This window comes from Acinetobacter sp. WC-743, assembly GCF_000335555.1.
Classification (GTDB): domain Bacteria; phylum Pseudomonadota; class Gammaproteobacteria; order Pseudomonadales; family Moraxellaceae; genus Acinetobacter; species Acinetobacter bereziniae.
The window spans coordinates 1-57,671 of the sequence record NZ_AMFQ01000098.1 but is presented as its reverse complement, the minus strand read 5'-3'; the positions used below and the strand labels follow the sequence as shown (position 1 = coordinate 57,671).

Below are 57,671 nucleotides of genomic sequence, written 5' to 3'. Positions count from 1 at the left end.
CCATGAATCAGACCAAAAATTAAAGTCGCGATTTTCGTGTTTGGTTGAAAACCAAACCAACGCTGATAAGCCCCCAAGTTATCTAGAGCCTTATAAACAATCGAAAAACCAATGATTGCATCAATGATGTAGGCGTTTATCGAGATATTGTAATAAACACCCACCAGCATCGTAATCGAATGCCCAAGTGCAAATAGGCTGACGTACAAGCCGATATCTTTCATTCGGTATAAGAAGAAGATAATGCCAACAAGAAATAGTAAATGGTCATATCCAGTGACCATATGCTTCGCACCCAAATAGATGAATGGAATCACATGAATGCCATAAATTTCTTGAATATAGCCCTTATCACCTTCCGCTACTCCATGAGCAAAAAGTGTAGGGCTTACCAATGTAATGAATAAAGCAAGTAATAGCTTTATGTAAGCACTTAATTTCACAATGTGTGAAGCAATAATTTGCATGTATATCAAACTCCAAAATTTAAAATGAATTGAAAATCCATTAACTTTTTGGGCGGTTTAAAAATACGACTCACCATCAGATAAACATATTCTTTTGACCAATCTAAAATCGAAATCCCTTTTAAGAGATGAGCTAAAGCGGCCGATTTAAGTACGTCATAGCCAACAAAATGTTCATAGTAATTATCTTGGTGACTATGTGAATGTTGTTGGCTTATCTCATGATGGTGAGAGTTAATTGCATCAATTGAAACGTGTCTCTGAAATTCATTTTCAGTTACATGCTCTTTAAAGTGCAAACATAAAGCGAGACTGATCATGCAGACTAGCAACATCATCACAAATTTGTTTTGTTTATCTCGCAATATATTTGTCATTAAAGATGCCCCTAAACAACCTGTTTAGCAGCTTCGTTTGATTTTCTTGACCTACCTTGGTTAAACCACACATATAAGGTTGGCAAAATAATCAAAGTCAGTAAGGTTGATGAAATAATCCCACCAATAACAACAGTTGCAATTGGGCGCTGAACTTCAGAGCCAATGCCTACGTTTAAGGCCATCGGAATAAAACCTAATGAAGCGACTAAAGCTGTAATCAACACGGGACGGAGTCTTTCCATTGCACCATGTTTCACTGCATCAATGACACTTTCACCTTGAACTCTAAGTCGCTGAATGGCTGAAACAAGAACCAAACCATTCAGCACAGCAACACCCGATAAGGCAATGAAACCCACAGCCGCAGAAATTGAGAATGGAATATCACGTAGTGCTAAAGCAATCACACCACCTGTTAGTGCAAATGGCACACCTGTGAATACCAAGATACTGTTTCTAACATTACCTAAAGCCATATAGATCATGGCAAAGATCAGAATTAAAGCAATCGGTACTACAACCATAAGACGATTTGAAGCAGATTCCATTTGCTCAAACGTACCGCCCCAAGTCAGCCAATAACCATCTGGTAATTTAAAATCAGCATTCAGCTTAGATTGTGCTTCTGAAATGTAACTACCAATATCAGTTCCACGAACATTTGCTGTAATGACGATACGCCGTTTACCATTTTCGCGAGAAATCTGGTTTGGTCCTTGAACGTTTTTTAACTCGATCAATTCTGATAAAAGAACACTCGAACCATCAGCTAAGCTCACAGGAATCTGATACAGCTTTTCTAGATCTGTTACCGAGTTTTGATCCATACGTACCACAATGTCGAACTTTCGATCTCCTTCAAACACCTTACCTACTGTCTCACCTGTGATTAGGCTAGAAACCTGTTTTTGTACATCCTCTGCATCAAGCCCATAGTTGGCAATCATGTCTTTTTTCAGCTCAACAGAAACCATGGGTAAACCAGACATCTGTTCGACTTTAAGATCAGCAGTACCTTTGACTCCCTCTAAAATCTTAGCGGCAGCGTTTGCTGATTCAAGCAACTGCTCTAAATCATCACCATAAATTTTTACGGCAACATCTGTTCGGACACCTGAAATAAGTTCGTTAAAACGCATTTGAATCGGCTGTGTAAACTCATAATTGTTTCCATATACGCCTTTAGATACGCGTTCAATTTCAGCAACAACCGCAGACTTTTCCTTATCAGGATTAGGCCACTGACTACGAGGTTTCAGCATGACAAAGTTATCTGCTACGTTAGGTGGAACAGGATCAGTCGCAATTTCAGCAGTCCCCACTTTGGCAAAAATAGTCTGAACTTCTGGAATTTTCTTAATCTCTTTTTCTAACGTGTATTGCATTTCAATTGCTTGAGTCAACGACGTACCAGGGATACGCAAGGCATGTAGTGCTACATCTCCCTCATCCAAGGAAGGTATAAACTCTGAGCCTAAACGAGTCGAAAGACTTGCACTAAAAACAAAGAAAATAGAGACAAAAGCGATTAGCAAATATCTGTGATTTAAAGACCAATCTAGAATTGGGTTATAAAATCTTTTGATGCCATGGACGATTTTTGACTCTTCTTCTTTAATTTCACCAGTAGTGACCAATGCCACCATTGCAGGGACAAACGTAATTGAAAGAATCATTGCTGCCACTAAAGCCATAACCACTGTTGCAGCCATTGGTGTAAACATCTTTCCTTCAACACCAGTCAGAGTCATTACAGGTAGATACACCAAGATAATGATCAATTGACCATAGAGAATCGCTTTGCGGGATTCTTTAGTCGCCTCAAACACAGTCGTAAAGCGTTCTTGCCTTGTTAAAACTCGCCCAAGCTCTTTTTGTTTAATTGCCAACTTTGCTAAGGAGGCCTCAACAATTACAACAGCACCATCTACAATAATCCCGAAATCTAGTGCCCCAAGACTCATAAGGTTTGCACTAATTTTCTGGTTCACCATACCTGTGATTGTCATCAGCATGGATAAAGGAATGACCAAAGCGGTAATCAGCGCAGCACGGAAGTGACCAAGAAATACAAACAGAACAACGATTACCAGAATCGTACCTTCTAAAAGATTCTTTTTCACCGTCTGTATCGTTGCATCAACCAAAGTTGTACGGTTATAGACAGCTTTTGCTTCCACACCTTCTGGTAATGATTTTTGAACCTGTTGTAGCTTTTGATCAACAGCGTGAGCAACATTTCGTGAGTTCTCACCAATAAGCATGAATGCTGTACCCAGTACAATTTCTTGCCCATCTTTAGTTGCAGCACCTGTACGTAATTCGTGACCAATAGATATTTTGGCAACATCTTTCAATCTGAGGATATAACCATTGCTCGTCGTAATCGGGATATTCTGGACTTGCTCAATCGAGTTAATTTGAGAATCAGAACGAATTAAATACTGTTCACCATTTTTCTCAATATACCCCGAGCCTTTATTCATGCTGTTCTTAGAGATAGCCTCTAAAATTGTCTTCTGATCCAGCCCTATGCTACGTAAATAAGCATAATCAGGTTGAACTACAAATTGTTTGAGATAACCACCAATGGTATTGATTTCATTAACACCCTCTACATTTCGAAGCTGAGGTTTAATCACCCAGTCTTGTAAGGTGCGTAATTCCGTTGGTGAAAGTGGATTAGGATTGTTCTTGGCATTTTCAACGGTATACATGAAGATTTCGCCAAGTCCTGTAGAAACAGGCCCCATAGAAGTTGCAATTCCAACGGGAAGATTTGGTGTCACTCCTTGTAGCTTCTCATTGACTAATTGTCGGGCAAAATAAATATCCGTCCCTTCTTTGAAAATTGCCGTTACTTGAGATAGACCATATCGAGATACGGAGCGTGTATAGTCTAAATTTGGAATACCTGCCAAAGCAGTTTCAATGGGATAGGTCACTTGAGACTCCATCTCCATTGGAGAGAGTCCTTGAGCTTCACTATTAATCTGGACTTGTACATTCGTAATATCAGGGACTGCATCAATCGGTAACTTGAAATAGTTATAAACCCCTAATGCACCAACAAATAAAAATACGATAAGTACAAGCCAACGATTCTTAATCGAGAGCTTAACAATCTGGTCAAACATAGTCGCTACTCCCCTTAGTGGTCATGAGTAGCGCCAGATTTCCCTAGCTCTGCTTTTAAAAGATATGAATTTCCAGCGGCATAAACCTGTCCTACGCGTAATCCAGATTTAACTTCCACATACCCATTGTACTTTTCACCAAGCTCCAGAGGCCTAGCTTCAAAATCATTGCCAACACGAATGAATACAACATCCCAATCACGGAAGCTCTGTAGAGCATCTTCACGCACAACCATCGGCTTCAAACTTTGATTTTCAAAAATTTGGGCCGTGATTAACTGTCCTGAGCGCCACTTAAACTGGTTTGGTACTTCAATAAAGACCTGTGCTGTACGTGTCTTTGGATCAATGACATCACTGATATATTTAATTCGTCCTAAAGCTTCTTCTGTATCCACAGGGCTTTGAGGTTTAACTTTAACCTTATTGTTAGGATTTATAGCATTTAGCCTGTCAGCGGGAACATTAACAACTGCTAAAAGTTGAGAAGTATTTGCGATTTTAAAAATAGGTGTTGAAGAACTTACATTTGATCCAACAGCACCAAGGACTTCTAATATTGTTCCAGACATTGCAGCACGAACTTCAACAGTACCATTACTAGAACCACCATAAGAGTTGATTAAGTTATTCAACTCATTTGCACGAGTTTGTGCTGCGTCAAAGTCTCGTTTTGCTGAAATATAATCAATTTCAGGTGATACACGCTTTTGCCATAGCGCTCGTTCCTGTTCCATTTTTTGACGAGCAAACTGTAGGCTGTCCAAAGCAACTTTACGATCGGCATTCAAACGAATTACATCTTGGCTTTGAACTACAGCAAGTAAGTCTCCCTGACTCACCTTATCACCTAGATTACGGTAAGTTTTGATCAATGTCCCACTGGCTTTAGGCGTAATAAAGCTTTCAAAATTATCAGGAAACTTCAGTTCGCCTTTTAACTCCAAAGCATTTTCAAACATCTTTGATTCAACTTTTAAAAGCTCTAATCCACTGCTCTTAATACTACTGTCCAACATGGTGACACGGCCTTCCTTCGTATCCCATTTCCAAGTATGCTTTTTCCCTTGATAATCAACGTTTATCATCATTAAAAAGGAATGTGGCTCGTAAACAATTTCATTCCCAATTAAGTAATCACTCTCAGGTTGAAATTGAATATTTTGCTCGGCATCCAAACGTTTGATGTAGATATTTGCTGTTAAGTCTTCAGGTTTAAGTAGTTTATCTTTCAAATACCCATAAACACGGAGGTGTGGTTCCACTCCTTCCTCAAATATCTTGACCTCAGCAGAGAAATCTCCATCTCGATATAAACGACCACCGTGAGGCCCTTTCTCATCTCCAGCCACAGCTACTTTTTCTTCGGCGACCTCACCATGTGCGCTCGCTTGTGTTTTATTGCCCGATTTATACCAAGCAATTGCACATAAGACGATAAGTAAGGCAACGACACCAGTTGCAATCAATGTATTGGTTTGTTTATTCATATTCTTGCCCTTATTCTTGATCTAAATGAGTAATGTAGTTACGTTCGACATCTGCAATTTCAGTTTGCAAAGCCAACCACATATCGAATCGAGCAAGATGTTTGTCTAACCAAATTTGCTTAATATTATTGAATTCAAGTAAAGAGTTTTTCCCTGCTTGGTATCCCATTTCAGCAATTCGGAGACTCTCATTTGTTGCGGGCAAAACCGTTTGATCATATTGCTTAATCGCATCAATCAAGTTGGAAACCTCAATAGCCTTGTTTTCCAATTCAATTTTAGAATTACGATTCACAAGCACCGACTGTGTTTCTGCTTTCGTATGCTCTGCTTGAGCGATCGCAATATTGCCTTTATTTCGACTAAAAATATTGAGGGGTATTGATGTCGAAACCTGAAAGACTTTGTCATTGGTTTCTTGGTAGTTTCTAACCCCTACTCCCAAAGTAATATCTGGTATTGCTTCTTTACGAGCCAACTCAAACTGAGCTTTTTTCAGCTTTGAACTTAAAGTTGCTTCTTGCTCAGACAAACTTATTTTGTCTGTGAAATTAAAGCTTAGCGGAACCTCCAATGCACTACTGGGCAGGTTGGAAGTGAACTTAGAACATAGATTTTTCTGGAACTGAATCTTCTTCACTTCATTTTGATGGCGCAATTTCGACTCAGATGAAAGTGCTATGCTTAGTTGAGCATCGGAAGGAATTACTCGCCCGTACTTAAGACGTTCGGAAAGAACGTTAGCTTGTCTGGCATTCAATTTACTCTCAGAAGAATAAATTTCAGCACGCTGAGTAGCTACATACCAGTTCGCCATACAGATTCTTAAATCTGCTTTGAGTTCAGCCTGACGCTTTGCTATTTCGAACTGATTACGATCACCTTGAAAACTCGCAATCTGTTTTCTCAAGGAAAGTTTATTACTGAGGGGGATCTCTTGTGATAGCCCCAGCAAGGTTGTTGGGCCATCCAAATCTTTCAATTTTGAATTACCGAGATTATCCAACTCCATATTGAAAGTCGGATTAATTAATCTGCCAGCAAACTTTTGATTGATTTCATAAGCTTGCTCGGACTGCTGTAAGCTATTGAGTACAGCATCATTTGCGATTACCTGCTTTTGTAGTTCTGCATAATTCGTTTCTGCGAATACATTTGCTGCTGTTGCTACAAATCCACAGGTAAGAAATATCTGATATTTTTTAGACATGACTTTACCTATACAAAAAAATTAAAAACTATTTTTTGTATAGAAAGATCAATTACGTAGGACGATTAAATCTTTAGAGAAAGTATAAGAATTACTAAATACTAGAGGGGATCGCCGCTTTAAAAAGACTCGATAAACGGGCTTTTCAAAAAGCTGGAAAAAGAATAAAACTAGTGGAAGTGCGAAACTAAGAATAAAGATTGGATCTATGCTGAAATCACTATCAGAAGAAATTGGCTTTACTGAATGATGATAGATCGGCTCATCAAAATTCTTCCACGTATGTGCTTCTGCATCATGATCAGCAGAACTTTTTAGAGAATCATCTGAGTGCTGTAAAGACCAATGACTAGAAGCATCATCCTCTACAATGATACTCAACTCATGCTGATGTTCAATATTTTCAAGTAGAACAGGCGCCCACGCATGAACTCCCGTAATTGTTATGGTAAACAAAAACAGGACAAATGCGAGTATAAGCTTAGAAAACCTACTTGAACGCATAGTCATGAACATACTTCTGATTTGCTACCAAAATACTAAAAAGCGTTATTAAAGTAAATCCATCTCTCAAAAATTCTAGGAGTGAGTATTTTCTTATCTACAGTCCAAAATCTGCAAAAAAAAGAGTACAAGTACTCTTTTCTAACTAGGTCCATTTCAATTGAGAGCCTGCACAGAATGCTGCAACCCTTTCTGAATGTCTTGAACATGAGTTAAATCACTAAGCTGCTGACCCTGCTCTGGTTTTGGTTCATTGATATAAAACTCCTCAACAATATCCAGTCCCTCCTCACCTCCTACCTCAAATCTGGCATTACCATAACCTAGCCTTGCCACATGATCTAAAGCCTCCTGATAAAACCCTGCTGTCTTGCTTTGTCCATCGATCTGTTTGGCTGAAGTAATGGCTTCTTGTAGATTGATTCCATCACGTAAGGTTAAGTCCACGTAATAAATTGGGGTACGGTAACTTTGCGTTGTGCTTTTTCCTCGTAAGGTCAGTTGCAATGGCAAACATGAAAGTAAATCACCTGAAGCCGCATGGTAATAACGAAGCCGTGCAGCTAAGGTACGAATGCTATTGAAACCTGTAGTCCTAAAAATGAATGTACCCAACTCATCCGACTCATCTAGATTGACGTAAAGCCGCCCATAAGGCTTGCAGTGTCCACCTTGGGCCAAGGGGCATAAATCAGGTGATGGACATGGATGCTGTTCAACCCCGTTTTGTCCAAGTCGCTGACAGGTTTCACCATTACCAGTACAGATGGGCCGACCAGTTTGTCGGTCGAATAGAGTGTACTCAGCTCGCAAGTTGAGTTCAGGATCATTAAAAATCATCCGGACAGGAATGGTTCTGAGTTTCTGGTTTTGTGCCTTGGCTCTTAGCTGCTCATCCAGTGGGTGTTTCACCCAGCCATCCTTATTCTGAATTTGGCTAGTAATCGTAAATTGATCATCTTTTTCAGGCAGACGTTTACCATTCTTTTCGACCACTTTACCGATACTAATTCTGCCGAGTATTGGCGGTGTAATCGCTAAACCTTTGATCATGTTGTTTGTCCTATAAGTAAAATTTTACTGATTACCCCTTGCTATGTAAGTAAACAGAAATATGAAAAGCTACGACTTCGCAAAAACCGCCATTGTTGGTCTACCGCTCCTTCGGGAGTCGGTAGATCGGGGGTGGTTTTTTTGCGCTTTTGGGAAGAATGGATATTTCATGCATATATAGTTAGCGATATAGATGCATGGTTTTGATCGGGTCAGTCATCATTGCTATAGATTTGAAAACGTCGTGTCCCCACCTTGTTTTGTGGAAACTCATTGATTAGTTCAGGATGCATTTTCAATACAGCCTTATTATCTAAAGCAATGGAGTCTTTAGATCGTTTCCACGTCACTGAACCATTGGCAAAAGTTGCTCGTTCAGCATCTTTCATTAACATCTGAATTTGATGCTTAGTTTCATCAAAGCTGTTTTGGTGTTTTTCAATATGATGCTTTTCTTGAATCAGTTGAGCAAACAACTGATTGGCTTGTTCATTTTGACTGAGATCTTCGACACTGAGTGGAATATGTTGAGGATAGAGTTGCTGAATGGCTTTAGCTGCCGATTCACTGGCATCGACTGAAGGTGGCGTGTCATTTTCCACACACTCCCAAAAGTATCGCTCTGCATTCACAATATGTTGAATGACTGATTCACTGCGTGCCACTTTATAGATACGAGTTTCATGACCACAGATCAGCACACAAATATGCGCTGCCTTTTTGCCTGTTACAGCGAGTTGATGTTGCACCTGACACAATACGTATAAAGGCACACCATCTCGCCATAACTTTGCTCCATATTCCCCTGCGGTTTTGCATTCTAAAATCTGTACTTCCTCACTACCTACCACCGAGTAATCTAAGTTAGCCAGCATAAAATGCTTATCCTCATCAGGATGTTGTAGTACGGCATTGATACGACGAACTTTGTTGTTGGTATGCATGCTGTAGTATTCAGCGACCAAAGGTTCAAGTTGTTTACCCCAATATAAAGGGGCATGACCTGTGCTTTCATCTTCAATGGATTGTTTAACTCGACCTGTCTTGATCATCCACAGTTCTAGCATCGACATATAGGGATTAAGTCCACAGGCTGCGGCACAGTCACTACTGCCAATACCTTGGCGTCTGACTTCAAGCCATTCTGCTTGAGTCATATTCTTTGTATTGACCAAGCGTTTGGCTGTGAATAATTTTGGGGCAATAAATGGGGTACTTGCCTGTTGCATAGATGGATTTAAAATTGCGGTATTCATATTGAAGTCCTGATTATTTTGCTATGTAAAATGATGGGGATCACAAAAAATGGGCATAAAAAAACCACAGCCGAAGCTATGGTTTTAATAATTTTTAAAATTCGAAATTCCATTTAAAAATGCTTAGTTAGGTCTAACTTTCCATGATTGAAAAATGTATATTCCGCACTATGCAAGCATGTTAAGTGCCTGTTCCAATCCTCGTTGTTTGATCGATGCGCCAGCACCAAACCAAGCTGAATCAAGCCGGTGATCGGTACTCATGGCACGACGTTCGTGGTCTATAAATTCTGTGATTGAACACAGTAATCCATAGGCTGTTCCTTTGGCTGAACTTAGCTCCGCACCTCGTCCTTGACCATTAAACATTTCCATAGCTCGACTCATCGATTTGGCATTTGGTTCAGCTTTGTCCTTGCCATTGGCTTGGGCTTGTAAGGCTACATCACGGTAGAACTGGATGATGTTGTCCTCCTGATCCACCACGTTGTTCATTGTGCTGTTATTGAACACGGCATCAAAGTAAGCGGATGCTTCCATCTGACTCACTTTACGTTGTGTCAGTTGCTTCATTTCATACATGTGTTCATCCCATGCACGTACTGAAATACCGAGTTGCTGTTTGACCTTATCAGCATCAAATTTAGTACTGTGTGGAACTTTGACCACACCTGCACTGCTGTTCTGTCCTTTTAAGGCAATCGCTAAAGTATTGTTGCACACTACTCGGATCGAGGTAAATTGTGCGGTGGTGGCAAGGGTTCCGTCACATGCTGTTGCCAAGAGCATATAGCCATTACTGACATCTTTGCCCTTCAACATGGATGTTTGCCCTGTACGTGCTAGTGCCCAGAATTTCTTGCCACCTTTGAGTACACCTGCGGTTTCAAGTTCAAAACCTGATTGCTCGGTGAGGTCACGATAGAATTCTAAAATCTCTCTCGGTTGCACTTCCTGAAAGCGTTGACTGACGACTGACAGTGGAGCATGGGTATCAGAGCGATATAAAACTCGTTGTTCTTCATAAGGCATGATGATGCTTTGCCCACGGTCATTCTGCGCCATATAACTGACATTAGAAGATTCAATCCGCCAATCCATACCTGCCTGCTGTGCCCAGACTTCAATCGGTTGGTTTTGTGTCAGTTGATTCCCTAGTCCGTGCCAAGGGGTTTCTCCGACATACGCCATTTGTTCAAGTTGATGTGCCATAGTTTTATTCCTTTTAATTTGAAAATGAAATTTGAATTTGTGTGGTTACTAACGATCTTTAATGCAAAAGGTGCGCTGGAAACTTTTGGTAGCAGTTGTGGCAGAAGCATAAATTCTGCTGTGGTGGTGTGCTTTGTTCGGTAAATGAATTCAACACACTGCCGAGTACCGTTCCTGCTATTCCACCGACAATCGGTGGCAGATTGAAAGACTTTGCGACCGTGGTTCCCAATGCACCCAATGTGGTCGGTGTGACCAAATTGGTTAAGGTCGTATTTGATTGTTGTGTACTTGCTTCAACCAATATCACATTCGTTGAATGGCAAAAGGGACAGCTCAAGCTCATAGCTCGACTCCTTAAATTTTGTGCATAAAAAAAGCCTGCTCGATGGCAGACTTTGTTTTCATATTTTCATGAAGAACTCAAAAGAGTTTCATGATTCTCATTAGGATATTATGTGTCTGAAATTATTTGGAATAACTTTTAATTTACTAATTCAATTAGTAAATAATCTCTCCAATTTTTTATTTCAAATACAACTATCAATATTATTCCAACACTCAAGCAGGTTTAAGCTGATGAGTACGATTAGGCTGTGCTGAATCAGGTTTGGCAAGTTCCCTATAAATCTCTAATTGACGATTAATTTCATTAATTTTTGGCTGTAGATCAACTGATATAAAATTACTTGACTCATCAATAGCCACCCAACCAGCTTGAACCTTTTCCATTTCATTACCTTTTTGCAACTTATGTAATATCCATTGGTTCAGATGATAGGCACGCATATAAGCTTCATGTTGATAGATCAATAAAGTACTAAAAGTAATAATACGATCAGCATTATTCAACATATGAGTTTCAAAACTTTGTAGCTGTTTGAATAGCACATTTGTTCGATGAACCAATAAATTTTCATTGAACCACGCTGCGAATTCAATGAGTAATTTCACTACGATATCTCTCTGATTACACAAGGCTTCTCGATTCATACTATTTGCACCTGTAGAACCAGCAACCCCTCCCATATATGCACCAATACCACTCGCAACAATGACTCCAACACCACCTGTAGCAAGACCTGCTAATGCGCCGAGTAGCATTGACCCTGTCATTGCACCTCCAGCAATTGCAGCAGTTTCTTTGCCAACATTTTTTAAGTATTGCTCGCCATCCACTTTACCTGAATTAAAATCACCATAATTACGATATGCCGCTAAACCAATCGTTAATAGTGGGATTGGTAGCATATCTCCTACATCCGCAAAATCTGAAACTTGCTCTAGTCCTACACCAGTAGTTTCCTGAACAGCTTCATAGCTTAAAGTGGTATCCACTAACACCATCGGATGATTACCTAGCTGCTCTGCAAGTTCACTGTTCACAATCACTGGAATATCTGGATACTTATCAAAATGACTTAATACATAATCAGCATCCATTGAGCACTTAACTTGCATCGGTGTGCCATCAACAATCAAATCATAACCAGCTTGGTTTGCGCTATCGGGAAATTCAACTGTATGTCCTTGTTGTTGTAAATTCAGTGCAACCTGTTGTTCAGCAACATAACCAGTTAAACGAGTCACTGCTCCTGCACTATCTAGTGTATTCGCTGAAATGTCTTGTAAAGTATTTAAGTTTTCAGGATTTCCTTTTGATGCAAAGCTCAATGCATCTAATACAGATGGATCAATATGTGCATAATCCCAAATTAATCCTAAAGAATATGCGGATGCCGTTAAGCCCACACCCACCTTTAGCCCTTGATCAGATAATATTTTTTCTAGCTCTTTTTGTGCTTTTTGATTTTGGTTAAGACACTCAACAATTTTTTTATTTTTCAAAAGTTTTGGTGCACTCGCAATAATTCCTTCACTATATGGAATCTGCGAATCACGCCCTCCAAAAAATGTACCAACTCCCTTACTAAAACTATTTAGCCCACGTCCCATGTCAGCTAAGAAATTCGTATCTTCAGGACGAGTTGCAATAACGTCTTCTGGTAAAAGGGCTGTTATAGCACGATTGAGTAGATTCCCTTGTAATGCTCTATCTTTCGCATCGTCTATAGAGCAAAGTAAATATACAGCATATTGCAAATCACCAAACTCTCCTTTTTCCTGATTATAGATAACATTCTTCCGCATTATTAAACATTCAAGATAATCAAAATATAATGTTTCTTGATAAGAACAATGCTCAAAATAGTACTCAAACTTTTCTATAGCGCTAGTATAGATTTGACTACGTTTGTACACTATCGCCTGTGCTTTAATGACAGCATTGCTAGGCTCACGCTCAAATAAAATTTTTAAGATCTCTCGACTAATCTGTAAATGTTCACTTTTTTCAATCTTCGATAAATACCGACTGACTAATTCAGAAATATTCATCGACGCTTGATGCTTGAGTTTGAATAAAATACATTGCTCTAACCAAGCATAATTTTTTGCATGCCCCTGATAGTGAGGGATAAATACTGTTTCAATCAATTCAACCAATTCTAAAGCAACGCCAATTTCCTCAGATGAATTGATAGAAAATTCCCATTTTTGTGGAATAGTCACACTAAATAAGCGAGAGAAAAACCCCGAATTAAGATCAGCTTTTTCTTGAGTAACTAACATCAACATATCTTCTGGAGTAAGTGTATGTTTTTGAGTTTTAATTCTATCTAGTCGTACTTTAAGTAATTTAAAATTCATATATCCCCCTAATTTTTTGAATTTTCAGATAATTTACTATTTTAGACATCAGAATTATATTACTTAAAATTGAAAAAGTACTAGTGTATTAAAAATAATAAAATTATTGATTTATTTATATATTTTCATTAGCTGAATTGACTAAACCCATCCTTAATTTTATCATTCAACTGCTGGCCTACATTGTCAGTCGGTTTTAGCAGACCGTTTCATACAGCGCATCAGGGTTTATTCTTCTGAGTATCTCTTATGCGTAAAACCTTCTCGTCCCCCTTTGCGGTAGAACGGGAGGGGGACGCGTCCGCGCGTGCTGGTTCTGTATGTCCAGTCTGCTAACCCCTTTTCGTTCTGCCACCATTATTTAGCAGTAAGTTGGTAGAGCTTCTTAATACATACAGGAGTAGTCGCCATGACTAAACTTTTTCTATCTTTATTGTTTTTCCTAAAACGATTTTCTATTCCTCTATTGCATTAACAGCATTCATAAATTTTTTGCTTATTTGACTAATCTAAACGCTGTCTAGCCTTGGAAAGCTTTGTCACATCTACACTTTAGTTCATTCAGCAAAATTTATTACACATCAAATAACACAATAAAAAATTAGGGGAAATGATGAAAACGCTTACTTCGCTTGCACTCATCTCACTTACATTGATGATTGCAGGTTGTGCCAGTAAAACAGAACGCCAATTTATCAGTGGTTGTAAAACAGGCGGCATTGATGGCAATACCTGTTCATGTATCTACGACAAACTTGAAGATAAATATGGAGAGGATGGTCTTAAAAACAATCTGTACACCCTTCAACAAACTGAATCCTTCCAGATGGATATGGTCAATGTGTCCTATCAGTGTATGAAGGAGTAGCCATGAGAACACTTGCAGGCATTATCTGCGTCATCGCTGTGATTTGTGTACTGGGTCTACCCTTCATTAGCTTCATGATCGTGATGGGACTATTTATTGCATTGGCAAAATATGCAATTGGGGGAAAGTAAATGAATTCAAATATTAAGACATGGGTGATTAGTAGCTACTTGGTGATTGGTTTTTTCTTTGCCATCTATCAACACTTTTGGGGACAGTATAACTACAAGCCATTTACTTACAATTTGGGGCAAGGCTTAGTGTGGCCTGCTGTAATGTTTCCAGTCATCGGTAAAATTGTTGGTGGAATTTTGATTCTACTATTCGTCTGGTTTGTTGTTATTCGTCCTAAATTATAAGGGAGTGCAATCATGAAATCATTATTTTCCACCATTGCCTTGTGTTCCCTGTTAATGGCATGTAGCCAGAACAATCAACCACCAAAAACTGATACTTCAGGTGAGCCTACCAATAATGCTGCTCAGCATACTCAATCAATCTATGCTCCTTATACCGAGGAAGCAGTTAAAGCTAAACTCAATGAAATGCAGATGATTATTGACAATGGTCATGTCTATTTACCTGCTGAGGTCAAGGAAGCGGAGTCTTATATCAGTGGATGGAATAAGTATCCTGATGTGCTGAAAGCCATGATGGAAACTGACCTTAATCCAAACAACACTCAGGAAGCTGCTGACATTCCGCTTGAGAATGAATCTGCACAAGTTAGCGATCTAAATGTTAAGGCTCGCATTAGTGCTAGAGAATCTCAATCTGCTTTTAATGTACAAGGGGCAATTGAATATATTCTTGAAATTCAATCGACCAGCAATCAGCCTTTTGTTCTACAAGGCATGAAAATTAATCGTGGTCGTTGTGGTTATTACACCGCTGACTTTCATAGCAAGATGCCTGTGCAAATGAGCTATAGCTCTACAGTATCGTACTTATTGAAATGCCGTGGTGATCAGGTGCTTGAAGCTGAATTAATCACCGATCAAGGAAATGTAAGTTTGTCTTTTTGATGTCAAACTGTACAAGATAGAGAATACATCTGATAGTCGTGTTCTCTATTTTTAATATCATAATGACTCATTTTGTTCAATATCTCTGCGCCATTTTACTTCAAACTGACCTGTACCAAAAGTCCGCATCTGTGGAGAGGTTTTAGCCCGTAAGCGCTGATCTTCTTTTTCAGGATTGACCAAGTACATCGCTGCACGAATCGCATTTGTAACTTGTATTGGTTGATCACGATGAATCATTCCAACCCCAAGCAATCCATTTTTATCAAATTTTTCCTTGTTGTCTTTGGTATTACAGTTGTAGTGAGTACCCTGTTGATTGGTGATGTGCTTCCAATACTCAGCCACCAGTTTTGCTAAACCTGAATCCTCTATACGACTATTCCCATCATAGATGAGTAATAAATGGCAGTGATAGCCTTTTTCTACACCCTGCTCTAATGCCCATACATAACCTTGTAAGTGCTTAAAACAGGTATCTTTATTTGACATACGATTACATAGAATATCCAATGCATACTTAAAGTCTTGAATACCCCAATGGATTTGATATTCTTTAAGAATAGAGATATCTACTCGAACAAACTGTAATCTAGCATAGTGTGTAAGCAGTTTATTTAGGTAGCATTCCAGTTTAAAGCGATTACGTTGTTCTTGACGCTGAAAATCGAATTGTTCTCGTATTGTATTTTTCATCTCATGTTGAATTATGCCTTGAATATGGAAGATGTGGTTTAGTTCAAATCGTAAAATATCTTCATAAAGATGGGAGTCCAATTTATCCATAATGTAATCTACGAGATTAATCACTCTTTTGAAAACATTAATGATTCTGGAATAAGTAAAATCTTCTCTGTAAATCACCTTAAAAGCACACACAGCATCCAACAGCTCTCGCTTGAATTCTTCATGATCATCAACAAATTGCTCATGGCATGTACTAACCATAAAATCTTCGATTGAGATAAGAATGGATGATTCACTTTCTAATGGATTATTCTGGTACATTTAGGTTCTCACTGAAACATAAGGTTCATATCTAAGTGAGAGATGTAAAATTTTACTGATCATGATTCTAAAGCAGGATGTTGTGGTCATCCTGCTTAGCTGAACATGCTTAGAGACTTTGGAACATACTATAGGGTTAATTTAGAATGCTTTTAGTGATTTGATATTGATACATTGTCTATAACCCATTTGAGTATGGGCTATACTTAACTAAATAACTCACTGTATTTAATCAACGATATAAGTTATTGTTTATATTATTAATAGATAATAATATATATTACCTGTTAAGCAAACCTGTCTAGACTGACCATTACCCCGCTGTCCCATACAGCGAGAATAACCAAATTATGGGAATGTTGCAGAAGCTAAAGTTACGCTACTTTTTAATTCAGCAATTCAGTTCCTCCTGTATAAAACTGATCCAGCAATCCATATTTTTTCATGTCATTAACACTAGGTTCAGTGAATTTCAGCAAACAGTCTTCACTCGAAAATTCATCCTCTTTCTCACGAATTGGATAAGGCATATCGATCAGAAAAAACTCATCTTTAGTGAGTGTTGAATCGGGCACATAGATACAACTATACATTTTCTGCGACTCGACTTTTGGTATAATTTGAAAAAACTTGCCTGCTACATGACTGAGTCTTCGTGTACTTTTTAAAAATGGTAAAATCTGATTTTTGGCAATCAAATTCAAACAAAATAATAAGAATTCCAGGATGACTAGTTGCTCCTGCTTCTCCAGCTTCTGAATCTGTATTTGAATGTCTGCATCTAGGTCGCCTTTTTTGATTAAGCCAGGATTTGCAATCAATTCCAAACGGTATTTTTCCTGAAAGACAAAAGGATAAATATCTTTTTCAATTGTAGTTCGATTTAAAATATCCACACCATATAACAGTGAACCCTGTATAATCTGCTGACGTAAACCCCGCTGATCAAGCAGTCTGCAACACCATGATTCAAAATAACATTGCATCATGGTCAAATTTGAATCCAAATCATTCAATTTGATATGTTGTTTCTTTTTATTGATTGATGCTTGTTTGAACACTTTTGCAAATACTGTCAAATCTCCTTGTTCCTGATGGCATTGTTGTAATTGTAAATAATGAATTAGACATTCTTTAATGAAACTAGAAATCGTCTCCTGAACTTGTGATGAAGCCTGGATACGCTCAATCATTGTTCCAGTAATAATGTTGATTATATCTGAATCAAGACGCTTAAGAACCAATTCCGTAAGATGATTGAGATCGCGTGAGTTGTCAGAATCCAACGGCTGCACCTGCTCAGAAATTACCGTAAAAATATCAGCAATCATTTTTATTTCAAAATGATGTCTTTCACTGGCTTCCGATATATAAAACCGACCATACCGAGCATGATTGCCCCAAAAGGCATGAGATAAATTCAACATGTAGATTGGCGTTATATTTTTTATAAATTTGTTATTGATCGTCCCATGCACATGTACCCGAAGCAAACCTATTTTTTTCAAAAAGCAGATCGAATCAAATATTGCTTGCTTATTTAACCCTGTTTTAGCAACCAGTTGTGTTGTACCTATATTACGTATCACCCCATAAACATCACATGAGCGAGTCAGGTGTAATAGCGTCAATAATACCCTAAAATCCAGTTTTTGTTCGGGTAGTAAATCAAACTTTTTAGTGGTCACTCTGACTTGAGATAATTTGATAAAAATAAGCATTAAAAGGTCAAACTGCTTAATCGCTCTCTTAAGGCGGACATACCTATGATGGGATGTTTCATGTTGATTAACTTTACTCAATAGCTGATTTAAATAATCTAAATTCAGCTGTATGGTTGTAACTCTTGCCCGCCGACCTGTTTCTGGATATGAAAACTCCAATATCTCAAAGCCTGATAACTCCTCCAATACCAGTTTTAATTTTTTATGTTGCACACCTATCTTTTCAGACAATTCCAACAATGAATCGTTGGTTTTTTGTGTACCAAAGAGACTAATAAATTTAATCAGCACCAGTCTAGCGTAGGAACTTAATCTATGTGGTGATAACTCATTAAAATTAAAAATGAGCTGCTTATGCTCTTCTGTCATTTCATCCATACATTTTTATTCATTCAACATTGCTATTAGTAAATTTTAGAATTATTTTTAGATAGGCACAAATATTTACTATAAAATAAATTTAAAACAAATAAACATTTACTAAACGTATTTAGAAATGTTTATTCCACCTTAATTAAAATCTATAATCATATTAGAATTTCAAACATCATAGAACATCAAAATGGCAAGAAAACAACTGACATTGCAACAATGGCTTGATAAAGATCAGACATTAAAATCCTTGTTTTTAGAGCACGAATGTAACAAAGAACAGGCACTACTGCAGATAGTCCAGCTTCCTGATGGACGATTGCAAATTCAGCCCATCGAAACCATGATCCACCCATTACTCGTAGCAGAAATAACGAATCAATGGGTACTTTTACTCAATGAAAAATATTTTTCCGATCTGAAAAATAGATTCAGAAATTTCAAATATTCCAAGAAAAATCATGCGAATGTGAGAAAGCAATTTTATCTAACCTCACATACAGCAAAAAAAATGGAGACATTGACTGAAAAACTCAAACTTAAAACTGAGGCAGAGTGTCTAGAATTCCTGATGAATACGTATGAGACAAAGCAAACGCTCCCTCTACCCTATAAGCAAAAATTAAATGAAAAAGACATGATTATTGAGGAATTGAACCAACGCATCAAAGCCCTTGATAAAATGCTTTATATTAAACAGCTTCAGGTACGCAAACAGGATGAAGTTATCCAGAAGTATCTCATTAATGAATTAATCAATAGTAAAATTACCATTAATGAATTAACCAATAGCCCCCTTCAGGACGCCAGTGAAATTCAGAAATTAAAACTCCAGTTTTTAAAGGAAATACAGAAAAATATTCAGCTAGAGCAAATCAGGCACCTATCCGTTGATCAAATTGCTTCTGATACTTTTGGTAATGAATAAGTTGATGATTGTTTTTTTGAGTACTTCTTATCACTTTTGAATAAGAATATCCTGTAACAGTTCAGGACAATCTCTTAAGTGGTGAAGAATACTTTCATCATTATAAATGGTGTTATAGGGTATTTTTTTCCCCAGCAGCAAAGCAGGGTCAGTTGACTTCTGAGCAATGATTAATTCGTTTATTTCTAACTGAAGTTTGTCGATCCTGTTCTGATATTTACGATTCTGATAAACCTTTCCATGATAATTTTCATTCTGTTTATTATGGGAATTAATGAGTCGTCCCTTTTCCAATTCTTCAATCAATGCCAGCTTAGAATCTATTTCATTCTGAATCCAGACCAGATTATTTTTTTGATATTCAAGTCTAAGTATTGGCAAAATTGATTTTACCGCCTGTGATAAATTCTCCCACCGACCATTTTTATGAGCTTCATCCCTTAAAACCCGATACAGAATTTGATGGCGTGGGTATACATTCTTATCATTACGAACTTTGACTGCACGAATACCTCTCATTCGTTTCAGAATCTTTAAATTGCGTTGGGTGCAAATATTTTCATCCAAAGCCTGATAAGCCTGTAAAATTACACTATAACGTTTTTTTTGAATTGTATTTGAAAGCGTACCAAACTCGTCTTTTAATACATCCAGCTGTTCTAATAGTACCAATATCTGCATAGGTGAAATGACCGTATTCTCACCTAAAATCAGTTGATGAAATTCATTTATTTCTTTCGGAATTAAATCGTTAAGGTGTAGTCGCTCGTTCAGCACCTTCCGCTGCATCTCATTTAACTCAGAAACGATAATTCTTTTTTCTGGCTCATCAGCTGTTTTTATACTTCCACTTGCCTCACTCTGTAGAAAGCTGGATTCATAATAATTAAACAGACAATCAAAGAGCTCCTGCTCCAGTTCGCTTAAGTCTTCAAATTTCATAATACTCATATCATTATATTTCAATATGTTAACAATGTATAATAGTACTATTTTTTTATAATTATGCACTGTTCTTTTATCACTGTATACCACTGTCTATCATGAGCCATATGAAAGTATGCAATGTTCAATATCAATACTTTCATACTGTTAATATTTATGTGTATAAAATCCTAGAGGTGGAAAATGATAGAACAGCATTATCGTGTCAAAGACTTAGTCAACTACCCTGAACGCCCTGCCAAGGACTATGTAGATCGTGGTGGTCGCAGACGAAAGCTATCTTATAAGCCTGCAACCAAAGGGATATTGAATATTGCAGAATCCACCTTCTGGAAAATGATTCGTCGGGGTGATTTTCCTGAACCTACCTATTTAACAGCAAGTATGCCCACATGGGCTGAAAGCCAGATTATTGAATGGCTTGAACTCAAAGAGCTTAAAGCAGCATAAATTAAATAGCCTGTCGTTTGACAGGCTATTTTTTTATCATTGGATTTTCATCTTTTTACTGTTGCTGATCCAGCAATGATTCTAGGTAATTCGCCCACTCCTGCATCATCTCCCGACGATTGTTTAAAAATTTGGTTCGATTGTAGGCTGTACCATTATTATCTTTTACTTTATGTGCCAATTGATGCTCAATAAAGTCTACACGTTGTTCTAATATTTCATCCAACATGGTTCGTGCGGTTGCACGTAATCCATGTGCCGTTTGCTTCCCAGCATAGCCCAAGCGTTTTAACGCTGAGTTAATCGTATTATCAGAAATAAAAGTTTTACCATCCCGACCCACGAAAATGTATTCACTGTATGGGTGCAGATCAATAATTGAATCAATTAAGTCAAAGGCCTGATCTGACAATGGTACAATATGAAGCTGCTTGGTTTTACTAGCTGTAAATTTAAAGCATCTTTCTTCACAATAGAAATACTCCTTTTTCAGCTTGCGTATCTCCCCAGGTCGCTGAAAGGTCAACACGGAGATTTTTAACGCCACTTGTGTGATATGTGAACAACGTGGATAAAGTTTGGAGTAGTTCCAAATTTTATTGAGCATTGGAGCTAGTTCCTGCTCCTCTGTCACGGCTGCAAAGTTCCCACCCTGTGGTTTGGGCAGTTCAATATCCTCAATAGGATTGTATTGAATCAGCTTCTTTTTACGTGCTGACTTAAATATCTGGTTCAAGTCCGATTTTAGGCGTTTGGCAACTGACAATGCACCACGTTCAATAATGCGCTTAAAGACCTTAATCTCAAGAATTTCCAAGGTAAGCTGTGGAAAGGTTAAATCACCAATATAGGGATAGACATCGTGCTTTAAACGACGGATCGTCTCTTCATCCTGTTTTTGCTCTAGCTCACGTTTATATAGCCATGCTTCAGCAACAATACGAAAGGTATTTTCTGCTTCTTTCTGTTTCTGGGACTTGGTTTCAATCCGCTCCATTGCTGGATCGATGCCCTGCTTAATGAGCTTCTTATATTCATCACGAATAGTGCGAGCATCATCCAGTGAAACTTCAGGATAAGTACCTAAAGATAAATCATTACGTTTGGCTAAAAATGGACGTGTGTAATTGAATATCCAGTACTTGCTACCACTCTGATCAATACGCAGGTACAGGTTTCCCCCATCAGACAGCTTATACATCTTGTCAGGATCAGGTTTAGCTTTTTTAACTTGTAAAGCACTAAGCTTATTGATTCCACGAGTCGCCATAATTCAGACATAAAAAAATGCAGTAAGAAATAATCTTACTGCATTTTTTACTACTTTATAACTACCGATTGGCGTAGTGCGTCACGGCTTGTCATATCGTATATTTCCAACTTTAACCTTATAAATCATAAACTTATATAGTGTTAAACAGTGTCAGAAACTTGAATTTGGCGGAAGCGGTGAGATTCGAACTCACGGAGGACTCACACCCTCGTCGGTTTTCAAGACCGGTGCATTAAACCGCTCTGCCACGCTTCCAATGGCGGCTATCATATAAATAAAAACACGACTTGGCAAATCTTTTTCTATATTTTCACTCTCGAATGTACAAAATAAAATCAAATCCTGTTAATTTGCTGAAATTTCATGCTTTTCATAACGAATTGAGTTGATATACCAAAGCTTTTTTCCTAAAGGTGTCATCACTTCAACTTCATCATCTACCTGTTTAGAGAGCAAAGCCCTTGCCATCGGTGAGTCAATAGAAATATGTTGGGGGTGATGGTCATAAATTTCATCAACACCGACAATCCGCAAAGTTTTCGATTCCCCTTCATCGTTTTCTATCTCGACCCATGCACCAAAATAGACTTTTCCTTCTTGCTCGGGTGCAAAATCTACGATACGTAATTCTTCTAAACGTTTACCTAAGTAGCGCACACGACGATCAATCTTTCTCAGCAGTTGTTTATTGTATTGATAATCCGCATTTTCAGATCGGTCACCTAGACTGGCAGCCCATGTTACCTTTTTAGTTACTTCTGGTCGTTCCTCACGCCAAAGTTGTTGCAGTTCTGCAACCAATAAATCATGTCCCGAACGGGTGATTAAATTAGATTTCATGATTTAAAACCATTTACCATAGATCCGCATTGAGATACATTTTTAAAAAAATATTGAGGTTCGTCTACTGCCAACCCATAAAAATTCTGAATATCGAAACTGATTTTTAGTACAAATATGCTGTACATTTTTACTTTGCTTGAAGCCATAAATCAAAAAAAATTCATATAAAATCCTTAACTAAATTTTTATCAATGACGGTCTAACTTAACTTACATTCGGTATATTTGCTTACAGTTTTTTGATTTTTTATTTCAAAACAATTTCTGCATAAATTCAAAAAAAATTAACATATTTAAATCAATAACTTAAATATTAATTTCTGATCATTTTTTAAACAAAATTTGACAGATAAAAAAACTGCCGATATTATGCGCACATGTTTTATTAGCTTACTTTTTTAATTTTGTAGTTTTTCTGCAAAATCTTTCAATCCCACATGTCATTTTTTGAATGACGTTCATGACTGCCCACCCTTATTGAATTTACCAACTGTAAGAAGTCTATAGGTACTTTTGTGCTTATTACTTTTTAGGGCAATAAATTACTTGTAGCGGAGACAACATGCACAGTAGTTCAACCTCTGGGTCGAGGCTTTGCCTTAACTCATTATTTCGTGCTCTTCCAATTAAATGTTTAGTTTTATCCACGGCGTTAATTCCTTTCAGTATTAATGCCAGTAAGAACAATCAATACAATGCTGTAGTTAATTCAAGTAAATTGACTGTAGTCGCTGTTTCCAATCCGAGTATTGTATTTAAGGATGGACAGTATAAACATGGCTTCGGCTATGACTTAGCCCACAATTATGCTGAAAGCTTAAACGTGAAGCTAGAGTTTAAAACAGTGGCAGATAATGCGACTGCACTCAAGATGATCAATCAAGGCAAAGCAAACTTTGCGATTACCACTGCAACGATGCAAAGTATCGAAGCACAAAATCTCACTTCGTTTTCAGCTACATGTGGTGATTTCAATAGTTTAAAAAGCAATGGCTTAAATACCGATATCAATTGGGTCTTTAAGCAAGCTGATGATCCACTCACAGCAACGGCAAGCGGTTTTATTTGTCAAAGTAAACAAAATGGTGCAACCCAACAATTGGCATCATTTTATAATCGCAATGTAGTTAAGAAAGATGATTGGAATACCATTCAACGTGATCTAAGTGCGCGTTTACCGATTTATAAAGCCAGTTTTAAACGTTCTGCACAACAGTATGGTTTAGATTGGCATCTGCTTGCAGCTATTGGTTATCAAGAATCATATTTAAAACCAGACTCTGTTTCTCCCACAGGTGTTCGCGGTTTAATGATGTTGACCAACAATACTGCAAAAGCAATGGGTGTGAGTAACCGCAACGACCCAGTACAAAGTATTCAAGGCGGCGCAAAGTATTTTGATATGATGTTGAATCGCTATTCTTACATCCGTACACCTGACCGTCATTGGTATGCATTGGTTGCCTATAATATGGGACCAGGTGCTGTTGAAAGTATCCAAAAACGTATTAAAGCGCAAGGTAAAGATCCGAATGATTGGATGAACCTTTACAATTATTTAACACGCCACCAAAGCAGTAATGGTCGCTATAAACAAGCAGTGCAATATGTCACACGTATTCGTGCATATTTAGAGCACATCAAAACGACACCGCGTTTGCTTGAAATCTAATACAGTTCGTCACTGGGCTGGCTACTGCTTAATATTTAAAACTTTTGTAATACATCAATATCTGATCTAACTATCGTTGAGATTGTTTTTCAATCGACTGAAATGATCAGACAAAAAAAAGCTTACTCATGGAGTAAGCTTTTTTTTGTATCAAGAAAATTAAGCAGTTTGCTCTAATACTTTCTTAAACAAATCTTTTTGTTCTTGGCTAGGCTTAGCAGTTTGTAATGCCATTAATTGAGACATATCACCTTGAACTTTGATTTTACCTGTCATGAACGCTTGCATCGCAGCAGCCATATCAAACTCTAGGAACACTTTACGAAGCGTCTCAGCATCCATATTGAGCGTCGTTTTGGCATTTGCAGAACTACCTTTAATGATTTTACCACCATCCAAAGCAAGCTCTGTGTTGCCATCTGCATCTGCAACAACCAAATTAATCGCTAAACCAGAAAGCGCTGGTGGCAAGTTTAAATCACCTGCTTCAGCAGTTAATTTTTCAACATTTGCAAACCAATCATCAGTTAAAAATGCAGGCATGTTCATTCCTCAAATTATTTATTCAATTTATTGTGCTATCTATCCAGACAACATCAGGGTGAAGCAGTTTTGCTTGCCCAATGTTATAGCATGATAATTTCAATTTGGGCTAAAGTTTTTTGTACGGACTGTTCATGTTTTATTGGTTTTATCGTTTTATTTTTTAAAATCAGGCACTCATTTCAATATGAGTACCCGATTTGTTCAAAAAATTGGCAAAAAAGATCAGTCTGCCGCAAAACTCAAATTCACCACATCCAAGCGTTTTTTCATTTCTTCAGTGTCACATTTCATATCAAATTCACGCTCTTCATCCAATTTCTCAAAATCGAACAAATCACGGTCTGCTAATTGTGAAGGCGAAACATTTTGTAATGCACCAAAAATACTGTGTAAACGTTTTGGATATTGTTTATCCCATTCACGCAGCATGTCATTCAGCATTGCACGTTGTAAATTTTCCTGAGAACCACACAAGTTACATGGAATAATCGGGAATTTACGAATTTCTGCATATTTGATGATGTCTTTTTCTTCAACATATGCCAACGGACGAATCAGAATATTCTTTTTGTCTGAAGACAATAATTTTGGAGGCATGGCTTTTAAGCTGCCACCATGAAATAAATTCAAAAAGAAGGTTGCAATGATGTCATCACGATGATGTCCAAGTGCTACTTTGGTTGCACCAATTTCTTGTGCAAAGCCATAAAGCGAACCACGACGCAAACGTGAACATACAGCACAATAGGTTTTGCCTTCTGGCGTTAAACGTTTAGTGATGCTATACGTGTCTTTTTCCAAAATATAATAAGGAATATTATTTTCTTCCAAATATTTCGGTAATACATCTTCGGGGAAACCTGGTTGTTTCTGATCTAAATTGACTGCGACTACATCAAAATTGATCGGTGCAATGCGTTTAAATTGCAACAAAATATCCAACAAGGTGTAACTGTCTTTCCCACCAGAAACACAGACCATCACCTTATCGCCTTCCTCAATCATTTTATAGTCACGAATGGCATGACCCACCTGACGGCGAAGTTTTTTCAACAGACGATAATAAGCTGAACTTGTTGGAAGCTCTGGTTTGAAATTAAATCCTTGCTCGGACTCAACTGGCGAGAACATAGACGAGATTGACCCATAAAAAAATACTGGGCAATTTTATCTGATTTGAACGTTAACCGCATCTAAAGATTTTTTTATTTTGCATCAATTTTTATTTGGTCATCTTTCTGACTTATTCTTCGATTTAAAATAGACGGCAAAGTTCATTTTTTATCCAAAGTGCTTATCTTTTGGACTTTTCCACAGTTTTCCACAAAACCTGTGGATAAAATTGTGGATTCTTTGGGGCTTGACATAGATTCCTATCGCAATGATGGGCATTTTCCTTAAATTGATCATTTTTTAACCACTATATTTTTTATATATTTTTCAATAGATTACCTTAGTCAATAGTTATTTTTCAAAAAAAATATAAAATTTTTTTTGCTTAATATGCCAACAAATAGCACTTGCATTTTTTTAATTGTATTGTTAAAACTCAATTCATAGTTTTTCTTGTCCAATAACTTTGATAAACTCCAAAATGAAATTGGGGAAATATATTAATTACTACAAATGAAAAAACGAATGAAAGGTTCTGTGTTGTCGGTTTTAGGGTGTATGAGTATGTTCTCATTGGCACCTGAAACGTTTGCAGGTCAAATTTACTTCTATAAAGATCAAAACGGCACGACCCTACTCACCAACCGAAAAAATAATGATAGTTCCTTACAAAAAATTAAAGTGACCTATTATAAAGACAGTAACATTCACAGTTATAGCAATTGGGGAAGTTCAGAGTCCTCAGTATTGCCCAGTTACAGTAAAAGCCGTAATGCATTTGATAGCATTATTCGTCAAGCCGCTCAAACACATGGCGTCTCCGAAGGTTTAATTAAAGCTGTGATGCATACTGAATCAGGATTTAATTCAAATGCACGCTCTCCTGTAGGTGCACAAGGTCTGATGCAACTCATGCCTGCAACCGCACGTCGCTTTAACGTGTCTAACTCATTTGATCCACAACAGAATATTTTTGGCGGGGCTAAATATCTAAGTTGGCTAATGAAGCGATTCAATGGTAATACGACATTAGCTTTGGCTGCCTATAATGCAGGAGAAGGTAATGTTGACAAATATGGCGGCATCCCTCCATTTCGTGAAACACAAGACTATGTAAAACGTGTCACCAGTCGTTTAAACAACTTGTATGCTGGCGGTTTGAGCCTATCAACCAATGGTAATGTCAGCACTGGACAAATCATTGCTCAATCTAATGCAAATGATTTAAATAATCCTGATCCTGCACCAACGATCAACAATGCATCGAGCATTCAACCTCTAAAGTATAGTACTCGCCCCATTATCATTGCCTCAGATGGGACTTATACTGATGCACCTGCTGGATCCTATTCAACCGCACATGCCAGTGCAACTGCAAGGATCACCATAGGCAATTAGTTTGCTTAAGTCGGTGCTGTTTGTTGGTACATGAGCGACGATATGATTTAGTAAAATTTATGACTCAAATGTATAAATCAAGTCGTTAAATTGAACAATTACATTTTCTAAACAAATCATTGAAAGTTATTATGATTTCTCCTATACAGAGAATTTATTTTTATCTGACTCAATTTTTTAGATAAATTTCTGATCAACTATCCCTATATCTGAAACTTTTTACTTTTTCAGCGTATAGGTTTTTTCAATGATTCTTGAATTTTAATCTCCTAAACCTCATATTGAAATTCATGATTTATTCGCATAAATCGTATTATCGATTATTTATAAGAGGATTCTCTCCATGATGCGGATTGGTTTGTTTTTGCTAACCAACCTCGCGGTACTGGTTGTAGCTGGCATTATCCTATCATTATTAGGTGTTGGTAGTTACCACGGCGCTGGCGGTCTTAAATTAGGCAACCTGATGGTCATCTGTTTTGTCTTTGGTATGGTGGGATCTTTAATTTCCCTCTTTATGTCAAAGTGGATGGCGCTGAAAACAACAGGCACTGAATTAATTGATCCGAATGCTCCTCGTAACCAAGCAGAAGTTTGGTTATTACAAGAGGTTGCTCAACTTTCTCAACGTGCTGGTATTAAAATGCCAGATGTTGGTATTTTCCATTCTTATCAATCAAATGCTTTTGCAACGGGTTGGAACAAAAACGATGCGTTAGTATCGGTTTCAACAGGTTTGCTTGAACGAATGAATAAAGATGAATTACGCGCTGTACTTGCCCATGAAATTGGTCACGTTGCCAATGGAGACATGGTAACTTTGTCTCTGATTCAAGGTGTGGTCAACGCATTTGTCATGTTCTTTGCCCGTGTGGTCGGTGACTTTATTGACCGTAACGTGTTTGGTCGTGAAGATGGCGAAGCACCTGGATTGGCTTATTTTGCCATTACCATCGTACTTGATATTGTCTTCGGTATATTGGCATCGGCGATTGTGATGTGGTTCTCACGCTATCGTGAATACCGTGCCGACGAAGCAGGCGCTCAGCTTGCAGGTAAGGAAGCCATGATTTCAGCATTATTACGTTTACAAGCTGAATCTGAAATGCCAGATCAAATGCCAAAAGAAATGAAAGCATTTGCAATTACGGAAGGTAAGGAACAAGGCTTTAGTTTGGCCGCTTTATTCCAAACTCACCCAAGTATCGAACAACGTGTTGCAGCTTTACGTCAATTAAATCTACCTTAATGGTAAATTAATATATTTACTTTCTTATTCTCCCTTAAACAACAAAGCCTCCAATTTGGAGGCTTTGTTGTTTCTGAATAAATCATTATTTGGAATAAATAGATTAAATAAGAAATAGTTCACTAACTCAATTGAATACAGCGAATAAGGCTACCATTTGGGTCAACCACACAAAACATATCAATTTCTTCTAAATATTGAATCTCGCTCATCCGTGCATCTGGATATTGTGTCCAATCCAAAGCTTGCCAAAAATGAAATAAATCTTGCATAACATGCGTTCTTAAACAAGCACTGAACCAGGATGCTTTTGGATCCAATTGAGGATGATGGAAGAACTCTAAAATCAAACTGTCTTTGGTTAAAATCATCCACTGGTCAGACTGATAATCACATTGAAAACCCAAGAATGCATAAAACTTACGAGTATGATCAAAATCAATCGCAGGAAGGTTTGCCGAAATATAATCTTGCATGATCACCTCTGTCAGTGCATCTATAAATATTCAAATCAGTTTAAGCAGTGCTGTTAGGTTTTATAGCTCTGATACCAATCCCACAACATATTTACACCCAGCCACATGGCAATTGCAATCAATATCAATACCACCAAGCCCAAAATATCAGGGATATGAATCCAAATCCATGCCACAACAGGGTTGCGCCAAAAGGCGGAATGCTGCTGCTTTTGTTCTAATTTTTCATGCAAAAACGGATGAACGACATGGTCATCTGAATGGATCTGATACTCTGCTTGAATATGATCATGCACGATATCTAAAGCTTTACGACTCGGGCGAATAAAAATATCAAACAATGTTCCCGCAATAGGGATACAGCCGACAATACCATCCATGATTGCAAGTTTTAACACACCATTCAACTTGGCTTGAGGTACACCAATCTGCTTGGCTTTATACACCGCATAACAGGTTAAAATAAATCCCGCCACATCACCTGCAATTGGAACAGTACTCAATGCTGCATCTGCCCCTACCCCCTGTTTAGTAAAGGGTATACGCACAACTGAATCCATCATATTGGCAAACTTCGCCAAATCACGTTCCAGTTTAATGACTTCTTGAGTAGATAATTTTTTTTCTGTACCCATAAAGATGACGTTCTTCTAACAATAGTTAATTGTTGCATCATAGCCAATCTATACATGATGTTGTGTATATTTTTGATATACAGCAATAAATGGCTAAGAATTAGATAAAAAAGCGACCTATACCCCACGGCATAGATCGCTTTTAAACAACATCGTGGACTTTAATCTAAAAACTTCACCACAGTTCCGGGTTGAACTTTACGCCCCAAGTCATTGGCATCCCAGTTGGTGAGACGAATACAGCCATGCGATGCCGTCTTCGAAATTAATGATGGATTTGGAGTTCCATGAATCCCAAAGGTTGGTTTGCTTAAGGCAATCCACATATTGCCAACGGGACCGTTTGGACCAGGTGGCAGAGCCAATTTCTGGCGATTGCTACCTTGTACAAAGTTTTTCGGGTTATATCCATACACTGGATTTGGTGCAACTTTTACCACTTTATGCGTCCCTTTGGGAGACGGTGTCCCTGACCCGCCAATCGTGGCAGGGAAAGAAGCAATCATTTGATTTAAATGATTATATAAATACAGTTGGCGCGCCGGCTTATGTGCAATAATCAGCGCAACATCTTGAGGTAAGTCATTGCGAACAATTGGAACATTGAGCGTTTCACCAACTTTCTTAAAGTTAGCATGTGGGTTAATTTGCTTTAAGAAATCTTCATCAATATGAAATTTCTCACCGAGCATTTCAGTTACACGGGTATAGTAAAGCCCCGGCATCTTAGCTTGCAGAGCATAATTGCGTGGAATCGATTTCGCATAAGGACCTTTCAGGTCTTGAGCGGTAATTTGATAAGTACCAAATGCCGCAGTTGTTTGATTTTTTAACAAACTGTCCCACGTTAGCTTATCCAGTTCACCACTAATCGGTAACCCTTTAATTTGTTGATAAGCAGCAATGGCTTTTAAGAAATTTTTACCACTCTTAGCATCAATCGGTCCCGGTGATGCATGCAGATTATTTAACATCACTTGCGCGCGCGCATAGGCAGGAAACTGCCCTCGCCCCAGATTGCTTGACCAAGTGGCATTATTGATACTATTTAATGACCAATCTTGTTTTGAATCCGCTTTAATGGCTTCTTGGTTTTTTTCGCTTTTCACATTTTGTTTGGCAAATGTTTGGCTTTGAATACTTAAACCAGTCAGACATAGTATACAGATAAGACTTGGCAGAAACTTGCCCATATAAAACTCGCTATCTACTTAATTTTATCATTCATTTCTCTAATAAACCATGTAATATCAGATACATGAAGAATATTAATTGAATACCCTAAATTTCATTTTAATAAAGCTTATTGATCATTTTCACATCAAAAATTTAGAACTTATTTTATAAAGTCAACCGTATATTCATTAACCCTGTTCAAATAATGTGTATTATCAGTTTAGCTTTGTATGACTTCATTATCGTTTTTTAAGTAAAATATGCAATAGCACAGGCTGACTATTTCAGTTTTTAAATTCTCTTTTCAAAAAAGAATTAAAATTAACCAATTGAAAATTTTAACGAAGTTTTGAGGTACAATTTTATTTCATTAGGGTTAGCATTTTATCATGACAAGTCTATGACCGAGATGTGCAAAATATAGACTTTAGATTTGTTTTTAATCATTTAATTTGAATTATTGATTAGAAATAGCTGTTATCATTTTAAACTGTTATAGATTATCATCTCATTTATTTTGTAAGTCAGAATTGCCTTGAATACGATCACATTGCTTCAGCCCGATGACTGGCATGCCCATCTCCGTGATGGTCTTGCTTTAAAGCGTACAGTTCCAGATCTCGCCAAACAATTTGCCCGTGCGATTTGTATGCCGAACTTGGTTCCACCTGTAAAAACTGTAGATGAAGCCAATGCTTATCGCGATCGTATTATGGCACATGTACCTGCAGGTCTAAATTTTGACCCACGTATGGTACTGTATTTTACTGACCATACTTCGCCAGACGAAGTTCGTAAAATCAAAGAATCTCAATATGTAAATGCCATTAAACTTTATCCTGCTGGTGCTACCACCAATTCGGATAATGGCGTTAGTGACATTCGTAAAGTTTATGCGGTCATTGAACAACTCGAAGAACATCAAGTTCCTTTACTGTTACACGGCGAAGTGACTCATCATCATGTCGATATTTTTGATCGTGAAAAACGCTTTTTAGACGAAGTGCTTTCACCTTTATTAAAGCAATTTCCAAAATTAAAATTAGTTTTAGAACATATTACCACCAGTGAAGCAGCACATTTTGTACTCGAACAAGATCGTAATGTTGCAGCAACCATTACCCCACAACATTTATTATTTAACCGTAATGATATGTTGGTCGGTGGGGTTAAACCGCACTTCTATTGCTTACCGATTTTAAAACGTCAAACGCATCAACAGACATTGTTAGAAGTTGCAACTAGCGGAAATCCTAAGTTTTTCTTAGGTACAGACAGTGCGCCACACTCTAAAAATGCCAAAGAAAATGCATGTGGCTGTGCAGGTTGTTACAGTGCTCCAACTGCAATTGAACTGTATGCACAAGCATTTGACCAAGTGAACAAAATCGAACGTCTTGAAGGTTTTGCCAGTCTCTTTGGTGCCGACTTCTATGGTTTGCCTCGCAATACAAATACGATTACTCTTGTCAAAGAAGAACAGGTAATCCCTGAAAGTTTAGATTATTTGGATGGTGAACAGATTATTCCACTTTATGCTGGAAAAACTATCCAATGGAGAAAGGTGTGACAACTGAAACATTACCTGTGATTGGACAACGATTTCGTGGTTTTTTACCCGTCGTTGTTGATGTAGAAACAGCAGGTTTTAATGCAGATACTGATGCATTGCTAGAAATAGCATGCATCCCGATTGTGTATGATGCTGAGGGCAAATTTGTTCCTGGTGAAGCACATCATGCACATATCAACCCCTTCGAAGGCGCAAATTTAGATCGTCGTTCATTAGATTTCATTGGTATTGATCCATTTAATCCTATGCGTATGGCGATGGCTGAAGATGAGAAAACAGCTCTTAAGCGTATTTTTAAAGCAGTGAATGACGTGCGTCGTCAACAAAATTGCACGCATGCAGTCTTGGTTGGACACAATGCTCATTTTGATTTAGGTTTTTTAAAAGCGGCGATTGCTCGAACAGGGACAAAAAATCAAAACCCATTTCATAGCTTTTCAGTCTTTGATACGGTCACGTTGAGTGCAGTGATGTTTGGTCAAACTGTCTTAGCAAAATCATGTATTCAAGCTGGAATTGAATTTGATGGTCGAGAAGCACACTCAGCATTGTATGATACACAGAAGACGGCTGAACTGTTCTGCTATATTTTGAACAAACTCGCTCCTCACTTACTTGACACTTTGATGGCGGATCAATAAGATAGCGCCATCTTCTAAACGACCCTATCGTCTAGAGGCCTAGGACATCGCCCTTTCACGGCGGTAACCGGGGTTCGAATCCCCGTAGGGTCGCCATATTTTCTCTCCTTCGCAATACCATTACTTAATTTTAGTCATTTCAATTTTTTTCTTATACTTTACGCCTAGTTATTTCATTTTATTTTGTGAATTTTCACATTTTAATCTAAAATATTGATTTAGCATTCTCAGTTACATCAAATATGCAATCTCCCGATCAATCGAATCAGCATCTCAATGCTGATGGACAGTCTTTTGTCTTAAAAAGATCCATGACCAAACGACACCTGATTATGCTGTCTCTAGGTGGTGCTATCGGCACAGGTTTATTTTTAAGTTCAGGCGAAGTCATCGCTCAAGCAGGTCCGATTGGTGCTGTGATTTCCTATATCATCGTTGGCTTAATTGCATACATGGTCATGCTATGTTTAGGTGAATTGGCTGTGAATCAACCCGTAACAGGATCTTTTGGTGCATTTGCTGCCAAAAATATTGGTCCCGGTACAGGCTATATGGTCTCATGGATGTACTGGTTAGGCTGGTCTGCAACATTAGGTACGGAGTTTACTGCCGCTGCGATGCTGATGCAGGAATGGTTTCCAACCACCTCCATCTGGCTATGGACCTTAATCTTCATTATCGCGGTACTGATTTCCAACCTCACCTCTACTCGTTTTTTTGCAGAGTCTGAATTCTGGTTGTCCTTCGTCAAAGTGGCAACAGTTTTGGTCTTCATTCTGTTAGGCTTGGCAGCGATATTTGGTTTAATTCCATTTCATGGCTATGAATCTGCACCTTTATTCAGTAACTTAACCTCCCATGGTTGGCTGCCCAATGGACTATTTCCAATCTTTGCCACCATGCTGATCGTTAACTTTGCATTTAATGGCACAGAAATGATCGGTATCGCAGCAGGCGAAACAGAAAATCCTGAAAAAAATGTACCGAAAGCAATTCATGCTGCTGTCTGGCGTTTGATGATTTTCTTTGTCGGCACCATTATTGTGATTAGCTCATTATTACCTTATCAAGATGCTGGACTTGCCGTACATGGTGAAGGTATCAGTAATAGTCCATTTGTATCGGTATTTAATTTAATCGGTATTCCTTACGCAGAAGACATCATGCGTTTCGTGATTATCACGGCACTATTGTCTACGGCAAACTCGGGACTCTACGCTGCTTCTCGTATGATGTGGGCTCTCTCAGTTCAAAAACAATTACCACGTATTTTTTCTAAATTGACCAAATCAGGTACGCCTGTGATCGCCATTTTGGTGACCATGATTGGAGGCTTACCCGGGTTATTATCAGAACAGTTCGGTGCTGATGTGATTTTCAAAAACTTATTAGGCGTGGCTGCATTTACCATGGTCATCGTATGGATGAGTATTTGCTGGAGTCAATTTAATTTCCGTCGCAAATGGCTTGCTAGTGGAAAGACCTTAGCTGATTTAAAATTTAAGACACCTTGGTATCCACTTGTACCTATCTTAGGTTTTATCACCTGTACCGCAACAGGCTTAAGTATGGCAGCCGATCCTGAAATGCTTTCAGGCTTTATTGGATGCTTGCTCTTTATGGCGATCTGTTATGTGACCTATTATGGTCTGTATCATCAGAAAGATTAATTCATCCCTGAGCTTATCAAGCACCCGTGCTTAAATAGGTGCTTGTGATCAAGCTAAAAGTCAGCATTATTATGGCATCTATGAGATTCAACAATGATGGGTACACCCAGAATTCAATCCATATCCATGTGATTGTCTATCCATAGATCGTGAATTTTGATTTTTTTCATCTTTTACTTCATCACAATTTTAACCGTCAAAACCAATCCAATACTTTATTGATTAAATTACATGCTGAAAGAATAGTAATTGCTGAAGGATTCACCAGTTAGAAGATAATTCAAGAAATCTGTTTTGACAAAAGTACTGTTTGTTATTAATATACGCATCACCTCATCACGACCCTATCGTCTAGAGGCCTAGGACATCGCCCTTTCACGGCGGTAACCGGGGTTCGAATCCCCGTAGGGTCGCCATATTCGAGTCTGTTTCTTAGATGAAACTTCTCATAAAAAAGCCTGAGCAATATGACTCAGGTTTTTTTATATCTATTGATTTTCAAATGCTTAAAAACACAACAGTAAGACCATTAGAATAATGCGTTTATTGAACAATTGAACTTTCATTTATTAAAATAACGCGAGCAATATTAAATATAAGTTTTTGATTTAAATAATTAATTAATAGAAATAAAAAATAGTGAAAATTTATATTCTGGATTATTGCCGATTAAAACCACTCAGTCATTGCACTATTTCGCAATTGGACTAAAATAGCGCGCTTCTTGTTTTATTTCCATTAGAAGCTTATGCCGTCATCACCAATTCAAAATGATGCTCAAGTATCATCTAATTCCTCACCACTCAAACGAGCAATGAGTACTCGTCACTTGGTGATGATTTCGCTTGGTGGTGCAATTGGTACAGGGCTTTTTTTGGGATCTGGTGAAGTCATTTCACAAACAGGTCCGATTGGTGCCATCCTCTCTTATATTTTGGGAGGTGTGATTGCATATATGGTGATGCTTTGCTTAGGTGAACTCGCTGTACATATGCCTGAGTCTGGCTCTTTTGGTACTTATGCCCAACGCTATATTGGTCCGGGGACTGGTTATACCGTTACATGGCTGTATTGGCTGACATGGTCAGCAACTCTAGGCACAGAGTTCACCGCAGCCGCTTTATTGATGCAAGAATGGTTTCCACATATTTCGATGTGGTTATGGACACTGATTTTTGCAGCAATTGTGTTTGGCTTAAATATGAGCTCAACCAAATGGTTTGCCGAATCTGAGTTTTGGCTATCACTGGTAAAAGTGATTACCGTTATTGCATTCATTCTTTTTGGTTTACTGGCGATTTTTGGTCTACTCAATTATCAAGGACACCATGAAGCACCCTTATTTAGCAATTTAACCGCTGAAGGTTGGTTTCCTCAAGGCTTATTCCCGATCTTTACCACGATGTTGATTGTTAACTTTGCCTTTTCTGGGACAGAGTTAATTGGTGTTGCTGCAGGAGAAACTGAAGATCCTGCCAAGAATGTACCTAAAGCCATCAATACGGCAATTTGGCGCTTGTTGATTTTCTTTGTCGGTACCATCATTGTGATCAGTGCATTATTGCCACATCAAATGGCAGGACTACACGCTGAGGGCGTAAGTAGTAGTCCTTTCGTTACCGTATTTGATCATATCGGTATTCCTTATGCAGAAGATATCATTCGCTTTGTAATCATCACTGCATTGTTGTCTGCGGCGAATTCAGGACTATTTGCTGCCTCACGTATGATGTGGTCACTGTCAGCAAAAAAACAACTTCCAGCAATATTCTCAAGAATTAATGCGCGTGGTATCCCTTATATCGCAGTGATTGTAACGATGTTTGGCGCACTGCCGGGCTTACTTTCAGAACAATTTGCACCTGAAACCATTTTTAAAAATCTATTGGGTGTTGCTGCTTTCACAATGGTTGTGGTGTGGATGAGTATTTGTCTAAGCCAATTTAATTTTAGACGCCAATGGTATAAACAGGGTCATAGTAAAGCGGAGTTAGGTTTTGCCGCACCGTTGTTTCCGATCGTACCCATTTTAGGTTTTGTATTCTGCTTAATTACCTGTATTAGTATGGTGTTTGATCCTGAAATGGTGGTCGGTTTTATCTGTTGTTTAATCTTTATTGCTATCTGTTATATCAGTTATGCATTCTTATACAAATCTCAGCATGATTCGCAGTCTTAAATAAAAACAGTTTCTGTTTTTCAAATCAAAAGTGTGGCAATTGCTACACTTTTTGTACATTTGGTCATAGTCAAAAAAGGTTTAAGCTCGTAAATTAAATTTATAAATCTTATGTTTGATCACAACCGCAATGAAAATTATTTTTATTCATGGCATGAATCAACAAAATTATAATGCTGATAATTTGAAACAACATTGGCTTGATATTTTTCAACAGGGTATCAACGAACTTAAACTTGCTATTTCAGCCACAGAACTTGATATCAGCCTGCCCTTTTATGGTGATTTGATCACTAAGCATCAACTCAGCAATCGCTTTGATCTAAATGCTTTCTTACCTAAGTCATGGGTTAATTTCCATTTGCACAAACATAGCGCAACTGCGCCATCGACAGTTTTAAATACAGCGCCAACCATTCCAATCTTACCTTACTTTATGCCTGAGCATGAGCTAAAACTGTCAAAACGGCTGTATTTAGCTTCTCAGTTATTCAAAGACAAAGCACTTAAAGAATTTTCTGTCATTTTAAATAACTTTCCTAAACTACATGAAAGTCTGATCCATAAGTTTTTGATCGAAACTTATTTATACTTAGCCAATCCTCAATTCATGGACGAAGTTCACCAAAGGATTTTAGCAAGTTTAGAAGCAGATCAAAGCCATGTTATCGTTGCACACTCCTTAGGTACCGTGATTGCGTATAACCTTTTGCAACAACTACCACCTCAGTATAAAATCCAACGCTTCATTACTTTAGGCTCTCCCTTGGCATTTAAAGTCATTCAGTCCAAACTTACACCGCCAATCCAAAGTCCTGCTTGCTTAAATGGAGATTGGCATAATTTTTACTCTCCTGATGATTTCCTCACGGCTTTTCCTCTGGTCAATGCGCCTTTTGACTTTCAACCCGCCATTTTAAATACATCTATTTCAACATTTATCCATTCCCCGCACCAGATTGCAGGCTATTTACAGCATCCTGCTGTGATTAAAAATATTGTAGAAGCCCTTTAAAGCCATTTGGCTCGATTTCATTGATACTTTGCATGATTTTTGTGTTATTGCTTTGTTTTTATACATATAAATCAAGTTTTCGCTTTTATTGTAGAAAAAGGTTTGACACATCTCTGTATTCGCCCTAATATACGCCCACCTCTGAAACGACCCTATCGTCTAGAGGCCTAGGACATCGCCCTTTCACGGCGGTAACCGGGGTTCGAATCCCCGTAGGGTCGCCATTAATTTGATGGTTTTGTTTCAAGGTCTGCCTCAATTTATTGACCCTATCGTCTAGAGGCCTAGGACATCGCCCTTTCACGGCGGTAACCGGGGTTCGAATCCCCGTAGGGTCGCCATATTCAAGATTGTTTTTGCAATAAAACATCTCATAAAAAACCTGAGCATCATGACTCAGGTTTTTTATTGTCTGACTTTTTATATCTCTTTATTTTTGCCAGCATTCCAATGTTATCGAACATCAATCAATTGCTTTGAATTAAAAAGTGTACTGGGTGCAATTACCATTTCATTCAATGGAATATGTTGACCATATCTTTGTTTCATCAAGGCTTTAACACGTGGATGACTAAGATCAAAGCTGGATAGCTTGTCCAATGGTGCTAGTTCTATTGCTAAAGCTTTTTTATACGCTTTCCAGACCAGCTCTGAACAATAGATTGCATTGTCTGACCACTCAAAATAAACATCATAGGGTTTGTTTAAATAAGTTTCTGCTTGCTGAACTAGTTTTTGTTGTTGCGCAACCGTAAGTTGAGTTCGATAACGCTTGACGCTATAGCTTTGATTTACCCCACGGTTAATCCATTGTTGGAGTGGTGTATACTTCACAGGCTGAATCGCTTCCAAAACCCAAGTCTGTCCATTTTTTAACACAATCATCCCCATATGGCTGTATGGTGAATGTGTAGCTTGCTGAATTACAAGACTTTGAGCTGATTTAGAGGTATGAAAGATCACATCCCCTGTTTGATATGTTGTGGTATAACCAAAAATGGGATAAAACAAGATCAATAGCCATAAAAATTTCAATCGATTTAACTGCATCTTTTTCAATATTATTTTTAAAACATCATGTCGTGAATTTAACAAAGATCATTAGCTTTGCAAAATCCATATGATCCTAGCCAATAATAAACAAAGGCAAAATAAATACTTATTTTGCCTTTGTTAATCTATAGCACTGGTTTTATCTCTATGTATAGATGAAGCTCACTGCCTTATTCATCATTCAATGCGCATTCAAAACTACTTGGTGTTTGTCCACAACGGACTTTTTTCAAAATTTTCATCATTGCAGGATCATAATAGCCTTCTTTGGTCATCTGAATACGTGCTTCACGCATAATCTTGATATAGCCAGGCTTGTCAGCTTCACGGATATCAAACCAATATTTTTCAGGTACTTCTCTTTCGATTTTATCAACAAACTCAAACGCTGGGCTGAGTTGCTTGGAAATCATTTCTCGTGCAATTGGTCCCATTCCAGCAGGGAATTTATTACGATGCATGATCAATGTTCCTGTCACTTGAATGAGCGGAAACTTGATAATACCGCCGACCACATTCCCATTTTTATCAGTCATACCCTTTTTTAATTCTAACGGCTTAAACAACAATGCAGGACCAGCCATAATATCAACTTCTTTATTATTAAACTTGCCCCCCACTGTTAATAAATCCACTGAAACAGGTTGCGCACCCACATTTTGTACCAGTTTTTTCTGCGTTCCATCAAAATTCATGACTGCAACTTTTTTACCTGCCGCCTTAGATAAAGTATCAATACGGCGGTCATTGACCATGATGTACGCAGCACCCAAAGGCACGATTCCGACGACCTCATAATCACGATTGACCATTTTTGCATCATACTCAGGTCGTGCAAGTAACTGAATCACAGTGGTCAATTGCTTGTAATTTTGCACAGCACCAATTGCATCAATACTGCCGACGAAAGGATTAAATTGTCTCGCTCGAATATTACTGATGCCTGCACCATCACAGCGTTTACTTCTAAAATCTTCAGTTAATACACGTTCATCGGTATAGACACGTAAATTAATATCTGTGGATGCTGTTTTCTTGAGTTTTGGATAATTTAAGTCAATATGCATCGACAATTTGGTTGGGCGTGTGATCTTCATATCCACACCAAATTCTTTGGCGATTTGGGTGATTCGTGGTAGTTCACTGATATAACTGGTGGCTTGTTCAAAAGCCTCACTATTCGCTCCATCTGGTGAAAATACACAGAGCGTGACGGTTTTAGGGATTTGTTGCCAAACTTTAGGATCATTCATCAAGGTTTTAATTTTATTTTTTGAATGTGCTGAAAGTTCCAGATTTAATTTAGGTGCTACAGGTGGCGCAGCATAAGATAGCACAGACAAACTACTGGTCAATGCAAATATAGTTGCCTTAACCCATGGTCGTGACGGCATTATTCGATGTGTATTCAGATTATCTTGCATCACTTTGTCCTATTTATATTCTTGTTGATCCATCATCACTCACGTGAATTCTTATTTAGCCTAATAGAAGTCTGAAACTTTTCAATTGACTGTGCAAAATCCAACATTTGTCAAAAAAGATAGTTTATTGATTCCGATTTAAATGACTATTTTAAGTTGAGGTTTATCAGATAATTAACAGAATTAGGTCGATTTGTCCATTTATCGAAAAACTTGATAGGAGTTAAAATATCTCCTCATCTAGCGCTTGTCATAGCGTTTGTCATAATCAGCTACATCGATTTTAAACAAAAAATGCGACAATCTTTTAATCTCAGATCAATCAAAACTGTAATTTTCTCAATCCTGTTGTGATTCAATTCGTTGTATACTGTTTACAGTTTGGAGTTAAACTTGACAGCATGAATCAAAATTCACAATTGCGCAAAATCATCAGTCAGCAACGACGCAAGTTGAATTCACAGCAACAAAAAATGATCGAGTTGCGTTGCTTAAAGCAATGTTTAAAGCATCCGAAATTTTTAAACGCGCGGAAAATTGGACTGTATTTAGATGCTTTTGGAGAAGTAAAAACCAAACGTCTGATTGAATATTGCTTTGCTCAAGGTAAAAAAGTTTATTTACCCATGATCTGTAATATGAATAATCACTTGGTTTGGGTCAAAATTTCCTACCAGCAATATCAAAATAAACGCTTTTCATTACATCGTTTAGGTATGTTAGAGCCCATGGCAAGCCGTGGAAAGCATGTTTCGACACTAGATGTTGTGATCATGCCGTTATTGGCTTGTGATATAAAAGGAACACGTATGGGCATGGGAGGTGGTTTTTATGATCGAACGCTTGCTTCCGCTTTTCAACAGCCTCATCGACTAGGTTTAGCACATGATTTTCAGTTTCTACATACTGAATTAGCAAGAAATTCGTGGGATCAATCCCTTGATAGCCTGATTACACCAATAAAAACTTACTATTTCAAACGCCAGATAGGTCAATAAATTCCTTTAGGCTTGTTTGTAAATCAAATACTTGCGTTTTTTTAACTTTTTTATTAAGTAAAGCCCTTGTAATTTTTGAAATACACATCACTATAAAAAACATGGCAACACCGTTGTCACTCATTAGGAGTGCCCATGTCTGAAATTATTATGAATCAAGAAAACTTAGAGCCACAGGTTCCAAGTGTATTACCGCTGTTAGCGTTGCGTGACGTGGTGGTTTATCCACACATGCAAATTGCGCTATTTGTGGGTCGTGAAAAATCGATCAATGCAGTTGATGTGGCTCGTAACAGTGACAATTTAGTATTTGTAGTTGCGCAAAAAGATTCGCTTACAGAAGAAATTGATCACGACAACCTATATCAATATGGTACTGTCGCTAAGATTGTACAAGTTGTAAACCATGAAAATGATGAAAACTGCATCAAAGTGCTCATTGAAGGTTTACACCGTTCTAAGCTGGTTGAGATCATCGACAATGATGAATATTTATCGGCAGAACATGCGTTAAGTCCAATGACTGTATCGATAGACAACGCTACCCAAACAACACGTGTGGATGAATTACGTGCACTGTTTTCACAGTATGCAGAAGCAAAATTACGTAATGCACGTGAGTTGATTGCAGCAGCCAACAAAATTGACGATTTACTGCAACTATTATTCTTTGTTGCAACACGTGTACCTTTGAATATTGATGTCAAACAAAAATTCTTAGAACACGATGAGTTTGAGGCACATTTACAAGAACTCATGACTTATTTGTTACAACAGTCTGAAGAACAACAGATTGAACAAACTTTGCATGACTCTGTAAAACGTCAAATGGAAAAAAACCAACGTGAATACTTCCTCAATGAAAAGATGAAGGTCATTCAACGTGAACTTTCCGACATGAATGGCGGTGCGGAAGATGATGTTGCTGAAATTGAAAAACGTTTAGCAGAAGCTGATTTACCTGAACATGTACGTAAAAAAGCTGAAAATGAGTTCCGTAAACTCAAAGCGATGCAACCTGCGTCAAGCGAAGCTGCTGTGGTACGTAATTATATCGAGGCAATTTTAGATACGCCTTGGAATAAAGCCAGCAAAGTTAGCATTAACTTGGCAAAAGCTCAGGAAATCTTGGACACAGACCACTACGGTTTAGATGAAGTCAAAGAACGTATTGTTGAATACCTTGCTGTTCAGTCACGCGTGAAAAAACTTCGTGGTCCAATCCTATGCTTAGTCGGACCTCCAGGTGTGGGTAAAACCTCTCTTGGTGAATCCATTGCTAAAGCAACCGGACGTGAATTCGTTCGTATGGCACTTGGTGGCGTCCGTGATGAAGCAGAAATTCGTGGTCATCGTCGTACTTATATCGGTGCGATGCCAGGTAAAATTGTGCAGTCTTTGACCAAAGTCGGTGTTAAGAATCCATTGTTCTTACTCGATGAGATTGACAAAATGGCACAGGATTATCGTGGTGATCCAGCATCTGCATTACTTGAAGTACTTGATCCATCACAGAACAGCAAATTTAATGATCATTATCTAGATCTTGACTTAGATTTGTCAGAAGTGATGTTCATCTGTACTGCCAACAGCATGAATATTCCTGAGGCGTTATTAGACCGTATGGAAGTGATTCGTTTACCGGGCTATACCGAAGACGAAAAAGTCAATATTGCGGATCGTTATCTTGTTCCTAAAGCGATTAAGAACAATGGATTACGTACTAAAGAATTGACTGTTCATGAAGAAGCGATTCGAGACATCGTGCGTCGTTATACACGTGAAGCTGGGGTGCGTAGCCTAGAGCGTGAAGTTTCAAAAATTGCGCGTAAAGTGGTGAAAGAGTCTGTAAGCAAGAAAGCCAAGAACTTGCATATCGATGTCACTGCTGAAAACTTACCTGAATATTTAGGTGTGCATAAGTTTGATTACGGCATGGCTGAAGAAGAAGCTCAAGTTGGTCGTGTAAATGGCTTGGCTTGGACTTCTGTCGGCGGTGAGTTGTTAACCATTGAGGTTGCAGCCGTCAAAGGTAAAGGTAAATTCATTACGACGGGTTCACTCGGTGATGTGATGAAAGAATCGATTACAGCTGCAATGACTGTGGTTCGTACACGTGCTGATGAATTAGGTATTGAAGCTTCTCGTTTTGAAGAAACCGATGTACACGTTCACTTGCCTGAAGGTGCAACACCGAAAGATGGTCCTTCTGCAGGTTTAGCTTTAACAACTGCGTTGGTTTCAGCATTTACAGGTATTGCAATTCGTCCTGATATTGCCATGACGGGTGAAACCAGCTTAGGCGGTCGTGCAATGCGTATTGGTGGCTTAAAAGAGAAACTTTTAGCGGCACATCGTGGTGGTGTTAAACTGGTGTTTATCCCACAAGAAAACGTACGTGACTTGGCTGAAATCCCTCAAAATGTGAAAGATGGTTTAGAGATTAAAGCAGTGAAAAGTATCGATGAGATCCTTCCACTTGCTTTGGTTGAACAACCAACACCATTGGTCAAAGCACCAATCGTGAAAGCGGTAGATGAAGGCAAAAAAGCTGCGCGTCATTAATATAATGATGTTCAACAATTCAGAAAAGAGAATGCTTCGGCATTCTCTTTTTTTATGGCTGTGAATAAAAAACAAACCTGCTTACAAAATACAGCTGTACAACATTCAAGTTTGTCATAAGCTAATCACAATAAAGTCTAAAAATAATATTTGCTGGCTGAGCTAGAGTTTATCTACTCAAGCAAACTGCCAACGAATGGTCTAATACATATAACAGTAAAACAAAAGGACACCATCATGCCAAATCCAGTCTGTTGGTTTGAAATCTATGTTGATGATATGGAACGAGCCAAATTATTTTATCAAACTGTATTGGGAACAGAACTCAGTTTATTGAGCGACCCGACTGATGCAAATACCCAAATGTGGGCTTTTCCCTCCGACATGAACCAGTATGGCTCCACTGGAACCTTGGTAAAAATGCAAGGTGTGAGTGCAGGTGGAAACAGTACGATTATCTATTTCAGTAGTGAAGACTGTGCGATCGAAGAAGCTCGTGTTGAAGCTGCGGGAGGACAAATTCATCAAGCAAAAATGTCAATCGGACCGCATGGACATATCGTTTTAGCTGTAGATACCGAAGGTAATATATTTGGAATTCATTCAATGAATTAACTGAACAGTTTTAGAACATTGAAACTTTGAGAATTTACACTTATATTGATTGAAAAACAACCAATCACCCTCATATATACATTAAGCAAATATGCGTGCTGTAGTGTGGTTGCTTAATGTTGATTTGATCTCCAGACGAATCAACATTAAAACACAGTCCTACCCATTTCGGACTGTGTTTTTTTATGGATCACTTTTAGCAAACTTATGGGCGGTTTTGCTTCCATTGCTGATATTTCTGACTGATTACTGCAGCAATTAAATCATAGTTTTCCCAAGTGTCTTCTACTGCATAAGTTTCTATTAAGCCTTTTGAATAAACCAAGGTTTCATCATAATCTTTAAAATATTGATGACTTTCATAATAAACTTGCGTAAATTCAAAGCCTTCTTCATTCAAATCTTCTTTCCAGAATTTTTCATCACACATATCTGTCAAAAACTGTAATCCAGTCATTTGACGTGTACGCACTTGTTCTAATTCAGTTTCACTTTCTTCTTGGTGAAACTCACCTTCTAAATGATGATTGATCATCCATGCCAAATACATGCCGATATGCGTTCCACCATTTTTGTAGGGAAATCCAGCTTGTTCAGCGGATTCAGCATGCCAATCTATCCGGTCTATTGCCATGGTTTATTTTCCTATTTGATTGTGATTATTTGCTTTGAATTTTAATAAATATCAGCGCTGTAGTTATTGACGAAAACCTGCTGACCAAATTTAAAAAGCCCTGACATCAATTCAGGGCTAAAGGTATATGCTTAACTTTGAAAATAGCGTAAATCCAAACGACCTTCGTAAACAGTAGCCGTTGGACCGGTCATCCACACCACATCACCTTCTTTCCATTCAATTTGCAATTTACCGCCTGCCAATTCAATTTCCACATTGTTGGCAAGCAAACCACGACGCATACCTGACACAGCTGCTGCACATGCACCTGTCCCACATGCCATGGTTTCACCTACACCACGTTCAAAGACACGTAAGCGAGCGTGCTTTTCATCTACAATTTGCATAAAACCTGCATTGACCCGTTGTGGAAAACGTTCATGAGACTCTACTTGTGGACCGATATGCGCAACATCTGCAGTTAAAACATCAGTAACGATGGTCACTGCATGCGGATTACCCATATTGACCACATCAATGGTCAGTGACTGATTATCTGCCAAAGCGATGTCATACAAAGCATCTGGCTCTTCAGCAATAAATGGAATCTCTTGCGGTAAAAATTTCGGATAGCCCATATTGACACGAACCCAACCATTTTCACCCAACTCTGGTTCGACAATGCCTGCACTGGTCTGCACTTTAAAGCGCTTCTTATTGGTCAATTGACGCTCGTAAACAAAACGAGCAAAGCAACGCACCCCATTACCGCACTGCTCTACTTCAGAACCATCTGCATTAAAAATACGATATTTAAAGTCAACATTAGGAAAATCTGGTGGTTCAACAATGAGAAGTTGATCAAAACCAATGCCAAAATGACGATCAGCCAAACGACGGATCGTCATTGCATCAAAAAAGGCACGTTGGCTAATCAAATCAACCACCATGAAGTCATTGCCCAGACCATGCATTTTGGTAAATTCTAATAACATCTAAAATTACTCCTTAAGGCAACAAACGTTCATTTTCCCAAAGTGATTCAATACTTTCTCGTTTACGAATCACATGAGATTGTTCACCATCCACCATCACTTCTGCAGCACGACCACGACTGTTATAGTTTGAACTCATAACAAAACCGTATGCACCAGCACCCAAAACAGCAAGATGGTCATTTTCTTTAAGCGCAAGTTCACGTGCTTTACCTAAGAAATCACCTGTTTCACAAATAGCGCCGACAATATCCCAAGTTTTGTTTTCAACATCAGTGCGTGACTTAACTGGCTGAATATCCATCCAAGCCTCATACAGGGATGGGCGAATTAAATCATTCATAGCTGCATCGATAATTGCAAAGTTACGGTGCTGAGTTGGTTTAAGCAAATCAACTTTAGTCAGTAAAACGCCAGCATTTGCTGAAATACTCCGCCCCGGTTCCATATATACTTTTAAACCCAGTTTTTCTAAAGCTGGACGCATAGACTCAGCATATTCAACAACGCTTGGTGGCGTTTCATCTTTATAAGTCACGCCTAAACCGCCACCGATATCGATATGCTGTAAATGAATGCCGAGCGTTTTAAGCTGTTCGATCATCATCATAATACGATCAAGCGCATCCACAAAAGGCTGAGTTTCAGTCAATTGCGAACCAATGTGACAATCAATTCCAACCACATCTAAATTTGGCAAAGACGCTGCATATTGATAGGTTTCAAAAACCACATCAGAAGGAATACCAAATTTATTTTCTTTCAACCCTGTTGAAATATAAGGATGGGTTTTGGCATCAACATCTGGATTGACTCGTAGAGAAATAGGTGCTTTTTGACCTAAACGTGCCGCAATATTTTGAATACGATCAAGTTCAGCATGTGATTCCACGTTGAAACATGCAATACCCACTTCCAACGCTTTTTGTATATCTTCTTCTTGTTTGCCTAGACCAGAAAACACGATTTTTGATGGATCACCACCTGCCGCAAGTACCCGTGCAAGTTCACCACCTGTGACAATATCAAAACCACAACCCAGTTTTGCCAATACATTCAATACTGCAAGATTAGAGTTAGACTTCACCGCAAAACAAATTTGATGATCGATAAAGCTAAAGGCTTTATCCATATCTAAATAATGCTTTTCAAATGTCGCTTTTGAATAGACATAAAGTGGTGTGCCATATTGCATAGCAAGCTGATCTAAAGAACATTGCTCTGCATGCAATACCCCATCAATGCGGGAAAAACTCATGAATGTATCCTTTCAATGAAAGTTTAAATAGGTTTAATTTGAAGTCACTTGTGATGCTGGGACAGACTGATCTGCTGGAACAGCCTGATCCACTGCTTTTTTCTCAGTCTGAACAGATTTACTGTCATTCTTTGAATACAACAAGTATTTGGCACGCTTGTCATAATCAGGGCTATTGGCTAACTGTAAATTACCAGATTGACCACAGCCTACTAAAACGGCACCACTTAAAACTAAACCGATGCTACAAATTGCTAAACGCATCTGCTCACCTATTTCCAAAATTTTTGTCAGTATACCTTGATTCTAAAATATAGACCAAAATAACAGGCGCTCAAGCTTAAAATGAGAATAAAAAAAACGCCAGTACATTACTGGCGTTTTCTTATGAGTATCTTTGAAATAGCTAATTACTGTTTTTTCTTATAAAAACAGAAATAACCAATCGCAAGGATAATTAACCAAATTGGGCTGACCATCAATGATTTCAAAGTATCTGGCTCTAAAGCGAGGATACCAATTGTTCCAATGAAGAAAATAATCACCACATAGCAAGTCAGAGGTCCACCCGGCAATTTAAATACGGATTTTGCATGAAGTTCTGGGCGTGTTTTGTAATACACCAAGTAACTCCACAGGATAATAATCCATACGAGAATGAATAAAATTGTTGAAAGTGTCGTTGCTAAAGTAAATGCTTCAACTGTATTTGGTACGAAATACTGTAATGCAGCACCACCCAGCAAACACACGCCAGAGAAATATAAAGCGTTGGCTGGAACAGCACGGCGATTGAGCAAACCAAATGCTTTCGGACCTTGATCTTCACGAGAAAGTCCAAACAACATACGACTGGTTGAAAACACACCACTATTCATTGAAGACATAACTGATGACAGTACCACCAAGTTCATGATGATCGCTGCTGCAGCAATACCCGCTTGACTAAATAAGTTTACAAATGGGCTGACTTTAGGGTCAATTTGATCCCAAGGTGTCACGGACATGACGATAACCAAAGCCAAGACGTAGAAGAAAATAATACGAATTGGAATCGAGTTAACTGCTTTAGGTAAATTCTTTTCAGGATCTTTAGTTTCAGCAGCTGTCGTTCCTACAAGCTCTACCCCAACAAAGGCAAAAATTGCAATCTGGAAACCCGCTAAAAAGCCTTCAAACCCTTTAGGGAACATGCCTCCGTGATCCCATAAATGAGTAAAGGATGCGACTTGACCTGTAGCAGCTGAAGTAAAGCCCGTAAAAATCATCCAGAGTCCAACTAAAATCAGTACCACGATGGCAATAATCTTAATCAACGCAAACCAGAATTCGAGTTCACCAAACAGTTTTACAGTAACGAGGTTCAATCCCATAATAAAGAAAATGGCAGCAACACTGATCATCGCGCCTTCGGTTGGTGTAAATGCCACGCCGTTATTAAAGAACTGTAAATAGTAGATAATGGCAGATAAATCTGCGATACCGATGGTGATCCAACACAACCAATACGTCCATCCTACAAAATAACCTGCCCAAGGACCGATTAAATCTGTTGAAAAGTCGATAAATGACTTGTATTGCAAGTTTGATAGTAGCAATTCCCCCAGCGCACGCATGACGAAAAACACCATCAAACCAATGATCATGTAGATAAATAATATTGAAGGTCCTGCAAGACTAATTGTCTTCCCTGACCCCATGAATAATCCTGTCCCAATCGCACCACCAATTGCAATTAATTGAAGATGGCGATTTGATAAACTTCTAGATAGTTCACCTGTTTCCGCAGAAGAACTGAGGTTTTCATTTGACATTGTTATATTCTTCTCTCAGATTTGTTTTACAAAAGTAGCTTAAAACAAAAAAAATAAAAAAGCCTTTTTCAATAGATACGCCTAATTATCTAGGATTTTCCATCTTTTAGCTTATTAAATAGTCAATAGACTATTCCTTACCTTTCTTATTTTTACCGTTCCTTCATTTTGCAGTTTACGTGCCAAAATTGTTTTTGGCGAGATGTTGTGCAAAAAATTGTATTTCAATGTCGCTATTGGTACATTCAGCACATCATTGAAAAGGTATATGCACTCAAAATGGGCAAAGTCAAAACTGTTTATCGTTGTGAACAATGTGGTACAGACCATCCAAAATGGGCAGGTCAATGTTCAGACTGTGGTGAATGGAATTCTCTGACTGAAGTCCGTATTGAACCTGTGGTATCACATCGAGCAAAACCGATGGGAGGGGGATATGCTGGACAAGCAGCCAATGTAACACTGTTAAATCAAATCACTGTTTCCAATGAAACGCGTTTAGGAACAGGAATTGGAGAATTTGATCGAGTACTCGGTGGCGGGTTGGTTACGGGTTCTGTGGTATTGATCGGTGGTGATCCAGGTATTGGTAAATCAACGATTCTTTTGCAAACAGCAACCCACATGGCTGCAGCGAACAGCTCCGCACTTTATGTCACAGGTGAAGAATCACTTTCTCAAGTCGCCTTACGTGCAAACCGTCTGGACTTAGCCACAGATAAATTACAGGTCATGGCTGAAACCTGTGTTGAAAGAATCTGTGACACCTTGGCACAATTGCGTCCGGCTGTTGCCATACTAGATTCTATCCAAACCTTATATACCGAAACCTTACAGTCTGCACCCGGTGGCGTATCACAAATTCGTGAATCAGCTGCACTTTTAACTCGTTTTGCAAAAAATAGTGGTACCGCCCTATTCATTGTTGGTCATGTCACCAAAGAAGGTTCACTCGCCGGACCGCGAGTTCTCGAACATATGGTCGACTGCGTATTGTACTTTGAAGGGCAGTCAGATTCTCGCTACCGTATGATTCGCGCAGTGAAAAACCGTTTTGGTGCGGTCAACGAATTGGGCGTATTTGGTATGACAGATAAAGGCTTAAAAGAAGTTGCAAACCCATCTGCTATTTTTCTAAGCCGTTATGATGAAGCCATCCCAGGTTCTGTGGTCATGATCAGTCGTGAAGGTACACGACCCTTGTTGGTCGAAGTTCAAGCGTTGGTTGATGATGCACATGGACAACCGCGCCGAGTCGCACTCGGTCTAGAACAAAACCGTTTAAACATGCTACTTGCCGTTATGCATCGTCATGGTGGTGTGCAAACTTCAGGGCAAGATGTCTACGTCAATGTGGTGGGTGGATTAAAAATTACTGAAACAGGTTCAGATTTGGCGGTCCTGTTGGCTTGCGCATCCAGTCTACGTTCTAAAGCATTGCCTCAACAATTGGCTGTTTTTGGCGAGGTGGGGCTATCTGGAGAAATACGCCCTGTTCCCAATGGACAAGAACGTCTTAAAGAAGCCATTAAACACGGTTTCAAGTACATCATTGTACCAAGAGGCAATGCTCCACAAAAACCAATTGCAGGTGTACAGGTGATTGCTGTTGCTCGTTTACATGAGGCACTTACTGAGGCGATGCAATTGAGTGACGAAGTCGCTTGAGATCGGCAAGTACGCTGTGTTGCTAAGTCAGTTAATATTGTTGAATATCAAATGCACTGACTGTTAACTCTAAAAATACTTGGATTGAGAAAAAACGTGCAGCTGTTTGTTTTAACGATCAGTTGCACGGTTAAACTCACTGCTCGATGAGAATCACGATGAGAATCAAGATACAGAATTGATCAGGCTGAATGCTTTTGAATTGAACAATTCCACCGATATGATAAAACATCTTTAAATCAAGACTTTTCAATTATTTCAATGCATTAGAAAAAACAAGTTCCAATCCATCAAGCTATCAATATATTCGTTATGATTATGTGAATATATGCACAAATAAATCTCAAAAACATTGAAATTCTAGTCAAAAGACTGCATAAATATAGATATGAAAAGCAAAGCCTCATAATCTTGCTTTTCATACTCATAAACATATTTTTAAATAGGTACATTCAATGGAAGTTCGACAGCGCGGCTTGATCGCAGGTATTTTAATGGCAACTTTGGCTGTAGCACCTTTAGCCGAAGCAAAACGTGCGGGTGGTGGTAAAAGCCATGGCATGAGCCGTTCTTCGAGTTCAAGTCAGTCTTATTCTCAACCTCGACAAGTTACGCCTGCTCAACAACCAATGCCAGCTCAAGCGGGTCAGCAAAAGTCAGGCTCTGGTGTCGGTAAAATGGTTGCTGCTGGTGTGGCTGGTGCGGCAGTGGGTGCAATTGCTGCCAATGCAATGGCTGACAACAACAATGGGAATTCACAAGCTCAGACCAATGATGCTGAATTAGCCAAACAACAAGCAGCTCAGCAAGAAGAGAAAAAAGGTGGAATCCCGAGCTGGATTTGGTTGATCTTGATCGCGGGTGCTGCATTCTTCTTGTTCCGTAAATTCGGCGCTAAAAAAAAATTAGCGGGCAATAATCCTTATGCACCAAATACGTCAGGTCCTACATCTGCGCCATTTGGTCAAAATAACACAGCACGTAATTCAGACAATACCAATATTTTTGGTCAGTCTGTGAATGGTGGTGCTGCACCTCAAGCGCCTTTTGGTGCAGCATCAATGCAAAGTGGCAATCAGCTTCCAGATGGTACTGAACCTGCAGCTTTCTTACGTGTAGCACGCCAACGTTTTAATCATATTCAATCGATGAACTCTGTTAGTAACATTGCAGAAATTCAACGCTACTTAACACCTGATCTTTATCAGTCCATGTATAACGATATCATGGCGAACCAAGATCAAGATGTTGCTGAGTTTTCGAACTTAAATGCATTGGTGGTCGATAGTGCAACTGAAAATGGTCAATATGTGGTAAGTGTTCGTTTTACTGGTACAGTCAGTGAAGATTTAAATAGTCTGCCTGCACCATTCTCTGAAGTATGGCACTTTGTAAAACCTGCGGGTTCTAACCAAGATTGGTTAGTGGCAGGTATCCAACAAGAAAGCTAATCAAATCGGTAATGTTTAGTTCATCAAAACCAGCGCTTAGGCGCTGGTTTTTGTTTATCTTCGCCAAATAAAAGAGACCCAAACCAGTGATAATGATCTCTGTCATAGCCATTAGTATCAGAAAATCATGATTATTAAATTGCTTTGAAAAGTTGAATGATATATTTATATTTCACATAACCATGTAAATAGAGTAGAACAATGAATAAAATAATATATGCAACGCTCATGACTCTCAGTACATTGAGCACTGCAAGCTTTGGTTGTGAACCTGCTTCCATGGATTGGGAGGGATTTTATAAAACTTATGATTCAAATAAAAATAATACGTTTGAACTCAATGAGTTTTTAAAAGTTACAGACTTTGCCCCATACCCTTGGCCAGATGACCGACAGTTTCAAGGCAAAGATAAAAACACTAAACTATTTAAATATCTAGATGAAAACAATGACGGAAAACTTACAGAAGACGAATTTGTCAAAATTTATACCTTATTCCCAAATCCTTGTGCCAATTGGCCTCACAAGCCGAAATGGAAGTTTTGGTAAAGCCCAATGTGATCAACATGCCATAAATTGGCTTTAATGAAAAAACTTGTTTTTATTGCACTATTTTGATCACCTTGAGAACATAAAAAAAGCCCTGAAATATCAGAGCTTTTATGCATTAAAATTAACGTTTTGGAAGTGGAATAAATTGTGAGTCATTATTCACAACTTTTCGTTCACCCACTTTAACTGTTAAATTCACTTTTTGATCGCCACGTACAACTTCCACTTGAATTTCAGTATTTGGTGCTTGTAAAGCGACATAATTAATCAAATGTGAAGTCGAAGTAATGTCTTCATTATTGACTTTCACAATACGGTCACCGACTTTAATTCCTGCTTCTGCCGCTGGACCTCGTTTCAATACATCGGCAACAACTACACCAGGTTGACGAGGTTGTAACACATCTTCTTGTGTCGGTGGAACTAAACTAATCCCCATCCAGCCACGAATCACTCGACCATCTTTTAAAATCGAATTGAGTATTTGCTGGCAAATTTTTGCAGGGATTGCAAAACCAATGCCTAAAGATCCACCTGACTGTGAGAAAATTGCAGTATTTACACCAATCAAATTCCCAGCAACATCAATCAATGCGCCACCAGAGTTACCTGGATTAATCGCTGCATCTGTTTGAATAAAATCTTCATAAGTATTGATTCCAAGATCAGAACGCCCCGTTGCAGAGATAATCCCTTGAGTCACAGTTTGCCCCACCCCAAATGGATTACCAATTGCCAAGACAACATCACCCACCTCATTACCACTCAATTTAAACGGCAATACAGGTAAATCTTTTAAACCAATTTTAATGACTGCCAAATCTGTATCTGGATCTGTTCCAATCACAGTTGCTTCGGCACGGCGTCCATCTTGCAAGGCAACAACAATTTGATCTGCTTGCGCAATCACATGGTTATTCGTCAAAATGTAGCCATCCGGACGGACAATCACCCCAGACCCCAAGCTATTTTCATTCTGGTTTTGATTCTGTTCAGGAATCTGATTACCAAAAAACTCTCGAAATGCAGGATCATTAAGCAATGGATGATTCTGTTTTACTTTTTGAGTGGTAAAAATATTGACTACTGCAGGCGCTGCAACTTTAACAGCAGCGCTGTACGACACCACACCACCTGTTCTAGACGTATTAACCAACGGCTCTACTTTCTCCGCTGGCATCTTTACGCCATCCGCTGCAATCGGTGCTTTGGGTTGTTGAAGTTTCTGCCATACGACAAAACAAATAATTACCAGTATTAGTAAAACCCAAGGGAGCCAAGTAAATGAACGCCGCACGTTTTTATTCCTCTAAGAATTTTTTAATTCGTTGATGCAAAAGCAATTTGTATATTGTAAAGCAATTCAATAAAGAAACATAAAAAATACAAAGAGTTTTGTTCAGCTTTAGTTACAGTTTAAAATGTGTTTTGATATTCTTCAATTACTCTATTTTCATAAAAGGTTATTCATGGCTTTACTTAAAGATATTATTCTGTGGTGTGATCAAACCTTAAAGTCACCTGAATTTAAAGACTACGCGCCTAACGGTTTACAAATTGAAGGAAAATCTGAAGTAAAGAAAATTCTTTGTGCAGTCACAGCTTCACAAGATGCAATTGATGCCGCCATTGAAAAAAAAGCGGACCTTTTATTGGTCCATCATGGATATTTCTGGAAAGGTGAACCTTACCCAATTACAGGGATGCGAGGAAAACGCATCAAAAGTCTCATTCAAAATGATATTTCTCTTGTCGGCTATCATTTGCCCTTAGACTCACATCCAACATTGGGCAATAATGCGATGATTGCTCAAATATTAGGTTTGGACAATATTGAAGCTTTGGACCCTCATGAACGCAATCCGATTGGCAATATCGGTTATTTAAAAAATCCGCTCTCACCTGAAACGTTTAAACAACTTCTCACGACAAAATTAGGTTTTGATACGATTCACCTTGATGCAGCAAAAACCCAGATTCAAAAAGTAGGTTTTTGCACTGGAGGTGCGCAGGATTATATTGCAAAAGCCGCAGCGATGGACTGTGATGCCTATATCTCAGGTGAAGTCAGTGAACGTACTTTTTATGAAGCCAAAGAATTGAATGTTCACTACTATGCATGTGGTCATCATGCAACTGAACGTTATGGCGTGCAAGAATTAGCCAAAGCGATTGCAGAACAGTTCAATATTGAATCTGAATATTTTGAGTTAAATAATCCAATTTAATCTCAATAAAAGTATCATTTCATTATTTTTTAAAAATGACTTGATACTTTTTCAAGAAAATCTTCACTGTCTTTTTTAATTGTCTATATACGTATTAAATCGAAATAAATTGTGTATTGTTATTTAACATCATGCCCTATTGCGCGAAGAATCTATTACAATAAAGCCACTTAAATGTTAAAACCCAGCTCAATGCAAGGAATTTAAAACATGACAACCATTACTTTACCTGCTCTACCATACGGCTACGAAGATCTTGCGCCGCACATCAGCAAAGAAACTTTAGAATACCATCACGACAAGCACCACAATACTTATGTTGTCAACTTAAACAACTTAATCGCGGGTACTGATCTTGAAGGTAAAACTTTAGAAGAGATCATTGTTGCTGTTGCTGGCGATGCATCTAAAGCAGGTGTATTCAACAATGCTGCTCAAGTTTGGAACCACACTTTCTACTGGAACTGTATGGCTAAAAACGGTGGTGGTAAAGCAACAGGTGCTTTAGCAGCTAAAATTGATGAAGCTTTCGGTTCTTACGAAAAATTTGCTGAAGAGTTTGCAGCTGCCGCAACAACTCAATTCGGTTCAGGTTGGGCATGGCTCGTTGCTGACAAAGTAAACGGTGAGCTTTCTATTCTTAAAACCTCAAATGCAGATACTCCACTTGCTCATGGCAAAGTTGCGGTATTAACAATTGATGTTTGGGAACATGCTTATTACATCGACTTCCGTAATGCTCGTCCAAAATACATTTCAACTTTCTTAGAAAGCTTAGTGAACTGGGACTATGCAAATGCAAAATATGCTGGTCAAGCAGCTGGTGTTGAAAAATAAGATTGAATAATTTTATTTTGCCAAAGAGCCATTCTGATTAGAATGGCTTTTTTATGTTAATCTATTTTTATATTTTCATGATTAATACGACATACACAATAAAAGCAGATCCAATAAAAATCATTGCTGGCTATGTCATTCTGACTACGCTACAGATTCCTTGTTATCTATATATCGCGCATTCAGACTACATCACCTTTACTTTTATTTTCGTGCTGCTATTGTGGCTGTTTATTTTATTATTTGAACTTGTTGCACTGTATCTACTGATCAAATATGGAAGACCACAGCTGTGTTTTCACAGTGATTTTTGTCAAATTCAAATACCTGCAATCAATATGACTGTGGACTATGAAAAAATTTCCGCATTAAGCATGCGTAAAATACAGCAAGAACATCGCGGTTTTTCCTTTGGAATGTGTTATGAACTTGAATTAAGTTTGAGTAGTCAAATCATGCAGCAACATGCTTTGAGAAAAAAACCTTATCCTGTCAAAAACTTATTCTTGTCTTCCAACTTTCTTTTTAAAAATAACCAAATCTTAGAAATTGCGATTATTTTTAGTGCATTAGCTCGAAAGAAAGCTTCCAAACGGATTGAAAGTATTCTACAGCTACAACAACATCCCCAAGCATACGAAAGCTTAATCTCTGAAAAAGATTTAGAAAACTTTAAAAATAATCAATATATATACAAATTATTTAAATTCGGACAATAAAAAAACATTTAAGATGCTTTTGGTATAATTTCACTTGACCACTTTGGCTTTCATCCATAAAATGCGCATCAGATTCTCCAATAGCTCAGTCGGTAGAGCGACGGACTGTTAATCCGCAGGTCCCTGGTTCGAGCCCAGGTTGGAGAGCCATCTATTCTTCCATAGCTCAGTCGGTAGAGCGACGGACTGTTAATCCGCAGGTCCCTGGTTCGAGCCCAGGTGGAAGAGCCAGATTCGAAAAAGCCCACTCATGATGAAGTGGGCTTTTTTATGCTTAAAATTTGATGTTACTTCAAAGACAAATCCTACATATAACCTGAGTTCGATAAAAATCCTTGATGAAAGATGATACATCCAAACCGCCTGATTATTCATACAAGTGATTTGGATGATTCATTTATTTTGTACTTTTCAATCATAGATGGTCTTGCGATCGTGAGGAGACATGGATGTCGCCATGTTGAGCGGGGGTATGAGGATGTACCCCTCGCTCAACGAAAGATTTTTGTCACTTTTCATCTCTGAAAAGTGAAGCATCGCCTACGCAAAAGAATTTAAACTTTAGCACTAAAGCGTGGCAGTGCAAGCTTTAGATCATCAAACAATCTATTGATCGCTTTCATTTTATTGATCAAGAGAAATGAAACGCTATTGATGGTTGCGCTTGCGGAGCTCCGCTCCT

At 38.3% G+C, this 57,671-nt stretch carries 52 protein-coding genes and 7 tRNA genes (1 of these 59 running past the window's edge); 29 read left to right on the top strand and 30 right to left on the bottom strand.

The window, feature by feature from the left end:
- From ACINWC743_RS14710 to ACINWC743_RS14660, 11 genes are all read right to left on the bottom strand, one after another.
- A protein-coding gene (locus ACINWC743_RS14710; RefSeq protein WP_001165581.1) for a HupE/UreJ family protein crosses the window boundary here: on the bottom strand, positions 1 to 467 show its 5' portion. 247 nt of this gene lie to the left of the window's left edge; the window shows 467 of its 714 coding nt (coding positions 1–467); the start codon lies at positions 465 to 467; the stop codon falls past the left edge of the window.
- Between the two features lie 5 nt (positions 468 to 472).
- The gene (locus tag ACINWC743_RS14705; protein WP_000181823.1) at positions 473 to 844 is read right to left on the bottom strand and encodes a hypothetical protein; all 372 of its coding nucleotides are present in this window, start codon (positions 842 to 844) and stop codon (positions 473 to 475) included.
- Positions 845 to 855: 11 nt separating this feature from the next.
- Positions 856 to 3,984: an efflux RND transporter permease subunit gene (locus ACINWC743_RS14700; protein ID WP_005271752.1), complete on the bottom strand. Its 3,129-nt coding sequence runs from the start codon at positions 3,982 to 3,984 to the stop codon at positions 856 to 858.
- 14 nt (positions 3,985 to 3,998) lie between these two features.
- Positions 3,999 to 5,474, bottom strand: a complete 1,476-nt coding sequence (locus ACINWC743_RS14695) for an efflux RND transporter periplasmic adaptor subunit (protein ID WP_001041870.1) — start codon at positions 5,472 to 5,474, stop codon at positions 3,999 to 4,001.
- A 10-nt stretch (positions 5,475 to 5,484) separates the two neighbouring features.
- On the bottom strand, positions 5,485 to 6,684 hold the full coding sequence (locus tag ACINWC743_RS14690; RefSeq protein WP_000039774.1) for a TolC family protein: 1,200 nt from the start codon (positions 6,682 to 6,684) through the stop codon (positions 5,485 to 5,487).
- Between the two features lie 48 nt (positions 6,685 to 6,732).
- Complete coding sequence (locus tag ACINWC743_RS14685; protein WP_002086797.1) at positions 6,733 to 7,188, bottom strand: hypothetical protein; 456 nt, start codon at positions 7,186 to 7,188, stop codon at positions 6,733 to 6,735.
- 156 nt (positions 7,189 to 7,344) lie between these two features.
- Positions 7,345 to 8,241 (bottom strand): hypothetical protein, encoded by an 897-nt coding sequence (locus ACINWC743_RS14680; RefSeq protein WP_000589670.1) that lies wholly within the window; start codon positions 8,239 to 8,241, stop codon positions 7,345 to 7,347.
- Positions 8,242 to 8,453: 212 nt separating this feature from the next.
- Positions 8,454 to 9,497 (bottom strand): YqaJ viral recombinase family protein, encoded by a 1,044-nt coding sequence (locus tag ACINWC743_RS14675; RefSeq protein WP_001090272.1) that lies wholly within the window; start codon positions 9,495 to 9,497, stop codon positions 8,454 to 8,456.
- Between the two features lie 168 nt (positions 9,498 to 9,665).
- Entirely contained in the window at positions 9,666 to 10,709 is a 1,044-nt protein-coding gene (locus ACINWC743_RS14670) for a DUF932 domain-containing protein (protein WP_000951122.1), read from the bottom strand.
- A gap of 58 nt (positions 10,710 to 10,767) precedes the next feature.
- Positions 10,768 to 11,055 (bottom strand): hypothetical protein, encoded by a 288-nt coding sequence (locus tag ACINWC743_RS14665; RefSeq protein WP_000058781.1) that lies wholly within the window; start codon positions 11,053 to 11,055, stop codon positions 10,768 to 10,770.
- Positions 11,056 to 11,270: 215 nt separating this feature from the next.
- On the bottom strand, positions 11,271 to 13,418 hold the full coding sequence (locus ACINWC743_RS14660) for a glycine zipper family protein (protein ID WP_001009680.1): 2,148 nt from the start codon (positions 13,416 to 13,418) through the stop codon (positions 11,271 to 11,273).
- A 613-nt stretch (positions 13,419 to 14,031) separates the two neighbouring features.
- Here ACINWC743_RS14660 and ACINWC743_RS14655 point away from each other — a divergent pair.
- Genes ACINWC743_RS14655 through ACINWC743_RS14645 form a run of 4 tightly spaced genes read left to right on the top strand, consistent with a single transcriptional unit; the run spans position 14,032 to position 15,311 of the window.
- Positions 14,032 to 14,286 carry a hypothetical protein gene (locus tag ACINWC743_RS14655; protein WP_005271760.1) on the top strand — a complete coding sequence of 85 codons (255 nt, stop codon included), beginning with the start codon at positions 14,032 to 14,034 and terminating at the stop codon, positions 14,284 to 14,286.
- A gap of 2 nt (positions 14,287 to 14,288) precedes the next feature.
- Positions 14,289 to 14,417 (top strand): hypothetical protein, encoded by a 129-nt coding sequence (locus ACINWC743_RS25100; protein WP_005271762.1) that lies wholly within the window; start codon positions 14,289 to 14,291, stop codon positions 14,415 to 14,417.
- Positions 14,418 to 14,645: a hypothetical protein gene (locus ACINWC743_RS14650; RefSeq protein WP_005271766.1), complete on the top strand. Its 228-nt coding sequence runs from the start codon at positions 14,418 to 14,420 to the stop codon at positions 14,643 to 14,645. It abuts the gene before it with no gap.
- Positions 14,646 to 14,657: 12 nt separating this feature from the next.
- Positions 14,658 to 15,311 carry a hypothetical protein gene (locus tag ACINWC743_RS14645; RefSeq protein WP_000838342.1) on the top strand — a complete coding sequence of 218 codons (654 nt, stop codon included), beginning with the start codon at positions 14,658 to 14,660 and terminating at the stop codon, positions 15,309 to 15,311.
- Between the two features lie 57 nt (positions 15,312 to 15,368).
- Here ACINWC743_RS14645 and ACINWC743_RS14640 read toward each other — a convergent pair whose 3' ends face one another.
- Entirely contained in the window at positions 15,369 to 16,319 is a 951-nt protein-coding gene (locus ACINWC743_RS14640; protein ID WP_000284561.1) for a YagK/YfjJ domain-containing protein, read from the bottom strand.
- A 386-nt stretch (positions 16,320 to 16,705) separates the two neighbouring features.
- Positions 16,706 to 18,421: a hypothetical protein gene (locus ACINWC743_RS14635; RefSeq protein ID WP_005271769.1), complete on the bottom strand. Its 1,716-nt coding sequence runs from the start codon at positions 18,419 to 18,421 to the stop codon at positions 16,706 to 16,708.
- 184 nt (positions 18,422 to 18,605) lie between these two features.
- Between ACINWC743_RS14635 and ACINWC743_RS14630 the strand changes: the two genes are divergently transcribed.
- Positions 18,606 to 19,343 (top strand): hypothetical protein, encoded by a 738-nt coding sequence (locus ACINWC743_RS14630; RefSeq protein WP_005271770.1) that lies wholly within the window; start codon positions 18,606 to 18,608, stop codon positions 19,341 to 19,343.
- Between the two features lie 30 nt (positions 19,344 to 19,373).
- On the opposite strand, the gene ACINWC743_RS14625 is transcribed toward ACINWC743_RS14630, so the two are convergent.
- Positions 19,374 to 20,294, bottom strand: a complete 921-nt coding sequence (locus ACINWC743_RS14625) for a hypothetical protein (protein ID WP_005271772.1) — start codon at positions 20,292 to 20,294, stop codon at positions 19,374 to 19,376.
- Between the two features lie 177 nt (positions 20,295 to 20,471).
- Between ACINWC743_RS14625 and ACINWC743_RS14620 the strand changes: the two genes are divergently transcribed.
- The gene (locus ACINWC743_RS14620) at positions 20,472 to 20,738 is read left to right on the top strand and encodes a helix-turn-helix transcriptional regulator (protein WP_000572501.1); all 267 of its coding nucleotides are present in this window, start codon (positions 20,472 to 20,474) and stop codon (positions 20,736 to 20,738) included.
- 55 nt (positions 20,739 to 20,793) lie between these two features.
- Here ACINWC743_RS14620 and ACINWC743_RS14615 read toward each other — a convergent pair whose 3' ends face one another.
- The 3 genes from ACINWC743_RS14615 to greB all read right to left on the bottom strand — a co-directional run bounded on the left by ACINWC743_RS14615 (position 20,794) and on the right by greB (position 22,851).
- Complete coding sequence (locus ACINWC743_RS14615; protein ID WP_000235462.1) at positions 20,794 to 22,008, bottom strand: tyrosine-type recombinase/integrase; 1,215 nt, start codon at positions 22,006 to 22,008, stop codon at positions 20,794 to 20,796.
- Positions 22,009 to 22,176: 168 nt separating this feature from the next.
- Positions 22,177 to 22,266, bottom strand: a tRNA-Ser gene (locus tag ACINWC743_RS14610).
- A gap of 90 nt (positions 22,267 to 22,356) precedes the next feature.
- On the bottom strand, positions 22,357 to 22,851 hold the full coding sequence (greB, locus tag ACINWC743_RS14605; protein WP_004828488.1) for a transcription elongation factor GreB: 495 nt from the start codon (positions 22,849 to 22,851) through the stop codon (positions 22,357 to 22,359).
- A gap of 564 nt (positions 22,852 to 23,415) precedes the next feature.
- Here greB and ACINWC743_RS14600 point away from each other — a divergent pair.
- Positions 23,416 to 24,525 (top strand): transglycosylase SLT domain-containing protein, encoded by a 1,110-nt coding sequence (locus ACINWC743_RS14600; protein WP_004828487.1) that lies wholly within the window; start codon positions 23,416 to 23,418, stop codon positions 24,523 to 24,525.
- 159 nt (positions 24,526 to 24,684) lie between these two features.
- Here the strand turns inward: ACINWC743_RS14600 and ACINWC743_RS14595 are convergent, their stop codons facing one another.
- The gene (locus ACINWC743_RS14595) at positions 24,685 to 25,068 is read right to left on the bottom strand and encodes an SCP2 sterol-binding domain-containing protein (RefSeq protein WP_004828485.1); all 384 of its coding nucleotides are present in this window, start codon (positions 25,066 to 25,068) and stop codon (positions 24,685 to 24,687) included.
- A 225-nt stretch (positions 25,069 to 25,293) separates the two neighbouring features.
- The gene (ttcA, locus tag ACINWC743_RS14590) at positions 25,294 to 26,202 is read right to left on the bottom strand and encodes a tRNA 2-thiocytidine(32) synthetase TtcA (RefSeq protein WP_005030632.1); all 909 of its coding nucleotides are present in this window, start codon (positions 26,200 to 26,202) and stop codon (positions 25,294 to 25,296) included.
- Between the two features lie 507 nt (positions 26,203 to 26,709).
- Between ttcA and ACINWC743_RS14585 the strand changes: the two genes are divergently transcribed.
- Together ACINWC743_RS14585 and htpX are read left to right on the top strand one after the other, a co-directional pair.
- Positions 26,710 to 27,582 carry a lytic transglycosylase domain-containing protein gene (locus ACINWC743_RS14585; protein ID WP_009585991.1) on the top strand — a complete coding sequence of 291 codons (873 nt, stop codon included), beginning with the start codon at positions 26,710 to 26,712 and terminating at the stop codon, positions 27,580 to 27,582.
- Positions 27,583 to 27,925: 343 nt separating this feature from the next.
- A complete protein-coding gene (gene htpX, locus ACINWC743_RS14580; RefSeq protein ID WP_004828480.1) occupies positions 27,926 to 28,831 on the top strand; it encodes a protease HtpX in 906 nt (301 codons plus the stop codon).
- Between the two features lie 122 nt (positions 28,832 to 28,953).
- On the opposite strand, the gene ACINWC743_RS14575 is transcribed toward htpX, so the two are convergent.
- The 3 genes from ACINWC743_RS14575 to ACINWC743_RS14565 all read right to left on the bottom strand — a co-directional run bounded on the left by ACINWC743_RS14575 (position 28,954) and on the right by ACINWC743_RS14565 (position 31,135).
- Positions 28,954 to 29,307 carry a glyoxalase/bleomycin resistance/extradiol dioxygenase family protein gene (locus tag ACINWC743_RS14575; protein WP_009586020.1) on the bottom strand — a complete coding sequence of 118 codons (354 nt, stop codon included), beginning with the start codon at positions 29,305 to 29,307 and terminating at the stop codon, positions 28,954 to 28,956.
- A gap of 53 nt (positions 29,308 to 29,360) precedes the next feature.
- Positions 29,361 to 29,942 carry a DUF4112 domain-containing protein gene (locus tag ACINWC743_RS14570; RefSeq protein ID WP_009586015.1) on the bottom strand — a complete coding sequence of 194 codons (582 nt, stop codon included), beginning with the start codon at positions 29,940 to 29,942 and terminating at the stop codon, positions 29,361 to 29,363.
- A 161-nt stretch (positions 29,943 to 30,103) separates the two neighbouring features.
- Positions 30,104 to 31,135: a L,D-transpeptidase family protein gene (locus ACINWC743_RS14565; protein WP_005030641.1), complete on the bottom strand. Its 1,032-nt coding sequence runs from the start codon at positions 31,133 to 31,135 to the stop codon at positions 30,104 to 30,106.
- A 518-nt stretch (positions 31,136 to 31,653) separates the two neighbouring features.
- On the opposite strand from ACINWC743_RS14565, the gene pyrC reads away from it, so the two are divergent.
- From pyrC to ACINWC743_RS14520, 9 genes are all read left to right on the top strand, one after another.
- On the top strand, positions 31,654 to 32,688 hold the full coding sequence (gene pyrC / locus ACINWC743_RS14560) for a dihydroorotase (RefSeq protein ID WP_005030643.1): 1,035 nt from the start codon (positions 31,654 to 31,656) through the stop codon (positions 32,686 to 32,688).
- Positions 32,673 to 33,332 carry a ribonuclease T gene (rnt, locus tag ACINWC743_RS14555; protein ID WP_005030644.1) on the top strand — a complete coding sequence of 220 codons (660 nt, stop codon included), beginning with the start codon at positions 32,673 to 32,675 and terminating at the stop codon, positions 33,330 to 33,332. The genes pyrC and rnt overlap by 16 nt, the downstream gene beginning before the upstream one ends.
- 20 nt (positions 33,333 to 33,352) lie before the next feature.
- A tRNA-Glu gene (locus ACINWC743_RS14550) sits at positions 33,353 to 33,428 on the top strand.
- 146 nt (positions 33,429 to 33,574) lie between these two features.
- Entirely contained in the window at positions 33,575 to 35,002 is a 1,428-nt protein-coding gene (locus ACINWC743_RS14545; RefSeq protein WP_009586010.1) for an amino acid permease, read from the top strand.
- Between the two features lie 340 nt (positions 35,003 to 35,342).
- Positions 35,343 to 35,418, top strand: a tRNA-Glu gene (locus ACINWC743_RS14540).
- Between the two features lie 332 nt (positions 35,419 to 35,750).
- Positions 35,751 to 37,181, top strand: coding sequence for an amino acid permease (locus tag ACINWC743_RS14535; RefSeq protein WP_009586017.1), 1,431 nt, complete (start codon positions 35,751 to 35,753; stop codon positions 37,179 to 37,181).
- 130 nt (positions 37,182 to 37,311) lie between these two features.
- The gene (locus ACINWC743_RS14530) at positions 37,312 to 38,196 is read left to right on the top strand and encodes a PGAP1-like domain protein (protein WP_009586018.1); all 885 of its coding nucleotides are present in this window, start codon (positions 37,312 to 37,314) and stop codon (positions 38,194 to 38,196) included.
- A 148-nt stretch (positions 38,197 to 38,344) separates the two neighbouring features.
- Positions 38,345 to 38,420: transfer RNA gene (locus ACINWC743_RS14525), tRNA-Glu, on the top strand.
- Positions 38,421 to 38,461: 41 nt separating this feature from the next.
- A tRNA-Glu gene (locus ACINWC743_RS14520) sits at positions 38,462 to 38,537 on the top strand.
- A gap of 112 nt (positions 38,538 to 38,649) precedes the next feature.
- Here the strand turns inward: ACINWC743_RS14520 and ACINWC743_RS14515 are convergent.
- Together ACINWC743_RS14515 and ACINWC743_RS14510 are read right to left on the bottom strand one after the other, a co-directional pair.
- Entirely contained in the window at positions 38,650 to 39,246 is a 597-nt protein-coding gene (locus tag ACINWC743_RS14515) for a YiiX family permuted papain-like enzyme (protein ID WP_009586024.1), read from the bottom strand.
- Between the two features lie 173 nt (positions 39,247 to 39,419).
- Positions 39,420 to 40,673 (bottom strand): putative solute-binding protein, encoded by a 1,254-nt coding sequence (locus ACINWC743_RS14510; protein WP_009585997.1) that lies wholly within the window; start codon positions 40,671 to 40,673, stop codon positions 39,420 to 39,422.
- Positions 40,674 to 41,074: 401 nt separating this feature from the next.
- Between ACINWC743_RS14510 and ACINWC743_RS14505 the strand changes: the two genes are divergently transcribed.
- The 3 genes from ACINWC743_RS14505 to ACINWC743_RS14495 all read left to right on the top strand — a co-directional run bounded on the left by ACINWC743_RS14505 (position 41,075) and on the right by ACINWC743_RS14495 (position 44,851).
- Positions 41,075 to 41,671, top strand: coding sequence for a 5-formyltetrahydrofolate cyclo-ligase (locus tag ACINWC743_RS14505; RefSeq protein WP_009585994.1), 597 nt, complete (start codon positions 41,075 to 41,077; stop codon positions 41,669 to 41,671).
- A gap of 135 nt (positions 41,672 to 41,806) precedes the next feature.
- Positions 41,807 to 44,236, top strand: a complete 2,430-nt coding sequence (gene lon / locus ACINWC743_RS14500) for an endopeptidase La (RefSeq protein ID WP_009586016.1) — start codon at positions 41,807 to 41,809, stop codon at positions 44,234 to 44,236.
- A gap of 237 nt (positions 44,237 to 44,473) precedes the next feature.
- The gene (locus ACINWC743_RS14495) at positions 44,474 to 44,851 is read left to right on the top strand and encodes a VOC family protein (RefSeq protein ID WP_009586014.1); all 378 of its coding nucleotides are present in this window, start codon (positions 44,474 to 44,476) and stop codon (positions 44,849 to 44,851) included.
- Between the two features lie 205 nt (positions 44,852 to 45,056).
- On the opposite strand, the gene ACINWC743_RS14490 is transcribed toward ACINWC743_RS14495, so the two are convergent.
- The 5 genes from ACINWC743_RS14490 to ACINWC743_RS14470 form a co-directional block, all read right to left on the bottom strand.
- Complete coding sequence (locus ACINWC743_RS14490; protein ID WP_009586006.1) at positions 45,057 to 45,485, bottom strand: hypothetical protein; 429 nt, start codon at positions 45,483 to 45,485, stop codon at positions 45,057 to 45,059.
- A 131-nt stretch (positions 45,486 to 45,616) separates the two neighbouring features.
- Entirely contained in the window at positions 45,617 to 46,462 is an 846-nt protein-coding gene (gene dapF / locus ACINWC743_RS14485) for a diaminopimelate epimerase (protein ID WP_004828445.1), read from the bottom strand.
- Positions 46,463 to 46,475: 13 nt separating this feature from the next.
- The gene (gene lysA, locus ACINWC743_RS14480; RefSeq protein WP_009586000.1) at positions 46,476 to 47,720 is read right to left on the bottom strand and encodes a diaminopimelate decarboxylase; all 1,245 of its coding nucleotides are present in this window, start codon (positions 47,718 to 47,720) and stop codon (positions 46,476 to 46,478) included.
- A gap of 33 nt (positions 47,721 to 47,753) precedes the next feature.
- Entirely contained in the window at positions 47,754 to 47,984 is a 231-nt protein-coding gene (locus ACINWC743_RS14475) for a hypothetical protein (protein ID WP_004828442.1), read from the bottom strand.
- 146 nt (positions 47,985 to 48,130) lie between these two features.
- On the bottom strand, positions 48,131 to 49,534 hold the full coding sequence (locus tag ACINWC743_RS14470) for an amino acid permease (RefSeq protein WP_005030677.1): 1,404 nt from the start codon (positions 49,532 to 49,534) through the stop codon (positions 48,131 to 48,133).
- Between the two features lie 279 nt (positions 49,535 to 49,813).
- Between ACINWC743_RS14470 and radA the strand changes: the two genes are divergently transcribed.
- The 3 genes from radA (at position 49,814) to ACINWC743_RS14455 (ending at position 53,202) form a co-directional block, all read left to right on the top strand.
- Entirely contained in the window at positions 49,814 to 51,202 is a 1,389-nt protein-coding gene (radA, locus tag ACINWC743_RS14465; protein ID WP_010591196.1) for a DNA repair protein RadA, read from the top strand.
- Positions 51,203 to 51,657: 455 nt separating this feature from the next.
- Complete coding sequence (locus ACINWC743_RS14460) at positions 51,658 to 52,653, top strand: Tim44 domain-containing protein (protein WP_004828437.1); 996 nt, start codon at positions 51,658 to 51,660, stop codon at positions 52,651 to 52,653.
- 201 nt (positions 52,654 to 52,854) lie between these two features.
- A complete protein-coding gene (locus tag ACINWC743_RS14455; protein ID WP_035301228.1) occupies positions 52,855 to 53,202 on the top strand; it encodes an EF-hand domain-containing protein in 348 nt (115 codons plus the stop codon).
- Positions 53,203 to 53,326: 124 nt separating this feature from the next.
- On the opposite strand, the gene ACINWC743_RS14450 is transcribed toward ACINWC743_RS14455, so the two are convergent.
- Entirely contained in the window at positions 53,327 to 54,502 is a 1,176-nt protein-coding gene (locus tag ACINWC743_RS14450) for a S1C family serine protease (RefSeq protein ID WP_004828434.1), read from the bottom strand.
- A 172-nt stretch (positions 54,503 to 54,674) separates the two neighbouring features.
- Between ACINWC743_RS14450 and ACINWC743_RS14445 the strand changes: the two genes are divergently transcribed.
- From ACINWC743_RS14445 to ACINWC743_RS14425, 5 genes are all read left to right on the top strand, one after another.
- Positions 54,675 to 55,433, top strand: coding sequence for a Nif3-like dinuclear metal center hexameric protein (locus tag ACINWC743_RS14445; protein WP_009586002.1), 759 nt, complete (start codon positions 54,675 to 54,677; stop codon positions 55,431 to 55,433).
- Between the two features lie 210 nt (positions 55,434 to 55,643).
- Positions 55,644 to 56,270, top strand: a complete 627-nt coding sequence (locus ACINWC743_RS14440) for a superoxide dismutase (protein WP_004828430.1) — start codon at positions 55,644 to 55,646, stop codon at positions 56,268 to 56,270.
- A 53-nt stretch (positions 56,271 to 56,323) separates the two neighbouring features.
- Entirely contained in the window at positions 56,324 to 56,989 is a 666-nt protein-coding gene (locus ACINWC743_RS14435) for a hypothetical protein (RefSeq protein ID WP_009585992.1), read from the top strand.
- A 74-nt stretch (positions 56,990 to 57,063) separates the two neighbouring features.
- A tRNA-Asn gene (locus ACINWC743_RS14430) sits at positions 57,064 to 57,139 on the top strand.
- Between the two features lie 5 nt (positions 57,140 to 57,144).
- Positions 57,145 to 57,220 (top strand) — tRNA-Asn (locus ACINWC743_RS14425).
- Positions 57,221 to 57,671: the final 451 nt, after the last annotated feature.

Excerpts from the sequence above, each read along its gene's own strand:
- ACINWC743_RS14510 (WP_009585997.1), bottom strand. The coding sequence starts at position 40,673 with ATGCAAGATAATCTGAATACACATCGAATAATGCCGTCACGACCATGG.
- dapF (WP_004828445.1), bottom strand. The coding sequence starts at position 46,462 with ATGTTATTAGAATTTACCAAAATGCATGGTCTGGGCAATGACTTCATG.
- ACINWC743_RS14695 (WP_001041870.1), bottom strand. The coding sequence starts at position 5,474 with ATGAATAAACAAACCAATACATTGATTGCAACTGGTGTCGTTGCCTTA.
- ACINWC743_RS14585 (WP_009585991.1), top strand. The coding sequence starts at position 26,710 with ATGAAAGGTTCTGTGTTGTCGGTTTTAGGGTGTATGAGTATGTTCTCA.
- ACINWC743_RS14445 (WP_009586002.1), top strand. The coding sequence starts at position 54,675 with ATGGCTTTACTTAAAGATATTATTCTGTGGTGTGATCAAACCTTAAAG.
- ttcA (WP_005030632.1), bottom strand. The coding sequence starts at position 26,202 with ATGTTCTCGCCAGTTGAGTCCGAGCAAGGATTTAATTTCAAACCAGAG.
- htpX (WP_004828480.1), top strand. The coding sequence starts at position 27,926 with ATGATGCGGATTGGTTTGTTTTTGCTAACCAACCTCGCGGTACTGGTT.
- ACINWC743_RS14630 (WP_005271770.1), top strand. The coding sequence starts at position 18,606 with ATGGCAAGAAAACAACTGACATTGCAACAATGGCTTGATAAAGATCAG.
- ACINWC743_RS14635 (WP_005271769.1), bottom strand. The coding sequence starts at position 18,421 with ATGGATGAAATGACAGAAGAGCATAAGCAGCTCATTTTTAATTTTAAT.
- lon (WP_009586016.1), top strand. The coding sequence starts at position 41,807 with ATGTCTGAAATTATTATGAATCAAGAAAACTTAGAGCCACAGGTTCCA.
- ACINWC743_RS14705 (WP_000181823.1), bottom strand. The coding sequence starts at position 844 with ATGACAAATATATTGCGAGATAAACAAAACAAATTTGTGATGATGTTG.
- ACINWC743_RS14535 (WP_009586017.1), top strand. The coding sequence starts at position 35,751 with ATGCCGTCATCACCAATTCAAAATGATGCTCAAGTATCATCTAATTCC.
- lysA (WP_009586000.1), bottom strand. The coding sequence starts at position 47,720 with ATGAGTTTTTCCCGCATTGATGGGGTATTGCATGCAGAGCAATGTTCT.
- ACINWC743_RS14650 (WP_005271766.1), top strand. The coding sequence starts at position 14,418 with ATGAATTCAAATATTAAGACATGGGTGATTAGTAGCTACTTGGTGATT.
- ACINWC743_RS14495 (WP_009586014.1), top strand. The coding sequence starts at position 44,474 with ATGCCAAATCCAGTCTGTTGGTTTGAAATCTATGTTGATGATATGGAA.
- ACINWC743_RS14665 (WP_000058781.1), bottom strand. The coding sequence starts at position 11,055 with ATGAGCTTGAGCTGTCCCTTTTGCCATTCAACGAATGTGATATTGGTT.
- ACINWC743_RS14680 (WP_000589670.1), bottom strand. The coding sequence starts at position 8,241 with ATGATCAAAGGTTTAGCGATTACACCGCCAATACTCGGCAGAATTAGT.
- greB (WP_004828488.1), bottom strand. The coding sequence starts at position 22,851 with ATGAAATCTAATTTAATCACCCGTTCGGGACATGATTTATTGGTTGCA.
- ACINWC743_RS14615 (WP_000235462.1), bottom strand. The coding sequence starts at position 22,008 with ATGGCGACTCGTGGAATCAATAAGCTTAGTGCTTTACAAGTTAAAAAA.
- ACINWC743_RS14670 (WP_000951122.1), bottom strand. The coding sequence starts at position 10,709 with ATGGCACATCAACTTGAACAAATGGCGTATGTCGGAGAAACCCCTTGG.
- ACINWC743_RS14505 (WP_009585994.1), top strand. The coding sequence starts at position 41,075 with ATGAATCAAAATTCACAATTGCGCAAAATCATCAGTCAGCAACGACGC.
- rnt (WP_005030644.1), top strand. The coding sequence starts at position 32,673 with ATGGAGAAAGGTGTGACAACTGAAACATTACCTGTGATTGGACAACGA.
- ACINWC743_RS14655 (WP_005271760.1), top strand. The coding sequence starts at position 14,032 with ATGAAAACGCTTACTTCGCTTGCACTCATCTCACTTACATTGATGATT.
- ACINWC743_RS14545 (WP_009586010.1), top strand. The coding sequence starts at position 33,575 with ATGCAATCTCCCGATCAATCGAATCAGCATCTCAATGCTGATGGACAG.
- ACINWC743_RS14440 (WP_004828430.1), top strand. The coding sequence starts at position 55,644 with ATGACAACCATTACTTTACCTGCTCTACCATACGGCTACGAAGATCTT.
- ACINWC743_RS14690 (WP_000039774.1), bottom strand. The coding sequence starts at position 6,684 with ATGTCTAAAAAATATCAGATATTTCTTACCTGTGGATTTGTAGCAACA.
- ACINWC743_RS14620 (WP_000572501.1), top strand. The coding sequence starts at position 20,472 with ATGATAGAACAGCATTATCGTGTCAAAGACTTAGTCAACTACCCTGAA.
- ACINWC743_RS14640 (WP_000284561.1), bottom strand. The coding sequence starts at position 16,319 with ATGTACCAGAATAATCCATTAGAAAGTGAATCATCCATTCTTATCTCA.
- ACINWC743_RS25100 (WP_005271762.1), top strand. The coding sequence starts at position 14,289 with ATGAGAACACTTGCAGGCATTATCTGCGTCATCGCTGTGATTTGTGTA.
- ACINWC743_RS14530 (WP_009586018.1), top strand. The coding sequence starts at position 37,312 with ATGAAAATTATTTTTATTCATGGCATGAATCAACAAAATTATAATGCT.
- ACINWC743_RS14460 (WP_004828437.1), top strand. The coding sequence starts at position 51,658 with ATGGAAGTTCGACAGCGCGGCTTGATCGCAGGTATTTTAATGGCAACT.
- ACINWC743_RS14470 (WP_005030677.1), bottom strand. The coding sequence starts at position 49,534 with ATGTCAAATGAAAACCTCAGTTCTTCTGCGGAAACAGGTGAACTATCT.
- ACINWC743_RS14685 (WP_002086797.1), bottom strand. The coding sequence starts at position 7,188 with ATGCGTTCAAGTAGGTTTTCTAAGCTTATACTCGCATTTGTCCTGTTT.
- ACINWC743_RS14575 (WP_009586020.1), bottom strand. The coding sequence starts at position 29,307 with ATGCAAGATTATATTTCGGCAAACCTTCCTGCGATTGATTTTGATCAT.
- ACINWC743_RS14645 (WP_000838342.1), top strand. The coding sequence starts at position 14,658 with ATGAAATCATTATTTTCCACCATTGCCTTGTGTTCCCTGTTAATGGCA.
- ACINWC743_RS14490 (WP_009586006.1), bottom strand. The coding sequence starts at position 45,485 with ATGGCAATAGACCGGATAGATTGGCATGCTGAATCCGCTGAACAAGCT.
- ACINWC743_RS14515 (WP_009586024.1), bottom strand. The coding sequence starts at position 39,246 with ATGCAGTTAAATCGATTGAAATTTTTATGGCTATTGATCTTGTTTTAT.
- ACINWC743_RS14455 (WP_035301228.1), top strand. The coding sequence starts at position 52,855 with ATGAATAAAATAATATATGCAACGCTCATGACTCTCAGTACATTGAGC.
- ACINWC743_RS14660 (WP_001009680.1), bottom strand. The coding sequence starts at position 13,418 with ATGAATTTTAAATTACTTAAAGTACGACTAGATAGAATTAAAACTCAA.
- ACINWC743_RS14675 (WP_001090272.1), bottom strand. The coding sequence starts at position 9,497 with ATGAATACCGCAATTTTAAATCCATCTATGCAACAGGCAAGTACCCCA.
- ACINWC743_RS14570 (WP_009586015.1), bottom strand. The coding sequence starts at position 29,942 with ATGGGTACAGAAAAAAAATTATCTACTCAAGAAGTCATTAAACTGGAA.
- ACINWC743_RS14625 (WP_005271772.1), bottom strand. The coding sequence starts at position 20,294 with ATGAGTATTATGAAATTTGAAGACTTAAGCGAACTGGAGCAGGAGCTC.
- ACINWC743_RS14600 (WP_004828487.1), top strand. The coding sequence starts at position 23,416 with ATGCACAGTAGTTCAACCTCTGGGTCGAGGCTTTGCCTTAACTCATTA.
- ACINWC743_RS14475 (WP_004828442.1), bottom strand. The coding sequence starts at position 47,984 with ATGCGTTTAGCAATTTGTAGCATCGGTTTAGTTTTAAGTGGTGCCGTT.
- ACINWC743_RS14565 (WP_005030641.1), bottom strand. The coding sequence starts at position 31,135 with ATGGGCAAGTTTCTGCCAAGTCTTATCTGTATACTATGTCTGACTGGT.
- ACINWC743_RS14435 (WP_009585992.1), top strand. The coding sequence starts at position 56,324 with ATGTTAATCTATTTTTATATTTTCATGATTAATACGACATACACAATA.
- ACINWC743_RS14700 (WP_005271752.1), bottom strand. The coding sequence starts at position 3,984 with ATGTTTGACCAGATTGTTAAGCTCTCGATTAAGAATCGTTGGCTTGTA.
- ACINWC743_RS14595 (WP_004828485.1), bottom strand. The coding sequence starts at position 25,068 with ATGCCTGCATTTTTAACTGATGATTGGTTTGCAAATGTTGAAAAATTA.
- radA (WP_010591196.1), top strand. The coding sequence starts at position 49,814 with ATGGGCAAAGTCAAAACTGTTTATCGTTGTGAACAATGTGGTACAGAC.